Origin of the sequence: Hyphomonas sp. (assembly GCF_965284475.1) — a bacterium.
In the GTDB taxonomy this organism is placed as follows: Bacteria; Pseudomonadota; Alphaproteobacteria; order Caulobacterales; family Hyphomonadaceae; genus Hyphomonas.
In genome coordinates, this window is the sequence record NZ_OZ260087.1 from 3,246,720 (window position 1) to 3,302,630 (window position 55,911).

General features: G+C 57.5%; 56 protein-coding genes, 1 tRNA gene and 1 pseudogene (2 of these 58 running past the window's edge). 41 read left to right on the forward strand and 17 right to left on the reverse strand.

Features of this window, described 5'->3' with window-relative positions; genetic code table 11:
- Positions 1-46: the 3' end of a 6,7-dimethyl-8-ribityllumazine synthase gene (ribH, locus tag ACQ66M_RS15725; protein ID WP_350172080.1), read on the forward strand. Its footprint begins 383 nt before the window's first position; 46 of the gene's 429 nt are visible here — the last part of the coding sequence; its start codon lies off the left edge, out of view; its stop codon occupies positions 44-46.
- Positions 43-486: pseudogene (gene nusB, locus ACQ66M_RS15730) on the forward strand (transcription antitermination factor NusB); the annotation flags it as partial. The gene ribH and the pseudogene nusB, both read left to right, overlap by 4 nt.
- A gap of 32 nt (positions 487-518) precedes the next feature.
- Here nusB and ACQ66M_RS15735 read toward each other — a convergent pair.
- Both ACQ66M_RS15735 and erpA read right to left on the reverse strand, forming a co-directional pair.
- Positions 519-1,688 carry an epoxide hydrolase family protein gene (locus tag ACQ66M_RS15735; RefSeq protein ID WP_350172084.1) on the reverse strand — a complete coding sequence of 390 codons (1,170 nt, stop codon included), beginning with the start codon at positions 1,686-1,688 and terminating at the stop codon, positions 519-521.
- Positions 1,689-1,756: 68 nt separating this feature from the next.
- On the reverse strand, positions 1,757-2,098 hold the full coding sequence (erpA, locus tag ACQ66M_RS15740; protein ID WP_350172086.1) for an iron-sulfur cluster insertion protein ErpA: 342 nt from the start codon (positions 2,096-2,098) through the stop codon (positions 1,757-1,759).
- Positions 2,099-2,125: 27 nt separating this feature from the next.
- Between erpA and ACQ66M_RS15745 the strand changes: the two genes are divergently transcribed.
- The 5 genes from ACQ66M_RS15745 to scpB all read left to right on the forward strand — a co-directional run bounded on the left by ACQ66M_RS15745 (position 2,126) and on the right by scpB (position 7,209).
- Positions 2,126-3,298, forward strand: coding sequence for a deoxyguanosinetriphosphate triphosphohydrolase (locus ACQ66M_RS15745; protein WP_350172088.1), 1,173 nt, complete (start codon positions 2,126-2,128; stop codon positions 3,296-3,298).
- Positions 3,299-3,427: 129 nt separating this feature from the next.
- Positions 3,428-4,291 (forward strand): SPOR domain-containing protein, encoded by an 864-nt coding sequence (locus tag ACQ66M_RS15750; RefSeq protein ID WP_430404976.1) that lies wholly within the window; start codon positions 3,428-3,430, stop codon positions 4,289-4,291.
- A complete protein-coding gene (locus tag ACQ66M_RS15755; protein WP_430405187.1) occupies positions 4,288-5,328 on the forward strand; it encodes a glycoside hydrolase family 3 N-terminal domain-containing protein in 1,041 nt (346 codons plus the stop codon). The genes ACQ66M_RS15750 and ACQ66M_RS15755 overlap by 4 nt, the downstream gene beginning before the upstream one ends.
- Positions 5,325-6,158, forward strand: coding sequence for a segregation and condensation protein A (locus ACQ66M_RS15760; protein ID WP_350172094.1), 834 nt, complete (start codon positions 5,325-5,327; stop codon positions 6,156-6,158). Before ACQ66M_RS15755 ends, ACQ66M_RS15760 begins: the two co-directional genes overlap by 4 nt.
- Positions 6,145-7,209 (forward strand): SMC-Scp complex subunit ScpB, encoded by a 1,065-nt coding sequence (gene scpB / locus ACQ66M_RS15765; protein WP_430404978.1) that lies wholly within the window; start codon positions 6,145-6,147, stop codon positions 7,207-7,209. Before ACQ66M_RS15760 ends, scpB begins: the two co-directional genes overlap by 14 nt.
- A 3-nt stretch (positions 7,210-7,212) precedes the next feature.
- Here scpB and ACQ66M_RS15770 read toward each other — a convergent pair whose 3' ends face one another.
- The 4 genes from ACQ66M_RS15770 to ACQ66M_RS15785 form a co-directional block, all read right to left on the reverse strand.
- Positions 7,213-7,818 carry a DUF1287 domain-containing protein gene (locus ACQ66M_RS15770; RefSeq protein WP_350172098.1) on the reverse strand — a complete coding sequence of 202 codons (606 nt, stop codon included), beginning with the start codon at positions 7,816-7,818 and terminating at the stop codon, positions 7,213-7,215.
- A 93-nt stretch (positions 7,819-7,911) separates the two neighbouring features.
- Positions 7,912-8,583 (reverse strand): nitroreductase, encoded by a 672-nt coding sequence (locus ACQ66M_RS15775; protein WP_430404980.1) that lies wholly within the window; start codon positions 8,581-8,583, stop codon positions 7,912-7,914.
- Between the two features lie 66 nt (positions 8,584-8,649).
- Complete coding sequence (locus tag ACQ66M_RS15780) at positions 8,650-9,981, reverse strand: cytochrome P450 (RefSeq protein WP_350172102.1); 1,332 nt, start codon at positions 9,979-9,981, stop codon at positions 8,650-8,652.
- Between the two features lie 117 nt (positions 9,982-10,098).
- Complete coding sequence (locus tag ACQ66M_RS15785; RefSeq protein WP_430404982.1) at positions 10,099-10,587, reverse strand: DUF2244 domain-containing protein; 489 nt, start codon at positions 10,585-10,587, stop codon at positions 10,099-10,101.
- 57 nt (positions 10,588-10,644) lie between these two features.
- On the opposite strand from ACQ66M_RS15785, the gene nth reads away from it, so the two are divergent.
- Both nth and ACQ66M_RS15795 read left to right on the forward strand, forming a co-directional pair.
- Complete coding sequence (gene nth, locus ACQ66M_RS15790) at positions 10,645-11,391, forward strand: endonuclease III (protein WP_350172106.1); 747 nt, start codon at positions 10,645-10,647, stop codon at positions 11,389-11,391.
- A 116-nt stretch (positions 11,392-11,507) separates the two neighbouring features.
- Entirely contained in the window at positions 11,508-12,281 is a 774-nt protein-coding gene (locus ACQ66M_RS15795) for a DUF481 domain-containing protein (protein ID WP_350172108.1), read from the forward strand.
- 45 nt (positions 12,282-12,326) lie between these two features.
- Here the strand turns inward: ACQ66M_RS15795 and ACQ66M_RS15800 are convergent, their stop codons facing one another.
- Positions 12,327-13,265 carry an ATP-grasp domain-containing protein gene (locus ACQ66M_RS15800; protein WP_350172110.1) on the reverse strand — a complete coding sequence of 313 codons (939 nt, stop codon included), beginning with the start codon at positions 13,263-13,265 and terminating at the stop codon, positions 12,327-12,329.
- A gap of 48 nt (positions 13,266-13,313) precedes the next feature.
- Here ACQ66M_RS15800 and ACQ66M_RS15805 point away from each other — a divergent pair, with 48 nt between their 5' ends.
- The gene (locus ACQ66M_RS15805) at positions 13,314-14,312 is read left to right on the forward strand and encodes an adenosine kinase (protein WP_350172112.1); all 999 of its coding nucleotides are present in this window, start codon (positions 13,314-13,316) and stop codon (positions 14,310-14,312) included.
- Between the two features lie 107 nt (positions 14,313-14,419).
- A complete protein-coding gene (locus ACQ66M_RS15810) occupies positions 14,420-14,758 on the forward strand; it encodes a winged helix-turn-helix transcriptional regulator (protein ID WP_350172114.1) in 339 nt (112 codons plus the stop codon).
- A gap of 10 nt (positions 14,759-14,768) precedes the next feature.
- Here the strand turns inward: ACQ66M_RS15810 and hslU are convergent, their stop codons facing one another.
- On the reverse strand, positions 14,769-16,073 hold the full coding sequence (hslU, locus tag ACQ66M_RS15815; RefSeq protein ID WP_350172116.1) for an ATP-dependent protease ATPase subunit HslU: 1,305 nt from the start codon (positions 16,071-16,073) through the stop codon (positions 14,769-14,771).
- A 41-nt stretch (positions 16,074-16,114) separates the two neighbouring features.
- A complete protein-coding gene (hslV, locus tag ACQ66M_RS15820; protein WP_350172118.1) occupies positions 16,115-16,672 on the reverse strand; it encodes an ATP-dependent protease subunit HslV in 558 nt (185 codons plus the stop codon).
- Between the two features lie 131 nt (positions 16,673-16,803).
- Here hslV and pstC point away from each other — a divergent pair, with 131 nt between their 5' ends.
- The 5 genes from pstC to phoB are packed head-to-tail and all read left to right on the forward strand — an operon-like array spanning position 16,804 to position 22,035.
- Positions 16,804-18,219 (forward strand): phosphate ABC transporter permease subunit PstC, encoded by a 1,416-nt coding sequence (gene pstC / locus ACQ66M_RS15825; RefSeq protein ID WP_350172120.1) that lies wholly within the window; start codon positions 16,804-16,806, stop codon positions 18,217-18,219.
- Positions 18,212-19,792, forward strand: a complete 1,581-nt coding sequence (gene pstA, locus ACQ66M_RS15830; protein WP_430404984.1) for a phosphate ABC transporter permease PstA — start codon at positions 18,212-18,214, stop codon at positions 19,790-19,792. Before pstC ends, pstA begins: the two co-directional genes overlap by 8 nt.
- 11 nt (positions 19,793-19,803) lie before the next feature.
- A complete protein-coding gene (gene pstB / locus ACQ66M_RS15835) occupies positions 19,804-20,622 on the forward strand; it encodes a phosphate ABC transporter ATP-binding protein PstB (protein ID WP_430405189.1) in 819 nt (272 codons plus the stop codon).
- 10 nt (positions 20,623-20,632) lie between these two features.
- Positions 20,633-21,325: a phosphate signaling complex protein PhoU gene (gene phoU / locus ACQ66M_RS15840; protein WP_350172126.1), complete on the forward strand. Its 693-nt coding sequence runs from the start codon at positions 20,633-20,635 to the stop codon at positions 21,323-21,325.
- 23 nt (positions 21,326-21,348) lie between these two features.
- Entirely contained in the window at positions 21,349-22,035 is a 687-nt protein-coding gene (phoB, locus tag ACQ66M_RS15845; protein ID WP_045697447.1) for a phosphate regulon transcriptional regulator PhoB, read from the forward strand.
- Here the strand turns inward: phoB and ACQ66M_RS15850 are convergent.
- Complete coding sequence (locus ACQ66M_RS15850) at positions 22,032-22,736, reverse strand: dienelactone hydrolase family protein (RefSeq protein ID WP_350172129.1); 705 nt, start codon at positions 22,734-22,736, stop codon at positions 22,032-22,034. The two genes, phoB and ACQ66M_RS15850, sit on opposite strands and share 4 nt — an antisense overlap.
- A gap of 140 nt (positions 22,737-22,876) precedes the next feature.
- Between ACQ66M_RS15850 and ACQ66M_RS15855 the strand changes: the two genes are divergently transcribed.
- A complete protein-coding gene (locus tag ACQ66M_RS15855) occupies positions 22,877-23,719 on the forward strand; it encodes a phasin family protein (RefSeq protein WP_350172131.1) in 843 nt (280 codons plus the stop codon).
- Positions 23,720-23,766: 47 nt separating this feature from the next.
- Here ACQ66M_RS15855 and ACQ66M_RS15860 read toward each other — a convergent pair whose 3' ends face one another.
- Positions 23,767-24,399 carry a TetR/AcrR family transcriptional regulator gene (locus ACQ66M_RS15860; protein WP_350172133.1) on the reverse strand — a complete coding sequence of 211 codons (633 nt, stop codon included), beginning with the start codon at positions 24,397-24,399 and terminating at the stop codon, positions 23,767-23,769.
- Positions 24,400-24,553: 154 nt separating this feature from the next.
- On the opposite strand from ACQ66M_RS15860, the gene ACQ66M_RS15865 reads away from it, so the two are divergent.
- Both ACQ66M_RS15865 and ACQ66M_RS15870 read left to right on the forward strand, forming a co-directional pair.
- The gene (locus ACQ66M_RS15865; protein WP_350172135.1) at positions 24,554-26,242 is read left to right on the forward strand and encodes an alpha/beta fold hydrolase; all 1,689 of its coding nucleotides are present in this window, start codon (positions 24,554-24,556) and stop codon (positions 26,240-26,242) included.
- Positions 26,243-26,279: 37 nt separating this feature from the next.
- On the forward strand, positions 26,280-27,122 hold the full coding sequence (locus tag ACQ66M_RS15870) for an alpha/beta fold hydrolase (RefSeq protein WP_350172137.1): 843 nt from the start codon (positions 26,280-26,282) through the stop codon (positions 27,120-27,122).
- On the opposite strand, the gene ACQ66M_RS15875 is transcribed toward ACQ66M_RS15870, so the two are convergent.
- Entirely contained in the window at positions 27,119-28,696 is a 1,578-nt protein-coding gene (locus tag ACQ66M_RS15875; protein WP_350172139.1) for an AMP-binding protein, read from the reverse strand. The genes ACQ66M_RS15870 and ACQ66M_RS15875 overlap by 4 nt on opposite strands.
- A gap of 149 nt (positions 28,697-28,845) precedes the next feature.
- On the opposite strand from ACQ66M_RS15875, the gene lipA reads away from it, so the two are divergent.
- Both lipA and ACQ66M_RS15885 read left to right on the forward strand, forming a co-directional pair.
- Positions 28,846-29,817: a lipoyl synthase gene (gene lipA / locus ACQ66M_RS15880; protein ID WP_350172141.1), complete on the forward strand. Its 972-nt coding sequence runs from the start codon at positions 28,846-28,848 to the stop codon at positions 29,815-29,817.
- Between the two features lies 1 nt (position 29,818).
- Positions 29,819-30,295 carry a type II toxin-antitoxin system RatA family toxin gene (locus ACQ66M_RS15885; RefSeq protein WP_350172143.1) on the forward strand — a complete coding sequence of 159 codons (477 nt, stop codon included), beginning with the start codon at positions 29,819-29,821 and terminating at the stop codon, positions 30,293-30,295.
- Here the strand turns inward: ACQ66M_RS15885 and ACQ66M_RS15890 are convergent.
- Both ACQ66M_RS15890 and ACQ66M_RS15895 read right to left on the reverse strand, forming a co-directional pair.
- Entirely contained in the window at positions 30,273-30,764 is a 492-nt protein-coding gene (locus ACQ66M_RS15890) for a CinA family protein (protein WP_350172145.1), read from the reverse strand. The genes ACQ66M_RS15885 and ACQ66M_RS15890 overlap by 23 nt on opposite strands.
- A gap of 9 nt (positions 30,765-30,773) precedes the next feature.
- Positions 30,774-31,916 carry a bifunctional 2-C-methyl-D-erythritol 4-phosphate cytidylyltransferase/2-C-methyl-D-erythritol 2,4-cyclodiphosphate synthase gene (locus tag ACQ66M_RS15895; protein ID WP_430404986.1) on the reverse strand — a complete coding sequence of 381 codons (1,143 nt, stop codon included), beginning with the start codon at positions 31,914-31,916 and terminating at the stop codon, positions 30,774-30,776.
- Between the two features lie 63 nt (positions 31,917-31,979).
- Here ACQ66M_RS15895 and ACQ66M_RS15900 point away from each other — a divergent pair, with 63 nt between their 5' ends.
- From ACQ66M_RS15900 to hflX, 9 genes are all read left to right on the forward strand, one after another.
- Positions 31,980-33,026: a tRNA dihydrouridine synthase gene (locus ACQ66M_RS15900; RefSeq protein WP_350172149.1), complete on the forward strand. Its 1,047-nt coding sequence runs from the start codon at positions 31,980-31,982 to the stop codon at positions 33,024-33,026.
- Positions 33,027-33,058: 32 nt separating this feature from the next.
- Positions 33,059-34,102: a two-component system sensor histidine kinase NtrB gene (locus tag ACQ66M_RS15905; RefSeq protein ID WP_350216417.1), complete on the forward strand. Its 1,044-nt coding sequence runs from the start codon at positions 33,059-33,061 to the stop codon at positions 34,100-34,102.
- Positions 34,092-35,468, forward strand: a complete 1,377-nt coding sequence (locus ACQ66M_RS15910; protein WP_350172153.1) for a sigma 54-interacting transcriptional regulator — start codon at positions 34,092-34,094, stop codon at positions 35,466-35,468. Before ACQ66M_RS15905 ends, ACQ66M_RS15910 begins: the two co-directional genes overlap by 11 nt.
- Before the next feature lie 120 nt (positions 35,469-35,588).
- Positions 35,589-37,865: an ATP-binding protein gene (locus ACQ66M_RS15915; RefSeq protein WP_430404988.1), complete on the forward strand. Its 2,277-nt coding sequence runs from the start codon at positions 35,589-35,591 to the stop codon at positions 37,863-37,865.
- A complete protein-coding gene (locus ACQ66M_RS15920; protein WP_350172157.1) occupies positions 37,856-39,244 on the forward strand; it encodes a sigma-54-dependent transcriptional regulator in 1,389 nt (462 codons plus the stop codon). The genes ACQ66M_RS15915 and ACQ66M_RS15920 overlap by 10 nt, the downstream gene beginning before the upstream one ends.
- A gap of 24 nt (positions 39,245-39,268) precedes the next feature.
- On the forward strand, positions 39,269-40,642 hold the full coding sequence (gene trkA / locus ACQ66M_RS15925) for a Trk system potassium transporter TrkA (RefSeq protein ID WP_430404990.1): 1,374 nt from the start codon (positions 39,269-39,271) through the stop codon (positions 40,640-40,642).
- 4 nt (positions 40,643-40,646) lie between these two features.
- Entirely contained in the window at positions 40,647-42,053 is a 1,407-nt protein-coding gene (locus tag ACQ66M_RS15930) for a potassium transporter TrkG (protein ID WP_350172161.1), read from the forward strand.
- 82 nt (positions 42,054-42,135) lie between these two features.
- Entirely contained in the window at positions 42,136-42,384 is a 249-nt protein-coding gene (gene hfq, locus ACQ66M_RS15935) for an RNA chaperone Hfq (protein WP_350172163.1), read from the forward strand.
- A 6-nt stretch (positions 42,385-42,390) separates the two neighbouring features.
- A complete protein-coding gene (gene hflX, locus ACQ66M_RS15940; protein ID WP_350172165.1) occupies positions 42,391-43,710 on the forward strand; it encodes a GTPase HflX in 1,320 nt (439 codons plus the stop codon).
- Here the strand turns inward: hflX and mazG are convergent.
- On the reverse strand, positions 43,707-44,534 hold the full coding sequence (gene mazG / locus ACQ66M_RS15945; protein WP_430404992.1) for a nucleoside triphosphate pyrophosphohydrolase: 828 nt from the start codon (positions 44,532-44,534) through the stop codon (positions 43,707-43,709). The genes hflX and mazG overlap by 4 nt on opposite strands.
- 223 nt (positions 44,535-44,757) lie before the next feature.
- Here mazG and ACQ66M_RS15950 point away from each other — a divergent pair, with 223 nt between their 5' ends.
- The 11 genes from ACQ66M_RS15950 (at position 44,758) to maiA (ending at position 54,856) form a co-directional block, all read left to right on the forward strand.
- Positions 44,758-45,579 carry a 2-dehydro-3-deoxygalactonokinase gene (locus ACQ66M_RS15950; RefSeq protein ID WP_350172169.1) on the forward strand — a complete coding sequence of 274 codons (822 nt, stop codon included), beginning with the start codon at positions 44,758-44,760 and terminating at the stop codon, positions 45,577-45,579.
- A gap of 40 nt (positions 45,580-45,619) precedes the next feature.
- Entirely contained in the window at positions 45,620-46,501 is an 882-nt protein-coding gene (locus tag ACQ66M_RS15955) for an SMP-30/gluconolactonase/LRE family protein (RefSeq protein ID WP_350172171.1), read from the forward strand.
- A gap of 164 nt (positions 46,502-46,665) precedes the next feature.
- Entirely contained in the window at positions 46,666-46,875 is a 210-nt protein-coding gene (gene secE / locus ACQ66M_RS15960) for a preprotein translocase subunit SecE (protein ID WP_350172173.1), read from the forward strand.
- Positions 46,876-46,917: 42 nt separating this feature from the next.
- On the forward strand, positions 46,918-47,460 hold the full coding sequence (gene nusG, locus ACQ66M_RS15965; RefSeq protein WP_350172175.1) for a transcription termination/antitermination protein NusG: 543 nt from the start codon (positions 46,918-46,920) through the stop codon (positions 47,458-47,460).
- 73 nt (positions 47,461-47,533) lie between these two features.
- Positions 47,534-47,610 (forward strand) — tRNA-His (locus ACQ66M_RS15970).
- Positions 47,611-47,840: 230 nt separating this feature from the next.
- The gene (locus ACQ66M_RS15975) at positions 47,841-49,013 is read left to right on the forward strand and encodes an OmpA family protein (protein WP_350172177.1); all 1,173 of its coding nucleotides are present in this window, start codon (positions 47,841-47,843) and stop codon (positions 49,011-49,013) included.
- Between the two features lie 113 nt (positions 49,014-49,126).
- Positions 49,127-50,386: a hydrolase gene (locus ACQ66M_RS15980; protein WP_350172179.1), complete on the forward strand. Its 1,260-nt coding sequence runs from the start codon at positions 49,127-49,129 to the stop codon at positions 50,384-50,386.
- Position 50,387: 1 nt separating this feature from the next.
- Positions 50,388-51,428 (forward strand): arginine N-succinyltransferase, encoded by a 1,041-nt coding sequence (locus ACQ66M_RS15985; RefSeq protein ID WP_430404994.1) that lies wholly within the window; start codon positions 50,388-50,390, stop codon positions 51,426-51,428.
- Complete coding sequence (astD, locus tag ACQ66M_RS15990; protein WP_350172181.1) at positions 51,428-52,882, forward strand: succinylglutamate-semialdehyde dehydrogenase; 1,455 nt, start codon at positions 51,428-51,430, stop codon at positions 52,880-52,882. Before ACQ66M_RS15985 ends, astD begins: the two co-directional genes overlap by 1 nt.
- On the forward strand, positions 52,879-54,198 hold the full coding sequence (locus ACQ66M_RS15995; RefSeq protein ID WP_430404996.1) for an N-succinylarginine dihydrolase: 1,320 nt from the start codon (positions 52,879-52,881) through the stop codon (positions 54,196-54,198). The genes astD and ACQ66M_RS15995 overlap by 4 nt, the downstream gene beginning before the upstream one ends.
- A gap of 19 nt (positions 54,199-54,217) precedes the next feature.
- Entirely contained in the window at positions 54,218-54,856 is a 639-nt protein-coding gene (gene maiA / locus ACQ66M_RS16000; protein ID WP_350172579.1) for a maleylacetoacetate isomerase, read from the forward strand.
- Positions 54,857-54,858: 2 nt separating this feature from the next.
- On the opposite strand, the gene ACQ66M_RS16005 is transcribed toward maiA, so the two are convergent.
- Together ACQ66M_RS16005 and ACQ66M_RS16010 are read right to left on the reverse strand one after the other, a co-directional pair.
- On the reverse strand, positions 54,859-55,680 hold the full coding sequence (locus ACQ66M_RS16005) for a hypothetical protein (protein ID WP_350172183.1): 822 nt from the start codon (positions 55,678-55,680) through the stop codon (positions 54,859-54,861).
- Positions 55,681-55,707: 27 nt separating this feature from the next.
- Positions 55,708-55,911, reverse strand: partial view of a DUF6285 domain-containing protein gene (locus ACQ66M_RS16010; RefSeq protein ID WP_350172185.1) — the 3' portion only. Its footprint extends 180 nt past the window's final position; the window shows 204 of its 384 coding nt (coding positions 181-384); its start codon lies beyond the right edge, outside the window — the gene reads right to left on this strand; it ends in the stop codon at positions 55,708-55,710.

Here is a 55,911-nt window from a genome sequence, read left to right on the forward strand (position 1 = left end):
GGCCTGCCTCGCAATGATCCGGTTCCGCAAGGAGCTCATTCGTTGAGTGAACAGAAACTCCCCTTTGAAGTCATCCGTGCGCGACGCGCCGGTGCGCGTCTGGCGGCCGTTCAGGCACTTTACGAAATGGAGCAGACCGAGAAATCGGCAAAGGCCACCATTCGTGCCTTCATGGAAGATCGTCTGGGAATCGGTCCTGACGAGCGCCCCATCGAGGAAGCCGACCCGGATCTGTTCAAGTCCATTCTCAACGCTGTCGTCGAACATCAGGGGGTGATCGACACAGCCATCTTGTCACGTCTGTCGGATGGCTGGAAACTGACGCGCCTCGACGCCACAACACGCGCCATCTTGCGCGCCGGGGCCGCTGAGTTCATCGTGCATCAGGAGCTGTCCGAGGCGGTTATCCTCGATGAGTATGTCTCGCTGGCTTATGATTTCTTTGACGAGACCGAAGCCAAGTTCGTCAATGCTGTGCTCCAGAATGTCGGCCGGGACCTGAGAACGGGTAACGCAGCCTAGCCTGACTTGCGGCCCCAGGCGCGAACGTCTTCCACAAACATCTCGGGCTTCTCCATTGCAGCGAAATGCCCTCCGCTTTCCATCTCTGTCCAGTGTGTGATGTTGTAGACGCGTTCGCACCAACTGCGGGGCGGCGCAGGGTATACGGCCTCGCCCGGAAAGTTGGCGAACCCGGTGGGCGTTTCGCAACGCTGGCCTTCCGGCAAGGTTGCGCCGCCTTCCTGGAACAAGGCGTTATAGTACCAGACGCTGGTCGCAATGGCATCATTCACTAGATAGATCATGATATTGGTCATCAGCTGATCCTTGGAATACACGCTGAACAAGTCGCCATCTTTCAGGTCTGACCATCCGTGAAATTTCTCCAGAATCCAGGCCGCTGTTCCCATCGGCGAGTCCATCAGGGCCATGGCCAGTGTCTGCGGCTTGGTGGCCTGTTCCATGAAATAGGCGCCTTGCGCCTGCATGGCGGCCTGCGCTTTTCCGATCCAGTCGGTCTCTTCCTGCGTTTGCGGCGTTGCAGGCGTCGGGCGCAAGCCGATCATGTTCAGGTGGATCGCCTTGCACCCGCCCTTGTCGTCCTGGGTGCCGTGATCATATCCGATCCACGAGGTTACCAGTGCGCCCCAATCACCTCCCTGAGCGAGATAGGTCTGGTAGCCGAGTACGTCCTGCATCAGCGTGTTCCACAATGCCGCCGTCGCGCGTTGCCCCATAGGTGATTTGGGTTTTTCCGAAAAGCCGTAGCCGGGTAGCGACGGGATCACGAGATCGAAGGCATCCTCGGTATTGCCACCGTGCTTGGACGGGAAGGCAAGCGGTCCAATCGCGTCCCAGAATTCATAGAAGGATCCGGGCCAGCCGTGCGTGAGCAACAGCGGGCGTCTGCCGCCTGCCTCGCCCACAACATGGATGAAATGGATATCCATTCCGTCGACGTCGGCCTTGTAGCTGGGATAGCGGTTGAGATCGGCTTCGGCTTCGCGCCAATCGTATCCGGCGAGCCAGTAACGCTGCATTTCCTTCATGACTTGGGTGGACATGCCATAGGAAAAGCCCTGTTCATTGGCGGGGGCCGGAAACCAGGTGTAATCCTTCACGCGATCCTGAATGGCCGCGATCTTCGCGTCAGGAACGTCAATCCTGAATGGTTTCGCCTTTGGCATGTGCGCTTCCTCCTGCCAGTGACCATAGTCGCAATGGAAGCATCACGCGAGCCGGACGCTGGGGCAGGTCAGACTGAAAAGCTGGTCCCACACCCGCACGCGGCCGTGGCGTTCGGATTGTTGATCTTGAACGCCGCCCCGATCAGTTCGGTAGAAAAATCGATTTCCGAGCCCTGGAGGAATTCAAGGCTCATCGCGTCGATCAGCACGCGTGCACCGTCCCGTTCAACCACATGATCATCCGGATTGGCCGCATCGGCAAAGTCGAACTTGTAGGAAAAGCCCGAGCAGCCGCCGCCTTCGACAGAAACGCGCAGGAAGTCTGCGCCGTCCTGTTTTGCCAGAATCGCATTAATCCGCTTGGCAGCGGAGGCGGACAGGGTCACATCAGGGGCTGTTACGGTACTCATGAGGACAAGATAGGGACGAATTGGCCGATGGAAAAGAGAGCCGTGTTTGCGACGCGCCACGAAGAGAGCCGCGGCCGCTATTTTGACGAGGCGCCATCGGCCACACGAACGCCGTTTCAGCGCGATCGTGACCGTATCGTCCACTCAACAGCTTTTCGCCGGTTGAAGCAGAAAACACAGGTATTTGTGGCCCATGAGGGCGACCACTACCGCACCCGGCTCACGCATTCCCTGGAAGTCGCCCAGATTGCGCGCAGCGTGTCCCGCACGCTCGGCCTCGATGAGGACCTTGCCGAGGCGCTCGCATTGGCTCATGACCTTGGCCATCCGCCATTCGGTCACGCGGGCGAAGATCAGCTGGATGAGTGCATGAAGGGCTTTGAAGGCTTTGACCACAACGCCCAGACGCTGCGTCTCGTGACAAAACTGGAAGTGCGTTACCCCAATTTCGAGGGACTGAACCTGACCTGGGAAATGCTGGAGGGCCTGGTCAAGCACAATGGCCCGGTCACGGGCCCCGACACGCCAATCACCAGCCTCCCGGCTGCGTTCCGCAATTTCCCTCATCTGGCCGATCTGGAACCGGACCAGTTTGCCGGACCGGAGGCACAGGTCGCGGCCCTGTCGGATGATATCGCCTATAATAACCATGACATTGACGACGGCATCGCGTCTGGTCTCTTTACCATTGATGACCTCATGGACATCCCGGTCGTGGGGGAGCAGTTCCGGGGCGTGCGTATCGAATACCCGCATTTGAGCGACCGCATGGTTACATACGAGGCCGTGCGGCGCCTGATCGGCGTCTGGATCAATGACCTGACCGATGAGACCCGCCGCCGAATCAAGCTCCACAAACCCGCCAGCGCCGCCGAGGTGCGCGCGATGACCGTGCCACTTGTCGCCTTCTCGGATGAGCTGGAGGCCCGCCAGCGCGCGCTCAGGGCTTTTCTCCACGAGCGCATGTACAAGCATTACAAGGTCAACCGCATGCGCAGCCAGGCCAAACGCCTGCTGGCAGACCTGTTCAACATCTTCCTCGCAGAGCCCGAGACCCTGCCACCACCATGGCGCCAGGATGCGACACAGGTCACCGATGCCCGCAGGGCCCGTATCGTGTGTGACTATATCGCGGGCATGACGGACACATTCGCTATGGAGGAACATCGCCGCCTTTATGAGGTCAGCAGTATGCGCTGACCTCGTTCAGAGCGCACGAGTTAACCTCTGGACGGCCCTTGCCTTCGGGGAAAAGCCTTGATGTTCAAGCGTCATTAACGAAACCACCCCTAATGTTAACCTCAGAAAACCAATCTGAAGGAACAGTCCATGGGCAGATCGCGCAATGAGAGGGGAAATTATGCCCCTTTTGACGATGATTACCGGGGATTCGAGATCCGCGACGACGAAACGGCCCGCGGTCCGCTGATTCTTGCGCTCGCCATTGGCGTGCTGCTAGTCTTCGGTGCCGTCGTCTGGAATACATACCGACAGGGTGTGCGCTCCAATGGCGCCGGAATCCCAAGCGTTATTGCAGATACGCAACCTTACAAGCGGACGCCGGAAGACCGCGGCGGTGTGGCGGTTCCAGATACCGACAAGCGATTCTACGACCAGATGGACGCCTCCGACCGGCCTGAAGTCGCCGGGTCTGTCGTGGCTGACCTCGATGGCGCCTTGAGCGACGAATTCCTGCAGGGCGGACCGCCCATCGAGCTGCGCCCGGGCGTCGAATCAGGCACGGACGACGGCGTCGATCCCGAGAATGGCATGCCGAACGTGGTTGCCGATCAGGTGCGAGCTTTGGCCAATCTGGATGAACGCCCCGCTGACGATCCCGCAGACGCCGTCGACGTCGCGTCGGTGAACCCGGTCCCGATGCCAATGGCACCCAGGATGATGGCGCCCAGCCATAGCGGCTCCGAGTTCGATTTCAGCGCTGGAGGAGCCTTTCTGGTTCAGATCGCTGCCTTTCGGTCGGAGGAAGCGGCCGAAGCAGCCTGGCGCAAGGCATCTGCCTCCCGCCCCGACATCTATCACGGCGCCGAGAAACACATACAACGGGCCGACTTGGGTGCCAAAGGTGTGTTTTACCGCTTGCGCGTCGGGGCCTTTGCCGAAAGATCGCAGGCAACGGAGTTCTGCACCGCGCTCAAGTCCGCTGGCGAAAACTGCATTGTGGTGACTGGATAGTGACAAAGGCGTGCATCCTCAGCGTCTCAGGACCAATACTGACACCGGGAGAGCGGGTGCTCTTTTCCGCGCATGACCCCTGGGGCGTCATCCTGATGGGACGTTCCTGCGTGTCGAAATCCCAGATTCGCCGGCTCGTTGCCGACATTTGGGATGCAACCGGTCGCGCCACGCTGATCTTCATCGACCAGGAAGGGGGGCGTGTGGCCCGCCTGAAGGCGCCCGAATGGCCGCTGTTCCCTCGCGGCGAGGACTATGCGCTCGTCTACCAGTCTGATCGCGAACGCGGTCTGGAGGCCGCCTGGCTTGGCCATCGCCTGATCGCTGCCGAACTGGCCTCCCTGTCTATTCATGCCGATTGCGCCCCCGTGGTCGACCTGCCGGTGCCCGGTGCACATGACGTGATCGGCGACAGGGCCTTTGGCACAGAGCCCGAGCAGGTCGCAGACATTGCGCGTGCCGCTCTGAAGGGCCTTGCGGATGGCGGTGTGGCCGGTGTGGTGAAGCATATTCCCGGGCATGGCCGGTCCATGTCCGACAGCCATCTGGAACTGCCGCGCGTCACCGCGGGCGCCAACGAGCTCGCCAGGGATTTTGACGCCTTCGCGCGCCTTGCGGACGCGCCGATGGCGATGACCGCCCATATCGCATACGACTCCATCGACCCTGGTGTCGCCGCGACCCTGTCACCGGCGGTAATACAGGGCATCATTCGCGAGCGAATCGGGTTTGATGGCCTGCTGATGACGGATGATCTGGGGATGAGGGCGCTGGGCGGTAGCCTGACGACGCGTGCAGACGGTGCAATTGCAGCCGGATGTGACGTGCTGCTGCATTGTTCGGGCTTCCTGAAGGCGCCTGATGAAATTCTTGCGGAAATGGCTGAAGTCGCCGAAGCCTCTCCTTTTCTCGCTGACAAGGCCCTGCAACGTGCGCAGCGGGCCGAGGCCATGTCGACGGCGCAGATGCCGTTCGACGGCCAGGCCGGCTGGGCGCGTTTCCACGAACTCTTCCCCGAATTCAGGGCGATGGCATGAGTCTGGAAGCTATCTCCATCGATGCGCTGTCGGCAGACGCGCAGGACGCCGAAGCGGGCGATATTTTCCGCGTCGATGTCGATGGCTATGAAGGCCCGCTTCACCTGTTGCTGGAACTCGCCCGGCGCCAGAAGGTGGACCTGCTCCACCTCTCCATTCTCGACCTCGCGGTCCAGTATCTCGTCTTCATCGAAGACGCCAAGACCCAGCGCATGGATCTGGCCGCCGACTATCTCCTAATGGCCTCGTGGCTCGCCTTCATGAAGTCGCGCCTCCTGCTGCCAAAGCCTGACAAGCTGGACGATGACGAGCCGTCGGGCGAAGAAATGGCCGAGCGTCTCGCGTTCCGCCTCAAACGTCTTGATGCGATGCGCATGGCAGTTCAGGAACTGGAGGCCGGTCCGGTCCTGAACAATGTCATTTTCCTGCGCGGCCGGCCTGAACAGCCACGGGTTGTCAAGCACACAGAATTCAAGGCGTCGCTCTACGAGCTGACACAGGCCTTCGGCGCAATACGCGAGCGCAAGGAACAGGAAGCGCCTCACAAGATCGAGCAGCAATTCGTCCTGCCACTTGAACTAGCCCGGACCACGCTGCGCGCCTTGCGTGAGCAATTGAGCCAGTGGTCCAGTCTGGATGACATCCGGATCAGCATGACCGAGGTTGACCCCTTGTTACCGCCACGCTCGGTCACCGCCAGCGTGTTTGCGGCCGCGCTCGAACTTGCCCGGGACGGGGAAGTCGACGTGCGCCAGGACGCCCACTTTGCGCCACTTTACCTACGTAATGCAGGAACCAACCCCGGGGAGGGCAGGGATGCAACCGCTTGAGAAGTTTGAAATGACGGATGATTCACCGGAAGAGACGCGGGATCCCTTGGCCCAGCTGTCCTTCGCCTACAAACGGTCCGAAGCCGAACTGGCTGGCGGCGTCGAGGAGGCCCTGTCTGAGGGTATCCGGCGCGCCGAGGCCATCCTGTTTGCTGCCGGCGAGCCGCTATCAGCAGACCAGATTGCCGAAATACTGCCGCACGGCGTGGAGTCCGCCGAAGTCCTGATGGCGCTACGCGCAATGTACGCGAACAGGGGCGTGAACCTGGTCGAAGTCGCCGGCAAGTGGCGGTTCCAGACGGCGCAGGACCTGTCCTACCTGTTCGTGGAAGAGCGCCAGGTTCAGAAGAAACTCGGTCAGGCCGCGCTGGAGACCCTTGCGATCATCGCCTACGGTCAGCCTGTTACGCGGGCAGAGATCGAAGCCGTTCGCGGTGTTGCCGTTGCCAAGACTACGATTGATACGCTGATGGAAGCTGGCTGGGTCAAGATCAAGGGGCGCCGCAAGACGCCGGGCCAGCCGATGACCTATGGCACGACGGATTCCTTTCTTGAGCATTTTGGCCTCGAAAGCCTCGACACGCTTCCCGGCAAGGCCGATCTTGAAGCAGAAGGCCTGTTGTCTGATGTCATCCCGGCCGGTTTCCAGATGCCCGACGAGGAAGCGCTCAACGACGAGGACGTGCTTATCCAGGATTCTGCGGACGTCGAAGCCGTCGATGCATTCGTTACCGACTATATGGATGAGGAAGACGATGGTGAGACGGGTTCTGACGCCATCGCCGGTATGAATATTGACGATGAGGTTGATGAGGAGCCAGAAGCGTCGGCCCAACAAAGTGAATCAGACGCTGGCGACTCTGCAGAAGCTGAAGCCATTGACGATGATTCAAGCGGGGTCAGCGTTTTTGCCTATCTCAAGCCCCGTCCGCGTGCTGCTGAAGACGATGACGAGTTCGACCGCGCCAGCGTAAAGGCCGCCGTGATCCAGCTCGCATCCAGTCCGCGCGAGCCCGAGCGTCCGATGACCGACTGGGACGACGAGGAATAGGGCTCATGCTGCCGGCGGTTCGAACCTGAAACGCTGCTCGTCGTCGAACATGCCAAGGATATCATCCTCGGCCGTGCCTGCACCAATGTTATGGATCACATGGCGGTGCCCCATGGGCGTCATCTTGTCAGATACGATGCCGACATGTGGCAGCCTGCCATTGAGACGCATCGTATAGATGTCGCCAGCTTGCCAGTCTGCCAGTTCGTCCGGAACAGGTAGCCGTGTGCCATGCCGCCGGAAATAGGTCTCAAGGTTCGGTACGCGTCTGTGGTCTATGTTCCTGTCCGGCCGGGTCAGCCCCCAGATTTTCGGATAGGCACTGAACGCTGCCGTCATGTCCTTGTGTACGGCTGACTGCAGGTCGAAGTCGAAGGCGTCCCTATAGGCCCGCACCAGAACGTCCGTGCACACGCCTCGCTCGCGCGGTAGGTCGCCATTCGGATAGTCGAGGCTGACATAGGCGGGGTCGTAGGACAGCGTGATTCCTATCTGCTCACGCGCCGCCATGATCAGGCGGGTCTCCCACGGGATCAGCCGCTCGCCAAGCACGCTCGGAACGAGTGGAAGGGCTACCAGGCCGGAGAATGCGGCACGTCGCGTGATCATGCAGGCAGCAGATCATTCCGATGCGGCAGCAATAGGTCGAAAATGGTGCGCAACCGGCGCAACCACACCCCTCCGCCCCCTCACAACTTCCGCTCAGAACCCCTTCAGAACGGCAATTTCGTCCACGTCGGCGCGTTCAGCGCGCAGCGAATTGACGGGGTGCTCGGCGTCCGGAATGCCCACGGCCATGCCGCACCAAACCATTTCGGTAGCGCCAAGACCGAAATGTTCCTTGAGCATCGGACGCATTATTCCCCAGCATTCCTGCATGCATGTCCCCCATCCGCGCTCCTCAGCGAGCAAGGCCAGAGTCTGCAGATACATGCCGGTATGGCCCCATTGGCCGTGGCCCATTCGCTCGTCAATCACAATGAACACAGCGACCGGCGCCCCGAAAAAGCGATAATTATTTGCAAACCAGGCAAGCTTTGCGGCCCGGTCCGATCGCGGGATTTTCAATGCCTCGTACATCATCTCTCCCACACGGCGCCGGCGGCCCTCGTGCGGCTCCCACAAGTCCTTTGGATAGATGGGGCGGTCTGTCGGTTGCCCAGCCGGGCTATCCTTCAGGACACCAGCAGCCTTGGCGATAATCTCGTCACGCGCCTTCCCCGTTACCACGATCACTCGCCATGGCTGCGTATTACCGCCAGACGGCGCGCGCTGGGCCGCCGTAAGCCAGTCGCGGATTTCTGATTGCGCAAGGGGATCGTGTTTGAACGCACGCGTTGAAATACGCTGAGCGACTGCGGTGGAAACATCCATGAAAAAACCTCCCATCAGGACATGACGGGAGGTTTAGCAGTCTTTGCGTGGGGTTAGCCAACAGCCTTATTTTGGATGGCAGATGACCGGCATCCAAGTGTAGCCTTTAACGAAAGCACCCGATGTGAGCGACGGCTCGTCCAACACTTCAATATGGCTGAAGCGTTCCATGATTTCCTGCCACAGGATCTGCAGTTGCAACTCAGCAAGGCGGTTGCCGACGCAACGGTGGATGCCAAAACCGAATGAGATGTGGCGGCGTGCATTTTCACGGTCGATGATGTAATCGTTGGGACGATCCCAGAAGCGTTCGTCGCGGTTGCCCGAGACATACCACATGGCGACCTGGTCGCCTTTCTTGATTGTCTTGCCGTGCATCTCGACGTCTTCCAGTGCCGTGCGGCGCATGAAAGCGAGCGGCGTTTGCCACCGGATCGTCTCCGAAACCATGTTCGGAATCAGCGAATGGTCAGCCTTCAGCTTTTCGTACTCAGCCGGGAATTTGTTCAGCGCGTAAACAGACCCCGTCATCGAGTTGCGGGTCGTGTCATTGCCGCCGACGATCAGCAGGATGACGTTACCCAGCAATTCCATCGGCGTCATGTTGCGAGTCTTTTCGCCATGAGCCAGCAGGCTGATAAGATCGTTTTTCTCGTCCATCGCGCCCCGTTCCTGGAAAAGGCCCATGAACGTTGTGAGACAGGTCATCATTTCCTGTTTCCACTGTTCTTCCCCACCGGGGCAGATGTCCGGGTTGTTCATATTCGTCGCCACGTCCGACCAGCGGGTGAGGTCGCGACGGCGCTCGAACGGATAGTCGAACAGGGTGGCCAGCATCATGGTCGTCAATTCCACGGAAACCGTATCGACCCAGTCAAACGGCTCGCCAACCGGAATGCTGTCCAGCAGTCCCTGCGTCCGCGAGCGGATCAGGGATTCATATTCCTTGAGCATGTTTGGCGCGACAGCCGGCTGGACCGTCTTGCGCTGCTCGGAGTGACGCGGCTCGTCCATGGCAATGAACATCGGCATTTCGAAATCTTCAAGCGGCTCGCCAAGTGTGATCCCGCCGTGTTCCCAACTGGATGAGAAGCGCGTGTGATCAATGTCGACCGCCATGATGTCCTCATAGCGGGTGACTGACCAGTAGGGCCCTACAAAACTGTCTGGCGTGAAGTGGACAGGGTCTTCATTGCGCAGGCGCTCGAGACGGTCCCAGTACTTGCCCTGACGCCAGATTTCGGGATCGACCAGGTCCAGGGTGTTGATATCCAGTTCTGAAGCCGGGGGAACGGCCTCTCCGACACGCAAGTATCCGGGATGCAGTGGCTCACGGTCCGAAACTTTCGGGCGCTGGAGCGCAGGGTGATCAAAGGTTTGTGCGGTATCGGCAGCCATTCTTCTTCCTCCGAAGGGTCCCGGGCGGGGACTCCAGTTCTATTCTCGACCTAGATTTATCATACCCGGCACAAAAAAACCATGACGCAGGCGTCATTTATTTTTGTTAACCTTGAATCAGGCTGAATGCCTTTCTGCGCGGGCATTCAGAATCGCGCTGCGAAGAGCCGTCGCGAGTGTTTTGCGTTCGTGTGGCGTCAAAAACCGGCCGATGACATAGGCGGTGCGGCCGTGCGCGATTCGCAGCCAGCTTGTTGTGGTCAATGGTTCATCGAGTTCTACTCGTATGAAGGCCGAAGGTAGCTCCACAATTCGTTTGGTGCCGTCGGATTTGCGGTGCTGTAAAAACAGCGACTTGCCTGTGACTGTGACCCGGGTCTCTTCCTGTTGCTGACGGAAGGACCAGCGAAACGCCAGGTAGATGGCCAATGCGTCCAGCCCAAAGAACCCGAGTATCGGAAAGGCCCCCATTGAAACGAAAGCCACGCCGCAGAAAAGGCTGAGAGTACCGACCACTGCCATGACAATTGCGAATCCGCGCGGACTGAGCGACCGATTGGGCGTAAGCAATGCGTCGAAATAGATGGTTTCCTGAAACTCTGACATGGACGTTTATTTAGCACGCGCTTGCGTCCCGGAAAGTGCGTCTTAAACACCTCAGTCATGCCCGACAGAAGAACCGTTCAAAAGAAGAAGACGACGAGAGCGCGAGCCCCGCGGACCTTTGGGCGTGAGCGTGCGACCGAACTCTATGACGCGCTTGCTCAGGACCGGCCGGATCCGAAGACCGAACTGGATTTTACCAGCCCGTACACGCTAGTCGTGGCAGTCGCGCTGTCTGCGCAGGCTACGGATGTCGGGGTGAACAAGGCCACCGCCAAATTGTTTGCATTGGCAGATACGCCTGAGAAAATGCTCGTGCTCGGAGAGGAGGGTGTCGCTGAACATATCCGCACGATTGGCCTCTGGCGGAACAAGGCCAAGAATGTCATCGCACTCAGTCAGATGCTGATCGACAGGTTCGACGGGGTCGTTCCGAACACGCTCGAAGAGTTGCAGGAATTACCCGGTGTCGGGCGCAAGACGGCGAATGTCGTTTTGAACGAGGCGTTTGGTGTGCCGACCATTGCTGTCGACACTCATGTGTTCCGCGTTTCAAACCGGACTGGCCTGGCGCCGGGGAAGACCCCCGATCAGGTGGAAATGGGACTGGAACGGGTCACGCCACCCAAATTCAAGCATGGTGCGCATCACTGGCTGATCCTGCATGGCCGATATGTTTGCAAGGCGCAGACCCCTGAGTGCTGGCACTGCGCCATTGCGCACTTGTGCAAATTCAAACCAAAAACTCCCGATCCGGCCACGGTTTCCCGCTTGGGACCCAGGGCCAAAGCCAAGCCCCGCAGATAGTGTGATGTGTGACATTTCTGCCAGCCGGTCTGCCTGCCTTCAGCCGGCCATGTTTCCATAACGACTTGGTCACAAAATGCCGTGAAACGTGCCGTGGAATATTCAGGAGTCACGTTATGTCCAAATTCAATTCACTCTCGCTTGGTGCCGTTTTGGCTGGTGTCGGCGTTCTCGCATGCCAACCCGCATTTTCAGAAGAACCGGACGGGTGGGCTGGCGAAGCGGCGTTCAGCGCCGGTTACACGACGGGCAATACTGAAACGACTGATCTGGGCCTGGGTGTAGACGTCGCCCGGACGCAAGGCCCCTGGACGATCGGGCTGGTTGCCGATGGCGAATATGGCGAACAGGACGGGGTCGAGAGCCGCAACCGGTACTTCCTGTCAGGCGATGTCGATCGCCTGCTCAATGAGAAGCTGTTTGCATTCGGTCGGACATCATATGAAGTTGACCAGTTTACCGGTTTCGACAGCCGCACCTTTGTCGGCGGCGGTCTCGGCTATCACATCTTTGACGGGGACAAGACCAAGTGGAGCGTGCAGGGCGGCCCGGGTGTTAAGATTGATGAAGTCAAACGGACCATTACGACTGATGCGCAAGGCGCTGTGCTGATCATTCCGGCAGAGACAGTGACGTCCTTTGGCGCCGTGGCCCGGTCTGAATACGCCTACACCTTCAACGAGAGCGTCAGCGTCTCGAACGAGACGGACGTGCTTTATGGTGAAGCGTCGACGCAGATCGAAAATGCCGCGTCGCTAACGGCCGCGATTTCAAAGTCCATCTCAGCACGCATGTCATTCAAAGTGCGTTACGACACCAATCCTGCAGATGGTTTCGAAGACACGGACACTGCGCTCAAGATCGCGCTCGTTTATGGATTCGGCGGATAGGGTGAGATGATGGGTCGGGTCGGACGAGCTCACGATCATTTTCGATCATGTGAGTTGGGTGTGTAATCCTAATGATTCCGGTCTCATGCGCCGCACAATCGCAGAGGCCATTTTGGTGCCAAGATTGGGGCCCTCGATCGGGTAAAGATAGGGTTCAATCAGTTCCAGCTCCATGAGAAGCAGGTTCCCTTCAGGCGCTCGGAGCATATCTACTCGGCCGTAAAGCGGTACCGCTTCCATGGTCGCAATCACTGCCTGCGCAGAAGCAAGGTCAGCGGTTGAGGGGGTGAGGGTCTGCTCGCTCCCGCCATAGGCTGACTGTATGCGATAGTCACCCAACGCTGCGCGTTTAACGAGGGCATGACTGAACTCACCGTCGATGAAAATGAAACTGATCTCGCCTTCGTCCTGAATCATCTTCATAAACGGCTGAGCCATCATGGCGTGCGGCATGTCAGGGACCGGGCCGCCGCGCGTCAGACGATGCTGGTCCTTAGCTCCGGCGCCCACCTGGCGCTTGAACACAAGATCATCACTTCCAAGTAAGTCGAAGGCGCTCTCGACATCCTTTCGCGTGACACTATCGAGCCAAAGAGTCGGGATGAGCTCTGCGCCTTTCGCCTCAAGATGTCTGAGATAGGTTTTCCTTATATTCCAGCGAACCAGTTCTGGCGGATTGAAAAGCCTGGTCTGCTGGCCAATTCTTTCGAGGGTTGCAAGGAATTCGTCCATCCGGTCCCAATAGTCCCACGTGGTTCCGATGACCGCAGCGTCAAAAGATGCCCAGTCAGCCTCCTCATCATCCCAGGAAATGTCGATGAGTGTCATGCCTTGCGCCGCAAACGCCGGAACAAGCGCATTCATCATGTAATCGTGCTCGAAGGCATCACTTCGCCGTATATCGGAACCGGGCAGGGTGACGCGGGAGGCAAGATAGGCGATCTTCATGCCTGCCCATTTAGCATGCGATGTAGTTGCGTCCATCTGTCTTGTCTGGCAATCGGCGGTTTGGAAAACCAAGGCTAAGTAATCATGACTTCCACCCGTTTTGACGTTGTCGGTTTGGGCAATGCGATCGTCGACATCCTCTCGCGTGCAGATGATGCTTTTCTTGAGAAGTGGGGCATCCAGAAGGATGCGATGAATTTGATCGATGAGCCCCGCGCTCACGCGCTGACTGCTGAGGCGAAGAACCCGGTCGTCACATCTGGTGGCAGCGGCGCGAACACGATAGCTGGCATTGCGAGCTTTGGCGGCAACGCGGCTTATATCGGCAAAACCGCGAATGACGATCTGGGGCGACAGTTCCGTGCGGAATTGACGAGCACGGGGGTGCCCTTTGCGACGCATCCGCTGGACAGCGGACCTGCTACTGCTCGCTGCATCATCTTCGTCAATGACGACGGCGCACGGAGCATGAACACGTTTCTTGGTGCATCGGTCCTGTTCTCAAAGGATGATGTTGACGAGGATGTGGTCCGGGCGGGGAAGATCCTCTATCTTGAAGGCTATCTTTTCGACAAGGACGACGCCAAGACCGCGTTTGTTCACGCATCAGAGATTGCGAAAGCCGCCGGTCGCCTCGTCTCGCTGACGCTGTCGGACAGCTTCTGCGTCGACCGGCACCGTGAAAGCTTCCTGCATCTTGTGCAGAACCATGTTGATATTCTCTTTGCCAATGAAGAGGAACTCCTTTCGCTCTATCAGACGCGAGACTTCGACGAAGCCATCTCGCGCCTTCAGGCAGATACGGCGATCGCCGCCGTTACGCGAAGTGAGAAAGGCTCCGTTGTGATTGGTGATGGTGAGCCGATTGTGATCCCGGCGGAACCGGTTGCCAAAGTTGTCGATACAACGGGTGCCGGCGATCAATATGCAGCGGGCTTCCTGTTCGGATACGCCAAGGGCCTGCCGCTGGCGACGTGCGCGCGTCTCGGGCATATTGCGGCAGCGGAAGTGATCAGCCACTTTGGGCCAAGACCTGAGGTTTCGCTCGCACGTCTCGCGATGGCCGCCGGAATTGATGCCTGACCACTTATGGGCGTTACGCCTGACAGAGCCAGACCGAGGTACAGCGCTTCCGAATCGTGATTGAGTGCTGTTTCGGAACTCCAACTGGTTTGCGAGGTGGTTGGCCCATGAAATGGTCGGAACTTTCAGACAATTGGTGCCCTGTGGCGCGGACACTGTCGGTCCTCGGCGATCGGTGGACCCTGTTGATACTTCGCGACTGTTTCCTTGGATTGTCGCGTTTTGAGCAGTTTGCCGATTCGAGCGGCATGACACGGCACGTTCTGACCGACAGGCTGAGGCGCCTGGTTGACGCCAGTATACTCGAAAAGCAGGCCTATTCCGACGCCCCGAAGCGATACGACTACGTTCTCACGGAAAAGGGAATGGAGCTGGCGCCCGCCCTGATGACGCTTCGGGACTGGGGTAAGAAACACTTGCCGGTCCGCCGCGCGACATCGCCGTGAGCGTTCGAACCTAGAGTATGAATTTCGACAGATCTGCGTCACCGGCCAAGCCTGCGACCCGCTCGTTCACATAGTCGGCTGTGATCGTAATCGTTTCTCCGGATTTGTCGGGTGCTTCGAAACTAATCTCGTCCAGAAGGCGCTCCAGAACGGTCTGCAGCCGCCGCGCACCGATGTTTTCAACTGAGTTGTTCACGGCCTCTGCGAGATCGGCCAAACGGTCGATTGCCGCGTCCTCGAATTCGAGTGTGACATTTTCGGCGCCCATCAAGGCTTGATATTGCTTCACCAGACTGGCTTCCGGTTCGACAAGGATGCGGCGCAGGTCATCGCGTGACAAGGCTTCCAGCTCCACCCGAATTGGCAGACGGCCCTGTAGCTCTGGCAACAAGTCAGAGGGTTTGGAGACATGGAAGGCACCAGACGCAATAAACAGGATATGGTCTGTTTTCACGGTGCCGCGCTTGGTGGACACAGTGGTGCCCTCGATCAATGGCAGAAGGTCTCGCTGGACGCCTTCGCGGCTGACATCTGCGCCGCCGCGATCCTTGCGTGCGGCGACCTTGTCAATCTCGTCGAGGAACACGATGCCGTCTTGCTCGACAGAGTCCACCGCTTCGCGCACAATTGCGTCTTCATCCAGCAGCCGGTCCGCCTCTTCCTCCAGAAGTGGACGATAGGCTGCCTGCACGGTCGTACGGACGCGCTTGGTGCGCCCGCCCATCGCCTTGCCGAGCATGTCTGACAGATTGATCATACCCATCGACCCGCCTTGACCGGGAATGTCCATCATTTGCATTGGATTGGTGGTGTCCGAGAAATCGATATCGACTGGCTTGTCATCCAGCTCACCAGACCTGAGCTTGCGTCGAAAGGCTTCTCGCGTGGAGGCTTGAGCATCGGCGCCAACCAGGGCGTCGAGCAAGCGCTCTTCTGCTGCGTCCTGGGCTTGCTGGGCCACACCAGCCCGCTTCTGTTCCCGGACCATGCCGATAGCGGCTTCCACGAGATCTCTGATAATCTGCTCCACATCTCGGCCGACATAGCCGACCTCAGTGAATTTCGTGGCCTCGACTTTTAGGAACGGGGCATTGGCCAGTTTCGCGAGTCGCCTTGATACTTCAGTCTTGCCGACACCGGTCGGCCCGATCATCAGGATGTTTTTTGGCGTGATTTCGTTACGCAAGGCCTCAGGCGCCTGCTTGCGGCGCCAGCGGTTACGCAGGGCAATGGCCACGGCGCGCTTGGCACCATTCTGGCCAACAATGTGACGATCAAGTTCAGCAACGATTTCACGAGGTGTCAGGTTTTGCATTCGGGACTTTCAGGTCGGTCAGGATCAAAGAGCGGCGCGTTTCAGGTATCGAGCGTCTCGAGCGTGAAATTGGCATTTGTGTAAACGCAGATTTCGGCTGCGATCTGCATGGCCTTGCGCCCGATGACTTCGGCATCTGTTTCATAGTCATAGAGGCCACGGGCCGCCGCGAGCGCAAAATTACCCCCCGATCCGACGGCGACGACATTGTGCTCCGGCTCCAGGACGTCGCCTGAACCGGTGATGACCAGCGTGACATCCTTGTCGGCCACGATGAGCAGAGCCTCGAGCTTTTGCAGATATTTCTCGGTGCGCCAGTCCTTGGCCAGCTCCACGGCCGCGCGCTGCAACTGGCCAGGATGACGCTCCAGTTTCGCTTCCAGGCGCTCGAACAGCGTGAAGGCATCCGCCGTGGCGCCGGCAAATCCCGCGAGGATATCTCCGCCCGCAATGCGTCGCACCTTGCGTGCGTTACCCTTCATGATGGTTTGGCCCATGGAGACCTGACCATCGCTCAACATAGCCAGTTTTCCGGATTTTCGAACGGCCAGGATCGTCGTTCCGTGCCAGATGGCGTCAGATTGCGCATACTGTTTCATGTCACGAGATGTGGCTGATAAGGCCGAGCGGCGCAAGACATGTGCGGTCATCTGTCCTGAGTGCACCCACTGTCACAGAATTGTCGTGGAGCAGCATTAAAGGGGCATCATAAACGGGGAATTCGGACTGGATGTTTCAGCAGCTCGGCCATTTGCCCATGGGTTGGTTGATGCTCGCATTGCTCGCAATGCTCGCGTCAGGCGCCTTTTTTGTGGGGCGCGTTCAGGCCGAGCAGTTTTCGGGCGCTGCGGCCTCTCGAATGCACTCGCGCCCCAACTATCATGGCTACTTCGTTGCGATGTGGACATTCGTGCCCGCCCTGGTCGTGACACTGGGATACGGCCTTCTGGGCGAGGGCATTGTGCGCTCGCAGCTCGTGAACGAACTACCGGCCAATTTCCGGGAGATGCCAGGTGTTGAACTTGGCGTTTACCTGGACGCCGTGTCGCGTGCAGCGGTCCAGAATGCCTATACCGGCGCCGACCGTGTCTTCTCAGCGATCACGAACCGCTATCTGGAGATCCAGGGCGTGGTGAAACTGAGTGCGATAGCCTTGGCATTGCTGTGTGCGACTGTTGGTTTCGTGCTGGCCAGGCGCCGAATCGTGCCCGGCTTTCGCGCGCGAAATCGCGTTGAGTCCGGCATTGAACTCATGCTGTTTCTCTGCGCGGCCATCGCAATTGCGACAACTGTCGGAATCATTGCGTCGCTTCTCTATGAAAGCCTGAGGTTCTTTGCCGAGATTCCGTTCTGGGATTTCCTGTTTGGAACGCGGTGGAACGCGCAAACCAGTGCCGAATTTGGTGCTTTGCCGCTATTCTTTGGCACGTTCATGATAGCGCTGATCGCAATGTTGATCGCAGCACCGGTTGGCTTGTTCGCGGCAATATATCTTTCAGAATATGCGGGCCCAAAAGTGCGTAGCTGGGTCAAGCCGGTCCTCGAAATTCTCGCCGGCATTCCCACGGTCGTGTATGGCTTTTTCGCGCTGCTTGTCGTGGCGCCGTCCATCCGCTCTCTGGCCGTCTGGATCAATACAACACTCATGTCATCCGGGTTGACAAGCGAGCCATTGCTCGCCGCGCAGCCGACGAGCGCGCTCGCTGCCGGTCTTGTCATGGGGATCATGGTAATCCCGTTCGTGTCATCCCTTTCTGATGACGTGATCAATGCGGTGCCGCAGACCTTGCGCGATGCCGCATACGCAATGGGCGCAACCAAGTCGGAAACCGTCAAGCATGTTGTATTGCCCGCCGCATTGCCGGGGATCATAGCGTCGCTCCTGCTGGCCGTCTCGCGTGCAATTGGTGAGACCATGATTGTCGTCATGGCGGCCGGCCAGCGGGCCAGAATTTCTGCCGACCCAACCGCAGACCTGACGACGATTACAGTCCAGATCGTGGCACTTCTCACCGGAGAAACAGAATTCGACAGTCCCAAAACCCTGTCTGCCTTCGCGCTTGGTCTTGTCCTGTTTGCCGTCACGCTCGTGTTCAACCTGATCGCGCTTCGCGTCGTCCAGAAGTATCGGGAAAAATATGACTGACGTCGTGCAAGGTCCATTCAGGAACGAAGAAGCGTTGCGCCGCTTGAAAAAGCGGCGTGCCGCTGATGTCCGGTTCAGGGCCTATGGGCTGTCTGCGATCGCGTTCGCGTTGCTGGCCTTGTCGCTCTTGGTTGCATCAATTGGATATCAGGCCATTTCGGCAGCGACGTATCACGTCGTGAAATTCGACGTCATGCTCGATCCTGCGATTATTGCACCTGAAGGTGAGGACTCGCCTTCCGACATCTCCCGCAATGTTGATGGCTTCTATTCGCTGCTCCGGTCCGATTTGCTTGAGACCTTTCCGGACGCAGCAGATGATCGTCTTTCCCGGCTGCGTCTGGGTGATCTTGTCACGCGTCTCGCCGTCCTGCCGACGGCCCGATCTGTGGCTGAAAACCCCACGCGGGTTGGCCGCGAAATGAGGATCACTGTGCCTTTGAATGACGATCTGGACCTTTACCTGAAAGGTGCGATTTCGAGAGATGCCCGTGTCCGGATCGGCGAAATCGAGTCCGTTTCCGAGGTCACCGAAAACGAAGTTCGCTTGTCCGGTGCGTTAGCATTCCGGGGTCTTGAATCGCTGATGTCGACTTTAAGGGCAGACGAAGGAAGCACGGTAGATACACGCTCTATTCTCCTTACATCAGGTTCCGCCACAGGGCGTGTGACAAGCCTGGAATCGGGCGCTGCAAATATCACCATGCTCGCCGGCGCAATGGATGCGTTTCGGGGCGCGCGTCCTGTGGCGCGCATCATTGCGCTGCCTGAGACAGAGCGAAATGTGTCGGACCAGCAGATCGCGTGGACACTCGCGCTGAAGGATATGGGCCGCATTTCCCGCGTGCCTCATTTAAGCCTTTTGACCAATACTGACAGCACCTACCCCGAGATTGCCGGAGCGCTCGCGGCGATTGTCGGCTCATTGTTGACGATGCTCGTGACAGCGTTCATTGCCATTCCTGTCGGCATACTTGCTTCAATTTACCTTGAAGAGTTTGCCCCCCGTAATCGCCTGACAGAGATCATAGAGGTCAATATCAATAATCTGGCAGCTGTGCCGTCAATTGTCTTCGGTCTATTGGGTGCGGCTGTGTTTCTCGGCTTTTTCGGCCTGCCACGGTCTGCGCCATTGGTGGGCGGCCTTGTCCTCGCTCTCATGACGCTACCAACGATCATTATTGCGTCCCGTGCGGCATTGAAATCGGTGCCTCCCTCGATTCGTGCTGCTGCTTTGGGTGTTGGTGCATCGAAGATGCAGTCAGTCTTCCACCACGTTTTGCCCCTGGCCGGCCCAGGTATCCTGACTGGTGCCATACTCGGCATGGCGCGCGCACTGGGCGAAACGGCGCCGCTCCTGCTGATTGGCATGGTTGCGTTTGTCGCCGACGTTCCCGACAGTCCAACCGACGAAGCAACGGCTCTTCCTGTGCTGATCTTCAGCTGGTCCACCAATGCTGAGCGGGCATGGGAGCCGATGACGGCAGCCGTCATCGTGATCCTGCTGATATTCCTGGTTATAATGAATGGAATTGTCGTCTTGCTGCGGCGCCGGTTCGAACGGAGATGGTAATGGAAACGACAATCACTGAGAACCGCGAGAGCTCGCCGGCGGATCTGGATTTGGATCAGGGGCAGGGGCTCACCTTCCCCCGAATTGAGTGTCGTAACATCAATGTGTCCTATGGCGACAAGCAGGCGATTTTCGATATTTCGCTTTCGATTCCGGATCGCGCAGTGACTGCGTTGATTGGACCGTCCGGTTGCGGGAAATCGACTTTCCTGCGGTGCCTCAATCGCATGAATGACACGATCGAATCCTGCAAGGTGACAGGCGAAATCATCATGGATGGCGAGAACATCAACAACCCGGACATTGATCCGGTCTTGCTGCGGTCGCGTGTCGGCATGGTTTTCCAGAAGCCAAACCCGTTCCCGAAATCCATTTACGACAATATCGCTTATGGCCCACGCATTCATGGCCTGGCGAATTCGCGAGAGGATCTCGACGCAATGGTCGAGAAAAGCCTCCGGCGGGCCGGTCTCTGGAATGAAGTCAAAGACCGCCTGTCCTCACCCGGCAACAGCCTCTCCGGCGGTCAGCAACAACGCTTGTGCATTGCCCGCGCAATCGCCGTCAGGCCGGAAGTCATTCTGATGGACGAGCCTTGCTCGGCGCTCGACCCTGTCGCGACGGCCCGTATCGAGGAGCTGATCGATGAACTTAGAAAGCGCTACTGTATCGTCATCGTAACCCACTCTATGCAACAGGCGGCGCGCGTGTCGCAGCGCACAGCCTTCTTCCACCTGGGAGAGCTGGTCGAGATGGGTGACACCGACCAGATATTCACCAATCCGCAGGAGCGCCGCACTGAGGATTACATCACCGGTAGATTCGGCTAAGGTCTGGTTCATGTCTGATCATATTGTCTCCGCATTCACTGAAGAGCTCGACAAGCTTGCGGCTGATATCCTCCGCATGGGTGGCATCGTTGAGACCATGATCCTCGATGCCTGTTCGGCGTTGAACAAGAACGACGTTGATGTTGCGCGCGACGTGGTTGCGCGTGACGCGCAGGTCGACAAGCTCGAAGCCGAGGTGGAGAGACAGATTGTCAGCCTGATCGCCCGGCGCCAGCCAATGGCTCACGATCTGCGCGCCGTATTTTCCGCATTGAAAGTCGTGGGAGAGCTTGAGCGCATTGGCGATCTTTCCAAGAATATCGCCAAACGCACCCAGCGCCTTGACGAGAATGTGGGCGTGTCCATGCGCAAGGGCATTTTCCGCATGGCCGGTCCGGTGTCTCGCCAGCTCAACATGGTTCTCGACGCCTATGCGACCGGAAATGCTTCGGCGGCCAAGGCGGTTTGGGAAGGCGATGACGATATCGATCAGCATTACAACTCGCTGTTTCGTGAAATGCTGACCTACATGATCGAGGATCCGCGGACGATCGGGGCAGGGGCCCATATGCTTTTCATGGCCAAGAATCTCGAACGCATAGGCGATCACTGCACCAATATCGCAGAGTTTGTATATTTTCAGGCGACCGGAGAATACCTCTTGTCGACTGAGAGGCCCAAAACCCCCCAACTTGACGGCTGACGGCCGCATAAGAGGAATACAGTATGAAGCCCTTCGTGCTCATCGCAGAAGACGAGAGCGCCGTCTCCGAATTGCTGCTCTACAATCTTCAGAAGGAAGACTATGAAGTTGCCGTCGCAGCAGATGGCGAAGAGGCGCTGATGATGATCGATGAGCGCGCGCCCGATCTGCTCCTGCTCGACTGGATGTTGCCTAAGGTCAGCGGAATCGAAGTCTGCCGCCGCATTCGAAATGGTGGCGCCAACCCCAATATGCCAATTATCATGCTCACTGCCCGGGGTGAGGAAAGTGATCGGATTCGTGGCCTTGATACGGGTGCGGATGACTACGTCACCAAGCCATTTTCAACAACAGAACTCATGGCACGGGTACGCGCCGTCCTGCGCAGGATTCGTCCAGGCCTGAAGGAAGACAAGATTTCCGTCGGCGATATTGTCATTGACCGCGTTGCCCATCGGGTCATGCGCAATGATGGCGAAATTCACCTCGGCCCGACAGAGTTCCGTCTTCTTGATTATTTCATGCAGCATCCCGGCCGGGTCTTCTCGCGCGAGCAACTGCTTGATACCGTCTGGGGATCTGATGTTTATGTTGAGGCACGCACGGTTGATGTGCATGTCGGTCGGTTGCGCAAGGCGCTCCGGCAGGATGGCGGAGAAGATCCGATCCGGACCGTCCGTTCTGCCGGCTACGCCTTGCGCGGAAATTAGAACAGTTCGGCGAGGAACCTGGTCAGCGATGCGAAACTGCGTCTGTCTGCATCCGCGCTGTAAACCGTTCCCATGTTGGCGTCATTGGCCCCCTGCGTCGTGAAGGCATGCATGGCCTGTCCGTGTGCGTGCAGTTGCCAGTCGGCGCCGGCCCCATCCATTTCCTTGGCGATCGACAGGACGTCGTCCGGCGTGGCCATCGGGTCTTGCCAGCCATGTTCGATCAACACTTTCGCCTTGATCTTGGGAGAAGGGAGGTTTTCGGCTGGCCGAAAAAGACCGTGAAACGAGCATACGCCCAGCACATCATGACCTGCGCGAGCCATATCGAGCACGCTCAGTCCTCCGAAACAGTAACCAATCGCTGCCGCCTTCGCCGCGTTGACACCGTCCTGGGCCTTGGCGACGGCAAGTCCGCCGGCCAGCCGCTTCTGCAGCTCAGCGCGATCGCCCACCAGCGGGTTCATCAATGCCTGGCACTGCTCGACGCTCTCGCCACGCTTGCCCTTGCCATAGACATCCATGGCAAATGCCGCATATCCCAACTCGTTCGCAATCGCCTGCGCCTTTTGCTTCTCGTTATCGCCGAGCCCGCCCCAGGCATGTGCGATGATCACGAGTGGAAGATCTGACTTTCCGGCGGGTCGTACGAAAAAGCCCTCATACGTCGTGCCGTCTACTTCATAATCAACTGCGCTCATTGCGGTATTCCTCTCCTGGTTTCTGCAGCCAGATACACGACAAACGCGGCGGTGTTTCAACCCCGGCAGCGATTAGTATGCGCTTTCTAGACTTGTTCCCTATTTCTGGTCCCATCGAACAACCACGAAGGAGCCACACAATGGCAAAGTCGAAATCGAAAGAAAAAACCAAAGCCCGCGCCAAGGCGGAAAAAGTCGGCAAGGCGATAGAGGCCAATTCTGCCGACATGGCCCACAAGATCTGGCTGGCGGGTGTTGGCGCCTACGGTAAGGCCTATGACAGCGCACTTGCGGGTGCGAATGTTCTCAACACCCAATCTGCCGAAGTGTTTGAAGACCTCGTCAAGCGCGGTGAAGAAATTGAAAGCGACGTGCGTTCGCGCCTTTCAGGCGACGAGCGTGTCCTGAAGGCTGGGCAGCAAATGGCGAAAGCTGCAGCGACTGCCCGTGAATTCCAGGTTCAGGCGCGCGATCAGTTCGAGGCTCGCATGGACCGCATGCGTGATTTGCTCGGCGTCAAAGGCCTCGGCACCAAGGGCGAGAAAATTCACAAGAAGCTCGACAAGCTTGAGGATGAAGTGTCCGAACTGGCTGCAAAGGCGAAAGGCGCAACTGGTGATGTGAACCTTAAGGCGCGCCTTGCACGTCTGACAGCTGAGATCGAAGCGGTTGCTGGTGAGACAGGTGCGGACGTCGCCAAAACGGCCAAAAAGGCTGCGAAGAAGACATCTGCCGCGGTCAAACAGGCCGTCGCTCCAAAATCCGAGGCCAAAGCCAAGACGGTCGCTGCTGACGATCTCTCCATGATTGCGGGCGTCGGTCCGGCTATGGCGAAGAAACTCGCTGCAGAAGGAATCACTACTTATGCGCAGATTGCCGCTTTGACGAAAGCAGATGCCGCCGCGCTTGATGACAAGATCGGTGCGCGTGGCCGGATCACCCGGGATAACTGGGTGAAGCAGGCAAAAGTCCTGAAGAAATAGGGCTGCCGAAACAGATGGGCCGTCTCAGAACGAGGCGGCCCGTTTCTTTACCCTGAAACGGATTCGTAGTGATCGATCATTCGCGTGAGCGTATCAAAGCCAGCCGTGCCCATATAGGGGACCATCAGACACATGACCTGGAACACGGTTTTGTGGATGAGCGCCGGGCCGTCATGCGCTGCTGATCCGATCGCGTCATTTGCGAGCCAGAACGTGATCGACATCATGATCTGGTCTGTAAGTGCCGTTTCCAGACGGGGATCTAGCTGCAACACGTCGCTTTGGGATAGATCGTGAAGAACCCGCGTTATTGTGCGCCGCTTCTCGGCGACAAGGGCCCGGAATTTGACGGAAAGATCGGGGTACCGATCAAGCAGAACACCAAGGTCCCGGTAGAAGAAGCGAAAATCATAGATCTCTTCGAGGATGATGTAGAGATAGACCCAATTATCCTCGATGGATGTCACGCCACCTTTCGAGCCGCGCAATATGATACGCATTTCATCTTCAAAGGCACTGTAGAGGGCCCGGATTATCGCATCCTTGCCCTTGAAGTGATAATATAGATTACCAGGACTGATATCGAGCGCGTTTGAAATATCGACAGCCGTCTGTGGCGCCTCTCCTTCCTCGTTGAAGAGAAGCAAGCTGACTTGAAGGATACGATCGCGTGTTTTCATGGGTTAACTTGTAGTTTGACATGCAATTATCACTATGGAACGAATTTTGTTTCAAAGTTTACAAGTCTCTCTTTCCGAAATCGAAAGAGAAAATAGCTAAGTCGGCAGCGTGGTCCTTGTGTCCGCGAAAGACCGGCACACTGGGAGGACGACAATGCCAACACCACAGGAAGAGATCGCGAGGAATGCGGCTGAGAGCACGACGGCTCTTAATCCGCTCATGGGTGGGATCAACCGACAGGAGCTGCTGGGCGCCGTAGCCATGATGTTGCGGTCGACCATGACCAATCCGGTGACGACTGCCAGGACAGCCGGAAAGATCACGGCGGAGAATGCCAAAATCCTCATGGGCAAGTCTGATCGCAAGTCCGACCGCAAGGATCGCCGCTTTCAGGACCCGGCATGGGAGCATAACCCATTCTACAAACGAGGTATGCAGGCATACCTCGCTACCCAGGCGCACCTGAATGACTGGGTAGGCGAGCTCAAGATGAGCGAGCTGGAGCATGCCCGCGCCAAGTTTGTGATGGGCATGATCACCGATGCAATGGCGCCTACAAATACGCTTGTTGGAAACCCTGCAGCCACGAAGCGAGTCGTCGACTCGGGTGGCCTATCGCTGCTCAAGGGGCTTCAGAACCTCTACACTGACCTGACAAAGAATGGCGGCATGCCGTCGCAAGTGGACAAGCGCCCCTTCAAGGTAGGAGAGAACCTTGCGACGTCTGCAGGGTCTGTTGTCTGGAAAAACGACATGCTGGAACTTATCCAGTATGCACCAACAAGCGAGAAGGTGCACAAAACACCGATCCTGATCATTCCTCCACAGATCAACAAGTATTACGCCAACGATCTGACACCACATACATCCATCGTTCAGTTCCTGTTATCGCAAGAGCTTCAGCCGTTCATCGTGTCTTGGCGCAATCCGACCAGGAAGCATGCTGACTGGGGTCTGTCTGACTATGTCGACAGTCTCGTTCAGGCCAGCGAGGTCATTCGGAAGATCACGAAATCTCAGAAGATCAATGTTGGCGGTGCCTGTTCAGGCGGAATCACGACCGCAACGTTTGCGAGCCTTCTGGCCGCCGCTGACGATAAGCGGATCAACGCGCTTACCTTCATGGTCTGCGTGCTCAACCCGCAGCGTGACGACAGCGATCTCGGACAGATTGTTTCTGATGGCAGCCTCGAGATCGCCCGCAAGTATTCGCGGCGCAAGGGCATTCTCAAGGGCGACGACCTGGCGCGCATGTTCGCCTGGATGCGGCCCAACGATCTCATCTGGAACTATGTCGTCAACAACTACCTGATGGGAGAAGATCCGCCTCCATATGACGTTCTTTTCTGGAACAATGATACGACCAACCTGCCAGCTCAGCTTCATTCCGACTTTCTTGATTTCGGTCTGAACCAGCCTTTCGACAATCCGGGTGAGGTCGACATTGCCGGACACAAGGCAGACCTGACCAAGGTAACGTGCGACTCGTTCGTTGTTGCCGGCCTGACTGACCACATCACGCCCTGGAAGGCGTGCTACAGAACCCCGGCCCTGCTTGGGTCTGAAAATATCGAATTCGTCCTGTCGTCCAGCGGACACCTGCAATCCCTCATAAACCCCCCCGGAAATCCAAAGGCGAAATATTTCCGCAACTCGGAAATCAAGCCAACGGCTGATGAATGGGCTGCAACGGCCGAAGAGCATGCTGGCTCCTGGTGGCCGCTATGGGGTGAATGGCTCAAGGAGCGCTCAGGCGCCCTCAAGGTGGCGCCCAAGTCTTGTGGTAGTGAGGCCTTCCCCCCACTTTATGCGGCTCCGGGCAAGTACGTCTTCGACGAATAAGGCCCTCGAACTGTCGAAACGACAAAGGAACCAGATCATGGCCGCATCAGAACCGCGTCCCCGGATTACCATGCAGGACGTTGACGGCGTCCTGTTGCGCACGGCCTTCTGGGCGGCCCGGAGTAACGAAGGCAAGCGCCCCCTGCTTTTTTTCAACGGAATCGGTGCCAATCTGGAACTGACCCACGCGCTCGGAGACATGTTTCCTGATCGCGACATTATCACGTTCGATGTGCCCGGCGTGGGCAAGAGCCCCGTCACGCAATGGCCCTACCGCCCGTGGATGCTTGCCCGCTGGGCGCGCAAGCTCCTTGACCAGTTTGGCATTGACGAAGTCGACGTCATGGGCGTGTCCTGGGGCGGTGCGCTCGCACAACAGTTCGCCTTCCAGTACCGCAACCGTGTCGGCAAGCTCATCCTTTGCGCAACGACCGCCGGCATGACCATGGTGCCGGGCAAACCGGCTTCGCTGTCCAAGATGGTCGATGCTCGCCGCTACACAGACCCGAACTATATGCGTGATAACTTCGCGACGCTGTATGGCGATGAGGCCGACGCCCAGGCTGGCGAACATATTACACGCCTGATGCCACCTGACCCCAAGGGCTATATCTTTCAGCTACTGGCCTTCATCGGATGGTCCAGCCTGCCATTCATTCGCTTCCTGCGCATGCCGGCGCTGGTCATGATGGGGGACAATGACTCAATTGTCCCGCTTGCAAATGGCCATATCCTGAAAGTCGCGCTACCGAATTCACGGCTACACGTCGTGGAAGGGGGCGGGCATTTGTTTCTAGTGACGCGCGCAGCTGAGACAGCCAGCATAATCAAGGAATTCCTCGCAGAAGACGACGCGGCGCCGGCACAGGCTGCCGCCTAGCGTTCCATCAGGTCTTCTGCCTGAGCCTTAACGGCCGCATAGTCGATTTTTCCTGTTCCCAGAACGGCGATCTCGGGCACATGGAACACGCGGCGAGGCACAGACAGTTCGGGGACGCCGTGGTTCTTGGCCCAGGCCAGAATGTCCTCACGATTGCAGGCTTCAGAGTCGCTGAGCAGAATGACCTGCTCCCCCTTGCGCGGGTCAGGCATGGTTACGGCGGCATGCAGATTGTCCGGCCACACGGCGCTGGCGCAGTTCTCGACAACCGCCAGTGACACCATCTCACCGCCGATCTTGGCAAAGCGTTTGACGCGACCCTGTATGCGGATAAACCCTTCATCGTCGATCGCGACAATATCGCCCGTATCGTGCCAACCGCCTTCTGGCCGCTCGAGGACGCCGGGGCGCGCGGGGCGCAGGTAGCCCAGCATGATATTCGGTCCCTTGATGTGCAGGCGTCCGCCATCAGTGATGCCGTCGACCGGCACCAATCGGGATTCCATGTCCGCCATCAGCTTGCCCACCGTGCCGGGCTTGTTGTGTTCCCACTGATTGGCGGCCACAACAGGCGACGCTTCGGTAGCGCCGTAGCCTTCCAAAATTTCGATTTCAAATTTACGCCGCACCAGTGCTCGGGTCTCGTCTTTTACGCGTTCTGCTCCGCACACGGCCAGCCTGATCGAGCTCAGGTCGCCATCAGCGCCGGTGCGGGCATACTGGGAAATGAATGTGTCGGTTGCAAGCAGTATCGTTGAGCCATTGCTCCGTATACGCTTTACTATCTCACGAGGCTGCAACGGGGTGGGGTGGAACATGACCTGTATGCCCGCCACGATAGGCAGGATGGCTCCGACGGTCAGCCCGAAGCAGTGGAACGTGGGCAGGGGGTTGAAGACCTTGTCCGTCTCGGCGCTCAGGCCTATGTGAGCCCGCACTTGTTCGACATTCGCCATGACGTTTTCGTGGCTGAGAACAACACCCTTTGGTTCGCCTTCAGTGCCTGAAGTGAAAAGAATAACCCCAGGGGATTTGTAGCGCGGCTTGGGTCGGATGAGGCCCGGCATGACTGGTCCCAGAACAGCCGCCAGCTTGTTTGCAAGTGTCAGCGCTTCACGGACATCTTCGAGGTAGACAATTTCTGCAGCAGTGCTGAGGTCGGTGATCAGGGATTCCAGCCCCGCCAGTTCGACGAACTTGTGCGCCGTCACAATGCGCTTCACGCCAGCCGCTTGCATAGCACTTTTCAGGTTCGCCGACCCAGCCGTGAAGTTCAGCATGGCGGGCGTGCGGTCATAGGCGCTCAGCGCGTAGAACGCGATAATGGCACCGGCACCTGTCGGCAGCATAACGCCGATGGCTTCACCGCGTTTCGTGTTCTTTCTCAAGGCTGCGCCCAGGCCGAAGGCGGCCCGGATGATTTCCTTGTAGGTTAGCTCGCGATCGTCTCCATCGATAACAATGACCTTGTCAGCGCCAAACTCGTGCTTTGCGCGCAGGAGCGCTGAAAACAGGTCGATATGCGTGCGTGCTGACCGATACGCAATCGGTGATGGAATGGTCACACTGGTCATCAGGGGCCCTTTGACTTGGTGAGGTCGGCCTCACTTTTGTAACATTTTGTCACGTAAGGACACACGTGCAATAGAGAATGCAAGTTTGCATATGCACTCTGCGCTGCAATTGTCTTGATGAATCAGGCGCTCGCGTCCATCTTGCCAACATGGCCACACTCATCGATCTCACGCCGTCCGGGCGCAAACACCGTCACCCGGAGAAGCAGTCGCGTCCTGACACACCGATTCTGCGCAAGCCAGACTGGATCCGCGTCAAGGCGCCCACCTCGGCAGGATATGCGCAAACGCGTGAACTTGTGAAATCGAAAGGCCTCATAACAGTCTGCGAGGAAGCCAGCTGCCCCAATATCGGCGAATGCTGGGAGAAAAAGCACGCAACCATGATGATTCTGGGTGACGTTTGCACACGCGCCTGCTCGTTCTGCAATGTATCTACCGGCAAACCACTCGCAGGCGTTGACACTGACGAACCGCGCCGCGTGGCAGAAGCTGTCGCAGAAATGGGCCTGGAGCACGTCGTCATAACATCCGTTGACCGCGACGATCTTGAAGATGGCGGTGCGATGCATTTTGTTCACGTCATTGAAGCGATCCGGTCGGCAGCGCCGCGCACGACAATCGAGATTCTGACACCGGATTTCCTGCGCAAGAATGGCTGGGAAAACCGGGTCATTGACGCTCGTCCCGATGTCTTCAATCACAATCTTGAGACGGTGCCGCGGCTGTATCTGAGCATCCGCCCCGGCGCGCGCTATTTCCACTCACTCCGCCTGCTCCAGAAGGTGAAGGATCGCGATCCCTCGCAATTTACCAAATCGGGCCTGATGGTTGGCTTGGGCGAGACAAAGGAAGAAGTCATGCAGGTCATGGATGACATGCGCTCAGCCGGTGTCGATTTCCTTACAATTGGGCAATATCTCCAGCCAACCCGCAAGCATGCTGCGATAGACCGCTTTGTCACGCCCGATGAGTTCAGGGCGATGGAAGAGATCGCGCGGGCGAAGGGCTTCCTCATGGTGTCAGCCACGCCGCTGACGCGTTCCAGCTACCATGCCGGCGAGGACTTTGCCCAGATGCGCGCCGCTCGCGAGGCCAAGCTCGCAGGTTTGCCGGCCTGATATGCCCCGGTTTTCTAAATCGGTTCGCGTGCCGTATTCAAAGCTGCAGGCCTTTAATCTGGTTTCGGATATTGCGAGTTATCCGGACTTCATCAAATGGATCACGGCCATGCGTGTGTCCGAAGTGAGAACGGATGAAGCCGGTATTCGACATTCCAGGGGCGATGCCGTTGTCGGTTTCAAGGGGTTTGTCGAACGGTTCGCGACAAGCGTGGTGGCTGACCCGCTGGCGGGTACGGTCGTCGCCAGTCTGATCAAGGGGCCATTCCGCAGGCTGCACGCGCAATGGAGCATCATACCGCTGGAACGCGGGGGAACGGATATTGCGCTGGAGATCGACTACGAGTTTCGCAACGTGTTAATTGCCATGCTGGCGGCCGCCAATCACGATATCGCTGTTGATCGCATCATGAGCGCTTTCCTGGTCGAGGCGCAAAATAGATACGGACAGGCGCCTATCGCATCTGCACCTGAATAAGGTTCAGCGCGGATTCAACCGAGGCCATTCGTACTTGAGAGCGGCCGATATCACCTAGTTGCAGCATTTCATGCACGACAGCCCGGTTTTCCCGGGCGCAGGCAACATGTACCGTGCCGACTGGTTTCATACGCGTCCCGCCGCCGGGGCCCGCTACGCCTGTTATGGCGACTGCGATATTGGCCCGGCTCGCCTCAAGGGCACCTTCCGCCATCATTCTCGCTACCGGTTCAGACACAGCGCCATAATCGGCGATGACGTCCCCGGCTATACCCAGCATCTCCTCCTTGGCGCGGTTGGTATAGGTGACGAATCCGCGCTCGAACACGCTCGACGATCCGGGAATGTCGGTGAACAGGGCGGCCAGCAGCCCGCCCGTGCAGCTTTCAGCAGTGCAAATCTTGAGACGCGCCTGTTCGGCGTCGTCGAGTATCAGCATGGCGAGATTTCTAAGGCGATCTGGAAACATGGTGAAAGTCTAGCGCGCAGGGGTCAAAGGCACCAGCACCGCAATCGCTTCGGCCGCAATTCCCTCGCGTCTTCCGGTGAAGCCCAGACCTTCTGTCGTTGTCGCTTTCACGCTGACCGCCTGCAATGGCAGTCCCAGCAGTTCGGCTGTTCGTTGGCGCATGGCTTCGCGATGCGGTTTCACCTTGGGCGTTTCGCAGATGACGGTGATATCGCAGCTGGTCACCGCATAGCCTTCCGTCTCTGCCAGTCTGACAGACTCCTTGAGAAAAATGGCGCTGTCTGCATTCTTCCATTTGGCGTCGGATGGCGGGAAGTGGTCGCCGATGTCGCCGAGGGCAACCGCACCGAGAATGGCGTCCGTTAACGCGTGCCAGGCGGCATCGGCATCGGAGTGGCCCTTAAGTTTGCGATCGTGCGGGATCGCGACGCCGCACAATGTAACATGGTCGCCGGGCTCGAAAGTATGAACGTCGAAACCTTTTCCAACGCGTGGTACAGATGTGAAGGGGCTGAGCAGTCTGGCGACCATGTCGAAGTCCTCGGGAAAGGTAATCTTGTGAAGGCGTTCGTCTCCCGGAATCAGCTTCACCTGCGCGCCTGTCGCTTCCATCGCCGCGATATCGTCGACCAGGGCGGCTGGCGCCGCGTCGAGTGCGGCCCGGATGGATCCCAGGCGAAACGCTTGCGGCGTCTGTACCCGCGACAGGCCCTCCCGCGGAACCGTGACCAGCTTTCCGTCTCGGACTGCCTTAAGAGCATCCGAAACCGGCAGGGCAGGGGCAACGGCGTCTGCGGTGCTGAGCGCCCCGAGCAGGGAAGAGATCATGTCCTGGGACAGTCCCGGCCGCGCTGCGTCGTGGATGAGGACGGGAGTGTCGGTTGGCAAATCCAGTGCGGCAAGGCCGTTGCGGACCGATTGGGTCCGTGTTGCCCCACCGGGCACCCTGACCACCCCGACATCACGACCAGCTGGCACACTCCCGACAGGCGTTACCACCACGATCGCCCCCACGCCCGGGTGCGCTCTAAATGCCTCAATCGACCAATCAAGTACCTGCCGCCCAAGGAGGCGTTCGTATTGCTTGGGAGCATCGCGTCCGGACCGCGATCCTTTGCCCCCCGCAACGATTATTGCAGCTGCCAGTGTCATCTCCGGCTTTCTAGGCGAGACTGGCAATTCTGACCATAGAACTTTGATCAGATGTTTTTTTGCATGGGTGCGCGTCTTTTGTGCACTTGCGAAGAAAGAAAAAACCGGAACAATAGCATTATGACTGTTTTTCAGGCACCCAAGGTCTGGCTGGCCCCCATGTCGGGAGCGACCGACGCGCCAATGCGACGGCAAGCCGTGCGCTTCGGCGCGCCGGCTGTTGTGTCTGAAATGGTGGCGAGCGAAACGCTGGTTTCGGAGCGTGCCGACATGGTTCGCCGGACGTGCCGTCATGATGGTGCCGGTTATTGGATTGTCCAATTGGCGGCGCGCCGTCCTGCTGACATGTATGCCGGCTCAGCGCTGATGAGGGATGCAGGCGTCGACGTTATCGACATCAACATGGGTTGCCCGTCCAAACAGGTTACCGGGGGGCAATCGGGATCGGCACTTATGCAGGATATTCCATTGGCTACCCGCATTATTGAATCGGCTCTCGCTGGGGCGAACGGCACGCCAGTCACGCTCAAAATGAGGCTCGGCTGGGATGACGACAATCTGAATGCACCTGAGCTTGCGTGTATTGCTGAAGCGTTGGGTGTCCAAATGATCACCGTTCACGGTCGCACCCGTTGCCAGTTCTACAAGGGTTCAGCCGACTGGACGGCGGTCCGGAGCACGGTCGAGGCTGTTTCCCTTCCCGTGATCGTCAATGGCGACATTTGTTCTCTGGAGACTGCGGAACAGGCACTTGCACATTCCGGTGCCCATGGTGTGATGATCGGCAGGGCTGCAATGGGGAAACCATGGCTGGCTGGCCAAATCGCCGAAGGCCTTTCCGGCAAGGCGGCCACCGCGCCGAGCCTGGATATCCAGGTCGACAGCCTGTGCGAGCAGATACGCGATTCCGTTGCCTTGTATGGAACGTCCCTGGGTGTGAGGATGGTTCGCAAGCACGTATCGGCCGCCATCGAGTGTCTGAAAATTCCGCTGTCCGAACACCGTCGAAGATCTCTTCGTGCGCAGATGTGCCAGATCATCGATCCAGAGCACCTCATCTCGTCATTGCGTGTCCTTTACCTGAAACCCCAACTGCTTGAGGCAGCATAGAGATGGCCCCCCTTGCAACCCTGAAGCCGCCAATGCTTGGTGAAATATCCCCTGTGGCGCTTGTCCTGATCGACTCCCGTCGCCGCGTTCTCGAGGCGAACCCGGCCGCAGAGTCATTATTGAAAATGTCACGGCGCGCTCTGGCAGGGCGTCCGCTGAGCGAAGTTATCTATCATGACTCGCCTCTGTTCGAACTTGTTGATCGTGCGCAAAGGCAGTCCGGGGACATCACCGCACCTGGAACACCCATTGCGGGGCCCGGGATGCATTCAAGAGTCATCTGCGACATTCGCATCCGGAGCGCCGACCGCGGCGGTTTCATCATTGCACTATCCGAGACGCCAGCGCGGGAGAGCAGCGATTCTGTCGCGGGCGCTGCAGGGTTCGGCCGAATACTGGGGCACGAGGTCAAGAACCCGCTTGCTGGCATTATCGGCGCTGCGCAATTGCTGGATCGTCAGGGCAAGCCTGACCAGAGTGAGTTGCTTGATATCATCAAGGACGAAGCCCGGCGGATTGAGCGGTTGGTAAATCGTCTGTCGGCGTTTGAACTGTTCTCGGCGCCGCGTTTGCAACCTCTGAACATTCATGCGTTGCTCGACAAGATTTTCGCTGCCGAGCGGGCCGCCATCGGGCCGTCCGTAACATTTAATCGCGAGTTTGACCCGTCTCTTCCGGATATCATGGGAGACGCTGATCACCTGCAACAGGCGTTTCACAACATTATTCGCAACGCCGCCGAAGCAGCCATTGATGGCGGCGGGCAAGGAAAAGTCACGATCCGCACCGCCTACGCCGCAGGCTTGTCAATGAAGCAGGCGCGTCTCGGCGCAGGACTGCGCCGAGCGATGCTCGTATCTATCGAAGACGACGGTGTCGGAATTCCGCGTGAGCGGCAGGCGACGATATTCGATGTTTTTCAAAGCTCTAAGTCGGGCGCACGTGGATTGGGGCTGTCCATTGTCAGTGAGGTCATCATGGCTCATGGCGGTCATATCAGGGTAGACAGCGAGCCGGGAATGACCCGGTTCACGGTTCTGTTGCCCCTTGGAGATGGAGCAGACCGTGGCAGATAAGACTGTACTTCTGGCAGAAGATGACGCGAGCATACGATTGGTCGTAAACCAGACACTTGTTGCCGCTGGTTATGATGTTCGCGCAACCAGTTCGACCGATGCTCTCGAACGTTGGGTGCGCAATGGCGAAGGCGATGTTGTCGTGACGGATGTGTACCTTGGTGACACGTCAATTTTCGACCTCCTCCCATCCTTGAAGCTTGCTCGCCCGGAACTGCCATTCATTGTGATGAGCGGGCAGAACACGATCCTGACGGCCGCATCTGCAGCCGAGCATGGTGCTTTCGACTACATTCCCAAGCCGTTCGACATCGACGTCTTGTCCAGCCTCGTCCAGCGGGCGCTGAAGTCCGCTCCGAAAACATCCAGCCGATCGATCAATCCGGAAGCCCAAAAGGCGATCAGTGATGCCGGTTTGCCTTTGATCGGAAGGTCCGATGCAATGCAGGAGGTCTACCGGATCATTGCCAAGGTCATGAACACCGAGTTGACTGTTCTGGTTGAAGGTGAAAGCGGCACAGGCAAGGAACTCGCGGCACGCGCCGTCCACCAGTTGGGCGCAGCCAAAGCTGGGCAGTTCGTTGCGCTGGATCTGGCGGCTTTGCCGGCGGGCGAGATCAACAGGGAACTCTTTGGAACGAATGGGGAAGGTGGAGCCGTTCAGCTTAAGGGCGGCACACTCTATCTTGATGAGATTGGCGACTTGCCGGCCGAAGCACAGACTCAGCTTGTGAAGCTGTTGAGGGATTCCAGTGGCGCGCGTCTAATTGCATCGACCCGGCGCAATCTTGGACGCCTCGTGGAAGAGGGCAAGTTTCGTGAGGATCTCTACTACCGGCTGAACGTCGTTCGCCTGACCATGCCACCACTCAGATTGCGCAAGGAAGACATTCCGGAGCTGGCGAGGGCATTCCTGATCCGGGCCCAACGACAGGGATTGTCGGCAAAAACGCTCGACAAGTCCGCGCTTGACCTTCTGATGGCCTATGATTGGCCTGGCAATGTACGCGAGCTGGAAAACCTGATCCTTCGTCTTGCTGTGCTCAGTCCGGATGAGGCGATTACCCTTCGCGATGTCGAACGAGAGCTTCGCGCAGGTGCCAGCGAGCAAAAAGGGGTCAGCGCCGGATTGGAGAAAGACGTTGAGACCCTGCTGCATCGTTATGTGATGGGCGACCTGATCGCAGGTGGCGAATCGGAGGATTCTGCTGTGTATTCCCGCGTCATCGATCAGGTGGAACGGCCCCTGATCAAGCTCGCTTTATCCGTTACGGCCGGAAACAAGGTGAAGGCAGCCCAGCTACTGGGCATGAACAGAAATACGCTTCGGGCGAAAATCAACGCGCTTGGAATTGCAGAAGACTGATTGACGACACGACAAACTGTGCTTTTAGTGCACCACTGTTGCTGAACCGACACGAGTATGTGACGCGAAAGCGACGGGGCCGGGGTGGCCACTGTAGAGCAACGTCGAGTGTCGAACACATTGAGCCAGCAGGCAACGAAAGCAAGCTGGGCCCTTTTTGAGGGTCTCTTCATCATTGCTGCGCTCGTTGCTGTGTTTGCGACTTTTATCGCAATTTCGGGCGTGGACCCGGATAATCCCACGGCGGGTGCCACGCCATGGCTGCTTGGTTTGAATTTTGTGGTGATCATCGTCCTGGCTGTGATCGTGGCGCGGGAATACATCGCGATACAGGTCAGTGGTCGGGGAGAGGGCAAGGGGCGGCTCGCCAAACGGTTCGTATTGTTGTTCGGATTTTCGGCGCTGATACCGGCAATGATCGTTGCCCTGTTCATCGGCGCATTCATATCGCGTGGGCTCGACAACTGGCTCGGCGAGCGTGTCGATACGATCATGGAAAAGAACGCCCAGATTTTCCAGGATTATGTCAACAATTTTGAAGGTACATTTGATGTCGATCTCAGACTCGCGGCACTGGATATCGAGAACTTCGCGCGCGATGTGAAGGCGTCGCTTGCCGAGAGCGGATCGAATGACGAAATCAATGCCGAGAGCCTGGCAACGGATGCTTCGAAAGCATTCACCGATGGATTGCGGTCTGAACTTGGCTTTCGCGAGTTTCTCACAATTGCAGTTCTGGGTCCCGACGGTGTCGAACTCATCGCAGAGCAAAGCGTTCAGCAGCCTATTCTCGTCCCACCCCCGCAGTCGGCATTCAACGAAGCCAATACCGGGAACGTCGCAACGACGCTTTATGAAAATCGGGGAATCGCAACAGCATTGATCCGCATTGAGGAGCCATTGGATGGTTACGTCTATGCGGTCAAGAATTTCGACAAAAACGCGGCTGTTCAATTGCGCGAGGCCGAAGCGGCGCTTGCGCAGTATAATAATGCGAAACGGCGCAGCGGCCGTCTGCAATACATTTTTGCCATCGGCTACACACAGATTGCGGCCTTGATTCTGCTATTGGCCGCCAGGCTCGGACTCGAGGCGGCAGGCCGTATTACGGGACCCATCGGTCGATTGGCTGTCGCTGCGCACACTGTGCGGGAGGGCGATCTCACGGTGAGAGTGCCGGTATCCGGACCTCAAGATGAAGTGTATGCGTTGACCAACTCATTTAACGCAATGACCGAGCAGCTGGCCGAGCAGCGCAACGCCCTGATCCGGGCACGGGAAGTTGAGGAAGACCGCCGAAAATTCGTGGAAACGCTTCTGGCGGAGGTCAGTGCAGGCGTAATTCGCATGGACGGCGATATGATCATTACACTGGCGAACCGCTCGGCAGGTGAAGTGCTGGGTGTTTCCGAAATAACGCCAGGCCAGACTTTGGACGATATCGCTCCACTATTCGACCGATACGCGAGAGATACGCTGGAACGGATTGCGCCGGTCGATGCATCCCTCGACCTCAACATCAATGGTGAAGTTCGCCATATTCGCTTGAAGACCGCGCCGGACCCTGCGGGGGGCTGCGTCCTGACATTTGACGATACGACTCGACTGGTCAACGCTCAGAGGCAACTCGCGTGGCGAGACGTCGCGCGTCGAATTGCGCATGAGATCCGTAACCCACTAACCCCGATTATGCTGTCTACAGAGCGTATTCGACGGCGTTATGCGGGTTCGATCGATGATGCGGATGGTGTTTTTGATCGCTGCATCGAAACGATTCTTCGTCAGGTTGGAGACATTGGTCGAATGGTTGAGGAATTTTCGTCGTTCGCGCGCATGCCGAAGCCAAATGTTTCGCCCTTTGACATGCGGTCCCTGTTGCAGGGTACCGGGTTTTCCCAAAGCATGGTGTCGCCCGATGTCGAGATCGACTTTGAATCAAATGCAGACAAGGCAATCTATCGGGGTGACGAGAGGCTCCTTGGGCAAGCCTTTGGAAACCTGCTGAAAAACGCAGCTGAGGCAATCGAAGGATTGCCGGAAGACGCCGATGTGAATGGAAATATCCGTGTCGTCCTGAATGAAGACGAAAGAGGCCTCGAGGTAACGATTGAAGATAACGGTCCAGGTTTTCCGGAGGATGTCCGGGACCGCCTCCTTGAACCCTATGTGACGACACGCGAAAAAGGGACTGGTCTTGGCCTTGCGATCGTCAATCGTATCATCGCTGATCATGGGGGCTCAATTTCGCTCCAGAATCGCCTGGACGGCTTGCGCGGTGCGCGCGTCCGCGTCTGGCTTCCTGCAACGGGGTCGGCAGCGAATGAAAATAGAGATCCCGAAGAAGCGCAGAATTCTTCCTTGTTTGAACGTGTAGAGGAGTCGGCACCATGGCGTTAGATATTCTGGTTGTTGATGACGAGCCTGATATTCGTGAGCTTGTTGCCGGAGTGCTCGGTGATGAGGGCTATTCCGTCCGTACCGCAGAAACTGCTGAACGCGCGTTGGATGAAGTTCGCACACGGACCCCGCGACTTGTCATCCTAGACGTCTGGCTTCAGGGGAGCCAGATGGATGGCCTTTCGCTACTCAAATATTTGAAATCGATTGATCCATTCTTGCCGGTCATTGTCATCAGCGGGCACGGCAATATCGAAACGGCTGTCGCGGCGATCCGGAGAGGCGCTTACGATTTCATCGAAAAGCCTTTCAAAACTGACAGGCTGCTCCACCTCATAGAACGGGCGATCGAGTCCGCCGCTCTGAAATACGAGAATGCTGCCCTGAGAAACAGGGCCGGCGAAGACGAACACTGGATTGGCACCAGCCAGGCAGCCTCCAACCTGAGGTCGTCAATTGAAAAAGTGGCGCCGACAAATTCGCGGGTCATGATCAATGGTCCGGCGGGTGTCGGCAAAGAGCTCGCAGCGAGGCTCATTCATCGCAATTCGCTGCGTGATACCGGGCCATTTGTCGTCGTGAATGCGGCCAGCATCGCTCCGGATCAAATGGAAAGCGCGCTTTTTGGTGAGGAAGACCAGCAAGGCAGAACGGTCCGTGTGGGACTGTTCGAGAAGGCGCACAACGGCACGCTGCTGCTTGATGAAGTGGCTGACATGCCGCTTGGTACGCAGAACAAGATTTTGCGGGTCCTCACCGAGCAACGCTTCCAGCGTGTTGGCGGGCGTTCGGACGTAAGTGTGGACGTTCGGGTGATGTCGGCGACAACCAAGGATCTTCGCGTTGAAATCGAGGAAGGCAACTTTCGCGAAGACCTGTTTTACCGTTTGAGTGTCGTTCCCCTCAGGGTGCCATCGCTGACCGAGCGCCGCGACGACATTGCCGATCTGGTAAAATATTTCACTGATCGCATTGCAGATTCTTCTGGCCTGACCCCAAGGGCATTTTCCGAAGAAGCCATGGCAGTTCTTCAATCGATGGATTGGCCCGGCAATGTGCGGCAACTGCGCAATGTCGTCGAACGGATCCTTATTCTGTCTCCGTCAGACGCCAGTCGACCCGTTAGTGTTGATGAACTGCCAAAAGACACAGCGACCGGGGCGATGCAGAATGCGAAAGGCGGCTCTGCTGAGCTTGTTGGTTTGTCGTTACGCGATGCACGCGAGCAGTTTGAGCGTGAGTATTTGGCGCTTCAAATCACGCGGTTTAACGGAAACATCTCCCGAACCGCCGAATTCATAGGAATGGAACGCTCTGCGCTGCACAGAAAATTAAAGGCTTTGGGTGTAGCGTCCGGCCTTTCTCGTCAGGATGGTTGAAAGATCGTCGAAAGGCAGTAAGCGATGCGCGTTCTAATTTGCGGCGCGGGCCGTGTCGGTCATGGTATTGCCCGGCGTCTGGCGCGGGAAAAGCATGATATCACGATCATCGACGAAAACCCTGCGCTGGTTGACCAGGTCTCAACGGATTTGGATGTACGCGGTGTGACAGGCCACGCCGCACACCCGGATGTACTTAAGCGCGCCGGGGCGGATGACTGCGAGATGATTATCGCAGTCACGCATTTCGATGAGATCAACATGGTGATCTGTCAGATCGCCCATACGCTTTTTTCGGTTTCCTACAAGATCGCGCGGGTAAGAGACCAATCGTACATTGACCCTGCCTGGAAGAATATCTTTTCGCGAGAAGGCTTGCCGATCGACATGGTGATCTCGCCCGAAGTCGAAGTTGGCGAAGCGATTTTGCAGCGGTTCAGGACACCCGGTGCGGTGATGAGCGCAACTTTCGGAAAAGGAAGGGTCAAACTGCTGGGGCTCGAGATAGATGCGCAAAGTCCTCTTTTGGATACCCCTGTCGACCAGATCAGGGGTCTATTTCCGGACCTGTCGGCTCGCATCGTCGGCATTGGACGCGGGGACGCCGTGCGCGCGCCGAGGTCCACTGATGTTCTGAAGCCTGAGGACAGGGCCTATATCGCGGTACTTGATAGCCACGCGGATCGCCTGACATCAATTTTCAACCGGGACAATGAGCGGATGGATCATGTTGTCATCGTTGGTGGCGGCAATGTTGGGCTCTACGTCGCAAAGGCGCTTGAGCGTGAAAGCAACATGCGTATCCGGCTTGTGGAATCGAGTGTTGAACGCGCAGACGCCGCCGTCGCTGAGTTGAAGCGAACCATCGTTATCCAGGGAGACGGTTTGAGCCCGGATATTCTGGCAGAAGCCGGCGCACCCAAAGCGGATTTCGTGATTGCAATCACCAACGACGACAAGGCCAATCTGCTCATCTGTAACCTTGCCAAACGCGCAGGGGCCAAACGGGCTTTGGCGCTTGTCAACGCATCTGAATTAGCCGGACTTGCGCGTGACATGCGCGTTGACGCAGTGCTTGATCCGAGGGCCCTTACGGTTTCGCAAATCTTGCTGCGCATGCGCCGTGGGCGCATTTTGGGACTGCAGTCAATTGAAGATGGCCTGGCTGAAGTCGCTGAAGGGGTAACGCTTGAGTCCTCATCACTCATCGGAAAGCCACTTGGCTATGATGACCTTCCTGACGGGGTTACTGCCGCTGCAGTGATCCGCAACGACGAAGTCATCATTGCAGGACCGGACGTGCTTGCCCAAGCCGAAGACCGCCTCATTGTATTTTATGAGGAGAACATGGTTCGGAAGGTCGAGAAGTACTTCCGGGTCAGTCCGGACTTCTTCTAACAGTATGAATTACGCATCCATCGTTCGGGTCCTGGCGCTGCTGATGCTGGTCGTGGCTGGCAGCACATTGCTGCCGATTGTGGTTGCGATTTTCGCTCGGGAGATGGATCAGGTTATTGCGCTCCTGGTCACCATGATTGGCATCACGGTCCTGGCAAGCAGTGTCCTGTTGCTGACACCGCGGCCCAGTCGCAAGGCGCGGCCGTCGGATGCGCTGGGCGTCGTGATAATCTGGTGGTTTCTTGCCCCTGTGGCCACCGCTTTGCCCTTTGTACTTGGTGTCGCGAACGGCTCCTTGTTGCATGCCATCCATGAGGCCGCAGCGTGTCTGACCACGTCCGGACAGTCGGTCATTCGGACGGGAACCGACGTGTGGCCAGCAAGCCTGGTGGTCTGGCGGGGTGTATTGCATATAATCGGAGGACTGACGACGATCATAACGGCAGCCAGTGTCCTGGCCGCAATCAATCTGGGTGGACCGGGGATTCATCGAACAGTTCTGTTCACCGTGCCTGAATCCAGCTTTTTCGATGCCGTGCCGCGCGTTGCGCGTTCGGTCTCTATCATGATGCTTGTGTTTTTGGTCGTGCTCCTTGGACTCCTGATAATGAGCGGCGTGCCGTTTCCTCGGGCCCTGAGCGATGTTGTGAGTGCCGTTACGACGGGGGCGGTCGACCCAAACATGGTTAGTCGAGCAGCCCTGCCGCCATTTCCTTCAACCATTCTTGGAATAGGGCTGATCGTTGGCGCTCTTGGGCTGGCGGTCTGGTTGCCACTGAAGGATCGCAAGCCGCGTCGAGCACTGAAGGACCCGGAAACGATAACATTTCTCGTCCTGATAGCGATGTTCGCGGGTGTCGTCCTGTTTCTTGGGATTGGCATCGCTGATGCCGTTGCCTGGTCCGTGTCCGCCATGTCGACGTCCGGTTTGAGTTTCTCGACTACGCCAGCGCGTGACCTGATTCCCTTGCCAATTCTCGTTCTTCCAGCCCTTATCGGTGGTTCGGCCCTGTCCGCGGCAGGGGGAGTTAAGATTGCGCGTCTGATCGTTCTTGCCCGTCGCGCCGGCCAGGAATTCCGACAATTGGGCTACCGGCGATCAGTTCTTGGATTCCGGTTCCGAGACCGTGAGCTCGACGAGCGCAGCGTCATCGGCGTGTGGGTGTATCTCGTCGCCTACATCGTTGCCGTGTTCATCGTCATGATAGGTTTCAGCTTTCTGAATTTGCCATTTGAGGAAACGATCCGGCTTTCGATCGGCGGTCTTACCAATTCTGGGGCGCTTTTGATGGGCCATACGCGTAATCTCGACAGCGGCGCCACAATATTGCTCATTGTGTCGATGATTCTGGGCCGTCTGGAGATTTTGGCGATTATTCCGGCGCTTTCCCCCAGTTTTTGGCGCGGTTAAACAGTGTTCGCACTTGCACAATTCGCGCAATCCATTTAGCTCGCGACACATAACAAGAACAATAGAAGGACTGGTCGCTCCCATGTCTTCAGATAAAAAGCAAAACTTGCAGGATACGTTCCTGAACGCCGTCAGAAAATCACGGACGCCATTGACAGTCTTCCTGGTCAACGGGGTCAAATTGCAGGGCGTGGTAACGTGGTTCGATAATTTCTGCGTTCTGCTGCGCGGCGATGGTCGTCCACCTCAACTGGTCTACAAGCATGCGATCTCGACGATCGCTCCTAGTGCACCTGTCCAGCTGTTCGATGAAGAGTTGGAGGGGCAATAGGTCCCGTTGAACGACAAATTGATTGAACGCCTGCCAGAGCCCGAAATCGCCGGCGCGGTCATTCCATGGTTTACGCCCGCAAATCGTCCAACAGAGGAGCGGCTTCAAGAGACAGCCGGTCTTGTTGAGGCGCTCGGTTGCGAGCTTGCGTTCCTGCGTGCTGACCATGTGCGCAACGTCAACTCTTCAGTCTTGTTTTCCGGCGGTCTTCTGGACCGATTTGCGGCCGATCTGGAAGAGCATCACTGTACGGTAGCGATTGTTGACGGGGCACTGACACCGGTTCAGCAACGAAATCTTGAGACACGCCTCGGGGTCAAGGTTATCGACCGTACGGGTCTTATCCTTGAGATTTTTGGCTTGCGGGCACGTACCAAGGAGGGACGCTTGCAGGTCGAGCTTGCACGTCTCTTGTACGAACGCTCGCGACTGGTCAGGACGTGGACCCATTTGGAACGCCAGCGCGGCGGCGGCGGGTTTCTTTCCGGGCCAGGTGAGAGCCAGCTGGAAGCCGACCGCAGGATGCTGGACGACAAGATCGTCAGGCTGAGGCGGGATCTTGAAGATGTTCGGCGCACACGTGCCGTACAAAGAGCCGGTCGGAAACGGGCGGGTAAACCCATCGTCGCCCTTGTTGGATATACAAATTCGGGCAAGTCGACGCTTTTCAACCGGCTGTCTGGCGCAAAGGTATTTGCCAAGGACATGCCATTTGCCACGCTTGACCCGACGATTCGCCGGATTGACCTGCCGACAGTGGGTGAGGCCGCATTGATTGACACTGTCGGGTTCATTACCGACCTGCCGACCCATCTGATTGATAGTTTCAAAGCAACGCTGGAAGAGGCGCTACAAGCTGATCTGCTCGTTCACGTCAGGGATCGATCCAGCGCTGCCGATGCGGATCAAGCTCACGACGTTGCGCTTGTCCTGGAGCGGCTTGAGCGGGAAACAGGTATCACATTACCACCAATCGTAGAGGCATGGAACAAGTCGGATGCGGTGGCGCCTGAACGCGCCGAGGTGCTCGAAATTGCGGCGCAAGGCAATACCGGCGTGCCCGCGGTGCTCGTGTCAGCGCTGACAGGCAAGGGCATGGCTCGTCTGCTCGAGACGATTGAGCACGCCCTCCTGCGCGGAGCGCGGGACGTGGCGGTGACACTTGAGCCGCAAGATGGACGCGCGCGAGCCTGGCTCCACAGTCACGGAGACGTCAATACGGAATCCAATCTCAAGGATGGTCGTGTCGCACTGAGCGTCCGTTTGCCGTTGGAACGGGTCGGACAGTTCAGGTCTGAATTCCCGGACATTGAAATTGAAGACTAGCTCTCGGCTTTTTCGGCGCGTTTGACCTGTTGCCAGTAGGCTTCCTGTTCATCCAGTGACAACTCGGCGAATATCACTCCGTCAGCGACTGCAGCAGCCTCCATGGCACGGAAACGGCGCTCGAATTTTGCGTTGGCCCTGCGAAGCGCTTGCTCTGGATCAACATTCAATCGCCGGCTCAGGTTTGCTGCCACAAAGAGAAGATCACCGAGTTCATCTTCGATATCGTCTTGAATTCCTGACTTGATAGCTTCGCGCACCTCACTGGCTTCTTCATCGAGCTTGTCGAATATCGGTTCAGCTTCCGACCAGTCGAATCCTACTCTGGCTGCACGCTTTTGCAGCTTTTCGGCGCGCAACAAAGCGGGAAGTGCCAATGCAACGCCATCAAGTGCGCTTGCTGGGTCGTCTAGCGTCTTATGCGCCCGCTCCTCTGCCTTCAGGCGTTCCCATGCAAGAGTTTGCTCATTTGCAGATCGTCCATCCGGCCTCTCAAACACATGCGGATGGCGCCGCACCATTTTTTCCGCAATTGAATTCGTCACATCACCGATATCAAATGCGCCGTCTTCAGATGCCATCTGACTGTGAAACACAACCTGAAAAAGGAGGTCACCCAATTCCTCCTTGAGGTCTGCCATATTGCCGCGTTCTATCGCGTCCGCAACTTCGTAGGCCTCCTCGATCGTGTAAGGCGCGATCGTCGTATAATTCTGCTCAAGGTCCCAGCGGCACCCCGAACCAGGGGTTCGCAAACGCGCCATCACGTCAATCAGTCTGAGATAGGCCTCTGCGGGACCGATCGTGCCGGGAGTGTCTGTCATTCCAGTCTCCTAGCGCAGTGAGCTTCGTTCTGGAAGGCATCTCACATCTGCGTCTGCGAGTTGATAGGATTGACTTTTACTGCCGGTCGCGTGACCTCGGCTAAATGCAGATCACAATATTCTCCAGCGACCATGTTCGCGGTTCGGACTCCTCCAGTTTGAGCAATACGCCACGGGCATTCCGGTGAGCGCGCCTGTCACGCTTGTCGGGTTGGAGTGGACCATGGACCGCGTAAGGGCCTGGGCTTTCGATGAGGAAGGCGAGATTCTTTCGCGTGTCGTGGACGACGCCGCTCCGGGGCAGCCCGGCAAGGGCGCGGACACCGCAAAGGCATTCGTTGCCACTTGGCTGGGCGGGCCCATTGGTGCGCCGATGATTCTATGTGGCGATACAGGTTCGGGAACCGGCAGACTTCTGCAGGTACCGACTTTGCTTGATGCTCTGAGCGACGCGTTGGTCAGGTCTGACGAGGTTTATCTTGTGCCCGGACTAAAACAATTGTCGCCGGCCGACCTGCTCTGCGGACAGGAGACATTGCTTGTGGGCCTTGGCCAGATGTCTGGTGCGGTCTGCATTCCCGGCTTTCACACCAAGCATGTCTCGCTCGAGCAGGGCCGGGTTCTCGGCTTTTCCACCGAAATGACCGGAGAAATCATCTCACTCCTCGAATCAGAAGGGTCCCTGAAGCTGGGCGAAGCGGTCCATCAGACCTTTGAGCCCCGGGTATTCAGGGATTGGGTTGAGCGTTCACTTGATACGGAAGATGCGGCCTCTCCCTTCGCTGTCAGCGCGGCGCGCTCAATCGGCGTCCTCAGAGCCGAGCACCAGGCGGCGGCTTTGTCAGGCCTTATGATTGGTGCAGATATAGCTGCGCACTATGATCCGGGCGACGATGTGATCCTTGTCGCGGACGGGCCAATGGCCGAGGCTTATGGCATGGCCCTTGATGCACTGGGCGCGAGCGTGGAAGAGTATTCCGCAGAAGAAGCGATGCAGGACGGTCTGTTCGAAATCGCTGAAGCAGCAGGATTGCTCGAACAATGAATTGCCAGGCACGTCCCTTTGAAGTGATGCGGGAGGCCACATGCTGATCACGCCCGAATGTGTTGCGCCGACAGGCTGCGTCCTGGGGGAGGGGGCCGTGTGGAGTGCGTCCGAGGGTTTTCTCTGGTGGGTCGACATCAAACGGGCAAAGCTTCACCGGTACAACCCGAAAACAGGGAATACGAGACGCTATGACTTGCCCATCCGGGCAAGTGCGCTTGCGCTTTACGACGGATGCCTCCTGATGGCAGGCGATCGTGAAGTTGGGTTGTATGACCCGGCGACGGAAGCGTATGAACGCTGGTGCGAACTGCCTCAAGAGCCTGATACGAACCGCACGAATGACGGCGGCGTCGCGCCAGATGGCTCGTTCTGGTTCGGTACGATGGATGACCGCGAGAAGGATCCGACGGGTGGCTATTTCCGCCTGACGCCTGATCGTAAGATTTCACAAATGCGACTGCCTTCGGTCCTGGTCACCAATACAATGCAGTTTTCCCCCGATGGCAGAACCTTCTACACCTGCGACTCGGCGGAGCAGGAAATTCTCGCCTTCGACCATGATCTCGTGACGGGTACACTGACCGGACGACGCGTCTTTGCGTCGACATATGAGTTCGATGGATATCCGGATGGGTCTGCGGTTGATTCGGAGGGCTGCTTGTGGACCTGCCTGTGGGACGCCTCCCGCGTGGTGCGATATCAGCCTGATGGATCGATCGACCAGGTTGTTACGCTTGCCGCGCCGCGGCCCACGTCGTGCACATTTGGCGGCGATGACCTGAGGACCCTGTTCATCACGACAGCTCGCGCAGGAATGAGTTTTCCAGCGCTGGATGCGAGGCCGCTCTCAGGCAGCCTGTTTGCAATTTCTGTCGATGTTCCGGGCCTGCCGGCCCGCCAATTCGGAATTTCCAGGTAAACTCTGCCCGATTTTAGCGTAAAATTGTGCGGTATTGGCGCTGAAACTGCCTTGCAAGCCTTGGTTTTCCGCCTCACATGCCTTCACAAATGAGCGTATGCACTTTAACCGTGGACGTAGCGGATCAAAACCGCTAACTCCCCGCCTTTCAAGAAAGTGTCGAAATGGCCGACAAGGACAAGAAAAAACGCGTTGGACCCGTAACTTTCGTGCGCCAGGTGCGCGCTGAGGGAAACAAGGTCACATGGACGACCCGCGCTGAGACTATTCAGGCATCAATTTTCGTGGTGATCATGTCCGTCCTTATTGCCTTGTTCCTGTTTGCCGCCGACTCGGTCATCAGCATGGCCGTCAAAGCAATTACCGGTCTGTAGATGCAGGTCGAGCAACACGTATTCAAGGAGCGCGCAGGCCCTATGGCTGAAGCCAAATGGTATATCGTCCACGCTTATTCGAACTTCGAAAAGAAGGTCGCCGCCTCGATTCTCGAACAGGCGGAGCGTAAGGGTCTTTCAGATCTCATCGAAGACATCCAGGTTCCGACCGAGGAAGTTGTCGAAGTCGCGCGCGGAAAGAAAAAGACAGTCGAGCGCCGCTTTTTCCCGGGCTACGTGCTGATGAAGGCATTGATGACCGATGACGTTTATCACTTGGTCAAGGATACACCCAAAGTGTCGGGATTCCTTGGGTCCGACGGCGGCAAGAAGCCGTTACCCGTTCGCCAGCGCGAAGTGGATCGTATTCTCGGCACATCGACTGATTCGGCAGAAGAGCGTCCCCGGCCCAAGATTTCCTTTGAAATTGGCGAGCAGGTTCAGGTCAATGACGGCCCGTTCCAGGGCTTTGAAGGCGCGGTCGAAGAAATTGACGAGGCCAATGGCCGTCTCAAGGTCACCGTGTCGATTTTTGGCCGGGGTACGCCGGTTGATCTCGAATTCGATCAGGTTGCCAAAATCTGATTCGTGGGGATGGCAGTTTCACGCGCTCTGGCGCTTGAATCGATGGGAAATGGACTGTATCTCCCAGACATAGGCCGCCTTAGCTCAGTTGGTTAGAGCGCTGGTTTGTGGAACCAGAGGTCCTCCGTTCAAACCGGAGAGGCGGTACCATCCCCTAATAAACGGGGAATTTTATTTTCTGCCACAATTTTGACGCGCACCGGTATTCTGTTGCAATTGGGTCGCGTGGCTGAAAAAATGCCATGTGTTTCGATACTTCGATGTGGGAAATCACTCGCAGTATCCATTAAAAAAGTCTAACAGGAACTATGCGCAAAGATGCGCGTATGAACCTGCGGTCGAGGACAATCCCGTCCTTCGGCACAAGAAGGGGATCGAGTATGAAGAAAACTCTTATGTGCGCGACAGCCGCGGCCGCGTTTGCGTCTGCTGGCATGGTCGCTCAGGCTGAGGAAGGCTGGTACGGCCGCGCCGATGTACAATACACGTTTGCAGGGCAGCTGGATCATGATCCAGTCGTTCAGGACGTTTTTGGTACGATGGGCGGCAAGTCCGACATTGATGACATGTGGGGCGGTGATATCGGTCTTGGCTATGGCCTTGACAATGGCATCCGCCTTGAAGGCGTTCTGGGTTACAATAGCGGCGATCTGGCTGTGCCAACGAGCTTCAATGGCGCTCCGCCGCTGACAATATCAAACCCAAGTGGTTACATGCAATCCGTCGACCTGATGCTGAACGGCATCTACGATTTCAATCGTGAAGGCGTTTTCCAGCCTTACATTGGCGTCGGTATTGGTGCGATCCGCGCCAGCGCCAAGGCGAGCAACCTGAACTACGTTTCGGGCACAGACCTCAGCGCGGCTAACGGTTTTGCAGACAGTGACACCAGCTTGGCTTATCAAGGTCTCCTTGGCTTCGGCTACAAGCTGAGTGAAAAGCTGACGATGGATGTTGGCTACAAGTATTTCGTGTCGGAAGACATGGATCTTGGCGGCGTTCACGGTGGAACCGAATATGAAGGTGACCTGACGCGTCATTCGGCGACTGTTGGTCTCCGGTATGCGTTTGGTGCGACACCGCCGCCACCTCCACCGCCACCTCCGCCACCTCCGCCACCACCACCACCTCCGCCACCACCACCTCCGCCACCTCCGCCTCCGCCAACAACGGAAACGGTTGCACCGGAAGTTGTGTGCTCGGGTCTGAACCAGAATTTCGTGGTTTACTTCGAGTGGGACAAAGCTGATCTGACCAGTCAGGCTGCTGCGGTGATCGATCAGGCGGTTGCTAACATCACTGCTGGCGCCGGTTGTGCACCAAGCGCGGTGTCAATTGCCGGACACACTGATACGTCGGGTGCAAGCGCTTATAACGAGCGTCTGTCGCAGCGTCGTGCAAGCATCGTGACGTCGGCCCTCGTGTCACGCGGTGTTGACGCAGCCATCATCACGGAAACAGCCAAAGGCGAAAATGATCTTGCCAAGGCGACACGTGACGGCGTTCGCGAACCTCTGAACCGTCGTTCGGAAGTTGTGATCAACGTTCAATAATTGAACGTGCGATAACTGAAATTGACGGCCCGGCTTCAAGCCGGGCCGTTTTTGTTTGGGACTTCCAATTCGGCAGGCTTGCCCCGGATCGTTACCTATGAAACCAAGTATCCATGACTGAACTATCCAAGTTGACGATTGAAGACGAAGCGGCGCTTGAGCGCCTGAGCGCGGCCTCTGCGGGCATGGTGGCCCGCACCTGCGCCTGGTCCGACATCAATACAGGCAGCTGGAACATTGATGGGCTGAACAGCTTTTCAGGGGTCTTGGCTGACGCGTTCGCAGAGCTGGATGGCAATGTCCGCCTCGATGACGCTCCGGGGTTTGAGACCATCGGTTCTTCGGGCAAGATCGAGATGATTCACACCGCGCCCATACTACGCGTCTCGTCACGTCCTTCAGCGCCCGTGCAGGTCGTATTGACCGGCCATTACGACACTGTGTTTCCAAAGGGGACTTTTGAGGGCGTCAAGGACCTGGGCGATGGGCGTCTGAACGGTCCCGGCCTTGCCGACATGAAGGGCGGTCTGTGCGTCATGCTGGAGGCGCTCAAGACCTTCGAAGCTGGACCTTTCCGCGACCGCTTGGGCTACCAGATCGTCGTTACCCCGGATGAAGAGATCGGCAATCACGCCAGTTCCGCTGCGCTGACTGAAGCGGCGCGATCAGGCGCTCACGTTGGCATGACCTATGAGCCCGCCATGGATACAGGTGCGATGTCGGGTGGACGCAAGGGATCCGCAGTTTTTGATATTGTCCTTCACGGAAAGGCGGCCCATGCCGGACGGGCCAAGGAAGAAGGGCGAAGCGCGATTGAGGCAGCGGCCGAACTTGTTGTCGGACTGGAGGGCCTCAACGGACAACGCGACGGTGTGACCGTGAACGTCGGAGCCATAGAGGGCGGTAGTGCAGTCAATATCGTGCCCGACCTTGCCGTCGTCAGATTCGGCGCCCGCGCGCCTGACGCGGAAGCAGCCGCCTGGACTATGTCCGCAGTTGCGCGGCTTTTTGAGCGCGCAAAGTCGCGCCCGGGAATTTCGGGACACCTGCACGGCGGCTTCTATCGCCCGCCCAAGCCGCGCAACGCCGCGCAACAAGCGATCTTTGATGCCGTACATGCCACGGGCCGCGCGATCGGGCTTGATCTGGAATTTGTTGATACTGGCGGCGTGTGTGAGGGTAATAATATATTCGCCGCCGGTGTGCCCAATGTCGATACGCTCGGTGTAAGGGGAGGGCGGATTCACTCAAGCGAGGAATTCGTGGTTGTCGACAGCTTCGCAGAACGCGCAACGCTTTCTGCGCTTCTTCTCAATCGTCTGGCGGACGGCCGACTGGATGGCCCGCGTATAAAGGCCTTGATGGAGAACTGACATGTCCAGGGCCTATGTCATGCGTCCATCCCGAATCGATGATTTCGACGCACTTATGGATCTTGCGCGCCAGTCCGGCCCTGGTTTCACCAGCCTGCCGGTAGACGAGCACATCCTGCACGAACGCCTCGAAAAGTCGGAACGGGCCTTCAAGGGCATGCAGAAGCGCCTGGAATACGGCAAGTATCTTCTGATGATGGAGGATGTGAGTACAGGAGAAGTGGTCGGGTGTTCGGCCGTCAAAGCGGGAACGGGTATCGACCAGCCGTTTTTCAACTATCGAGTCATTACCCTGGCCCAGGCCAGCCAGGCGGCTGGCAACAAGCGTTTTGATATGGATGCGCTTATTCTGACCAATGAATATGTCGGGTATACAGAGGTCGGCACCCTGTTCCTCAAGCCCGGTCATCGCGGTGGCGGTGCGGGACGACTCGCGGCTCAGTCGCGCTATCTGCTAATGGCTGCAGCGCCGGAGAGGTTTAGTGAGAATGTTCTTGCGGAGTTGCGGGGGGTCGTGGACGACACAGGCCGGTCGCCCTTCTGGGAATGTCTTGGACGTCACTTCTTCCGCATGGACTTTACCGAGGCCGATCGCCTTTCAGCGACGACTGACAATCAGTTTATTCTCGATCTGATGCCGAAATATCCAATCTATGTCGATTTGCTCCCGCCCGAAGCGCGCGAAGTGATCGGCCGGTGCCATTCGGAAGGTGTCGGAGCCTACAAGTTGCTTCAGTGGGAAGGTTTCCAGTTCGATCGTACCGTCGACATATTTGACGGTGGGCCGCTCGTCGCTGCGCAGCGGCGGCATATACGTACCATTCAGGAAAGCCGACTGGTTACAGTGTCCCCAGGTGATGTTGAGAGCGATCAGGCGTCTCGACAGGGAATTGTTTCCAGCAATTCGCTGCCTGACTTTCGCGTGTCGCTCGCAACAATGAAACTCGATGCAGATGATGTCGCAACCATGTCGCCAGCGATCATAGAATCCCTTCAATTGAAACCAGGCGCAAAAGCGCGGATCTGGCTACGGAGCAGGTAATGACGTCTGGCCTATATAGTGATGGAAGATGGACGGAAGGTCACGGTCCGCGTTTGACCAATAAATGCCCTGCATCAGGTGAAATTGTTTGGGATGGCAACGCTGCTGATGCAAATCAGGTCGAAGGCGCTGTCGCTTCAGCGCGCAAAGCTTTTGATAGCTGGTCCCGGCTGCCACAGAGCGACCGGACGGCAATCCTTGAACGGTATGCCGAAGAGATTGGCAAGCGCACAGAAGCGATTGCAAAGACGATCAGTCGCGACATGGGCAAAGTGCTCTGGGAGACACGGGCTGAAGCTGCAACAATGAAAGCCAAGGTCGCGGTCTCCATCGCGGCGCAGAATGAGCGGGCGGGTTCGAAGTTTGAGCAATCGGCTTTCGGTTCATCACACCTCACACATCGTGCTCACGGCGTCATGGCTGTGTTTGGGCCTTTCAACTTTCCAGGTCACTTGCCCAACGGCCATATCGTCCCGGCACTTCTCGCTGGCAACACATGTGTATTCAAACCATCTGAACTTGCACCCGGTGTCGCGGCGCTTATGGCTGAAGCTTTTCAAGCCGCCGGTCTTCCAGACGGCTGTCTCAACATCGTCCATGGAGCCCGTGATACTGGAGGAGCGCTCCTCAATGCTGAAATCAACGGCCTCCTGTTCACGGGATCAGCCAATACTGGGGTGTTCTTTCACAAGCATTTTGCAGGACGCCCCGATGTGATCCTTGCGCTTGAAATGGGCGGCAACAATCCCTTGATCATATGGGATCCTGCTGATGTCGAGGCGGCGGCCGACATCGCTGCGCAGTCCAGTTTTCTGACAACAGGGCAGCGTTGCTCGTGCGCCCGGCGGATCATACTACCCGAAGGACGTTTTGGTGACGCCGTCGTCGAGGCTATCATTGCTCGTGCCAAGGGCCTGAAGATCGGCTCGTGGGACGAAGAGGGTTCCTTTATGGGACCGCTGGTGTCTGAGCACGCAGCTCAGGCGGCAACAGATTTCCAGATGATGTTGTCGAAGGCTGGAGGGAAGTCCTTGCGACGCCTGAAACGCATGGACCGAGGCGGAGGCTTTGTGACGGCGGGCGTGATTGATGTAACGCAAGCGCATCATGTGCCCGACGAAGAATTGTTTGGGCCGCTCATGCAGATTGTCAGGGTCAAGACATTCGACGACGCGCTCGATCGGGCGAATGCAACACGCTATGGCCTGTCGGGTGGCCTGGTGAGTGACGATGACGCCTTGTGGGTCAAGGCGCACCGGGAAATGCGGGCTGGCATCCTCAATCGCAACCGGCCCACCGCAGGCGCCAGCGGGTCCATGCCGTTTGGTGGCCCGGGACTGTCAGGTAATTTCCGGCCAGGCGCATACTATGCAGCGGACTATTGTGCATGGCCGCAGGCGAGCCAGGTTGCCGACAAGGCAGAACGCATGGGCGCTCAGGGATTTCCGAAATGACTGCTTTTGAAGTCAACTTTGATGGATTGATCGGACCGTCGCACAATTATGGCGGATTGTCGGATGGCAACCTGGCCAGCGCAACCCATGCCGGCGCAGTTTCGAATCCTCGGGAAGCAGCCCTTCAGGGTCTCGAAAAGATGCGAAAGATGGTTGGGGCCGGCCTCATTCAAGGCGTTCTACCTCCTTTGCCGCGTCCGAACTTTGATTTCCTGGTTTCGGCGGGCTTTACGGGCAGCGATGTGCAGATCATCGAGTCTGCTGCGCGATTGGCGCCTCATCTTCTGAAGACTGCATATTCGGCCAGCAACATGTGGACAGCGAATGCTGCGACAGTGTCGCCATCTGCCGATACAGGTGATGGCCGGCTGCACCTGACCACAGCCAACCTGTCCACTATGCTTCATCGCAGCATTGAACACCCGGACACGACGGCGACCCTCATTTCCTTGTTCGACAACGAGGATTGCTTCGCTGTGCACTCGGCTCTGCCGATGCACCCTGATTTCGCCGACGAAGGCGCGGCAAATCACGTCCGCTTATGCGCCGCGCACGGCGAGGCCGGCGTAGAGCTCTTTGTATTCGGACGCCTGGCAGGCGAGAGCACAACCGGGTTTCCTGCCCGGCAGAGCCGTTTGGCAAGTGAATCAATTGTACGAAGTCATGGCCTCGATGCTCAGCGGTCAGTCTTGGCGCGCCAGTCAGTCGCTGCGATTAATGCGGGCGCCTTTCATAACGACGTTGTCTGCGTTGGCGCACTGGATACGCTTTTCTTCCACGAGTTGGCGTTTGAGGATACGGACGGCGTTCTGAGCGCAATTCGAAAAGCTGCACACGGACTGTTCGAGCTGAAGGCTGTGATGGTACAGAGTGCAGACGTCCCGATAGAAGACGCCATTCGGTCTTACCTCTTCAATTCCCAACTTCTCAAAATGCCCGGCGAAGACCGCCTCGTATTGGTGGCGCCGACCGAGACCCAAGAAATGGAATCGACCCGATCTTTTTGTGAGAACATGGTGTCGGGCAACGGTCCGATTGGGAGGGTCGAGTATGTTGACGTCCGTCAGTCCATGCGAAACGGAGGAGGGCCAGCTTGCCTGCGTCTGCGCGTCGTCATGTCAGAAACAGAGATAGACGCATGCCATCAAGGCGTCCTGTTGGATGACAAGGCGATAGACGAGCTTCAGGACGTCGTTCGGGCAACCTATCGCGATCGCCTTGCGCCATCGGATCTTGCCGATCCCAAATTTGCCGACGAGTGCCGAGTTGCCCGCGAGCAGATTCTCGCGGTCCTTGACCTTGAATCCCTTGCATGACCGGCCGGAGATACGAATGCTGAAGCTTTATGACTATTGGCGTTCGTCAGCCGCTTACCGTGTTCGCATCGCACTGAACCTGAAGGGTGCGGAATATGAAAGCATTCCGGTCAACATCGCGCCGGGAAAAGACGAACAATTGCAAGACGCGTATCGCGCAATCAATCCACAGATGCGTGTGCCGTCTATCGAGGTGGGTGATCGCGTTGTCGGCCAATCCATGGCGATCATTGAATGGATTGATGAGTGTTTTGAAGGGCCCGCACTCCTGCCGTCTGATCCATTGGCACGGCTACAGGTGCGTTCCTTCGCAGATACGATTGCCTGTGATATCCACCCGCTTAACAATCTGTCGGTACTGGCCGCCTTGCGAAATGATTTTGATGCGGACGATGCCGCTGTGACTCACTGGTATCACGACTGGATACGCCGTGGTTTCTTGGCGTTGGAGGCTATGGCGATAAACTTGCCAAGGAAACGTTTCCTGTTCGGCGATGCGCCGACCATCGCCGAGATATGTCTCGTGCCACAAATTTCCAATGCGCAGCGATTTAATATGGACCTGTCAACCTTCCCCAGGCTGCTCGAAGTCGATGCAGCCTGCTCTCACCTCGACGCTTTTGTGCGCGCTGCGCCTGACGCCCAGCAAAAAGACTGATCCTAGTCATCTTCAGCAGCGCGGCTTTCATCCGTATCTCCGGGCCGTCGAATCTCGATGATCTCGACTTCTTCGAGTGAGCCGAGCGGTTCGGCGGTCTTGGCAACATTAGCCTCCAGCCATGACGTCAGGCCCGTAAGCCCGTCGCCACCGATCGGTGCATCCTGGGCAACGATCATCATACCATCCTGACGGCCAATCAGGACGACTGGCTGGCAATCAGACAGTTTTGCATACTGGTCCGGGCAGTAGTCTTTCAATTCAGCCGAAGCGTCGATTGCGCCGAAGGGATCGCCCGAACCAATTTCTCGGGCAAGTCTAAGAAATCCACCGAACCGTGCACGCAGTGTGTCATCGGCTCTCAGGCTTGCAAATGCCTCAGCTGGCAAGGGGTGATCTGTCGCGATGACGAAAGCTCGTCCGCGGTTATAATTGTCAATATACTGCTGGAATGCGGCGGCCAGGTCGGCTTGCTCTGAATCTTTTCGGAAAAGTGGCGCATAAACCGGACCCACTGCCGCCAAGGATTCAGCCATGCGTTCTGCCTGCGCAGCAGCACGCATTTTGTGTGAGGCAAGCTCGGATTCTGAGCGCGGGGCCAGACCGGTATCTGGCGCTATGAGAATGACATCGACAGCCCAGCCGCCTTGCCAAACTGGGGCAGGGCTCTCGGCGGGCAATGTCGCCCAGCTATCATTGGTGCGATAGTCGAATGCGGGCAGAGCTAACAGGTCGCCCGATAGAAAAAGTGTCCTATAGGCCCAAGGCCCCAATCCAACCGCCAAGACGAACAGGATGCCTAAGCCGAGCAACACGCGTTTCATTGAGGCCCCTCGCTTGTCGCATGCTTTTCAGCCGAGCCTGGAGCGCGCGGCCTCAAGCCCGGAATAGTTAGGTTGATCGATAGACAACTGGTCAATTGTGGTCGTTTTGAGATGTTGGAACAATCCGGGTGTTGCGGCATCCATACGCCCATCACGAATGCGTTCACAAAGGTCGCGGTTCATTTCCCCGACAGTTGCATCTGCTGTTGCGCTTAGAATTTTGCGCAGGCG

Bases quoted from the DNA above. Each gene is read 5' to 3' on its own strand.
- ACQ66M_RS15735 (WP_350172084.1), bottom strand. From the start codon at position 1,688: ATGCCAAAGGCGAAACCATTCAGGATTGACGTTCCTGACGCGAAGATC.
- erpA (WP_350172086.1), bottom strand. From the start codon at position 2,098: ATGAGTACCGTAACAGCCCCTGATGTGACCCTGTCCGCCTCCGCTGCC.
- ACQ66M_RS15745 (WP_350172088.1), top strand. From the start codon at position 2,126: ATGGAAAAGAGAGCCGTGTTTGCGACGCGCCACGAAGAGAGCCGCGGC.
- ACQ66M_RS15750 (WP_430404976.1), top strand. From the start codon at position 3,428: ATGGGCAGATCGCGCAATGAGAGGGGAAATTATGCCCCTTTTGACGAT.
- ACQ66M_RS15760 (WP_350172094.1), top strand. From the start codon at position 5,325: ATGAGTCTGGAAGCTATCTCCATCGATGCGCTGTCGGCAGACGCGCAG.
- scpB (WP_430404978.1), top strand. From the start codon at position 6,145: ATGCAACCGCTTGAGAAGTTTGAAATGACGGATGATTCACCGGAAGAG.
- ACQ66M_RS15770 (WP_350172098.1), bottom strand. From the start codon at position 7,818: ATGATCACGCGACGTGCCGCATTCTCCGGCCTGGTAGCCCTTCCACTC.
- ACQ66M_RS15775 (WP_430404980.1), bottom strand. From the start codon at position 8,583: ATGGATGTTTCCACCGCAGTCGCTCAGCGTATTTCAACGCGTGCGTTC.
- ACQ66M_RS15780 (WP_350172102.1), bottom strand. From the start codon at position 9,981: ATGGCTGCCGATACCGCACAAACCTTTGATCACCCTGCGCTCCAGCGC.
- ACQ66M_RS15785 (WP_430404982.1), bottom strand. From the start codon at position 10,587: ATGTCAGAGTTTCAGGAAACCATCTATTTCGACGCATTGCTTACGCCC.
- nth (WP_350172106.1), top strand. From the start codon at position 10,645: ATGCCCGACAGAAGAACCGTTCAAAAGAAGAAGACGACGAGAGCGCGA.
- ACQ66M_RS15795 (WP_350172108.1), top strand. From the start codon at position 11,508: ATGTCCAAATTCAATTCACTCTCGCTTGGTGCCGTTTTGGCTGGTGTC.
- ACQ66M_RS15800 (WP_350172110.1), bottom strand. From the start codon at position 13,265: ATGGACGCAACTACATCGCATGCTAAATGGGCAGGCATGAAGATCGCC.
- ACQ66M_RS15805 (WP_350172112.1), top strand. From the start codon at position 13,314: ATGACTTCCACCCGTTTTGACGTTGTCGGTTTGGGCAATGCGATCGTC.
- ACQ66M_RS15810 (WP_350172114.1), top strand. From the start codon at position 14,420: ATGAAATGGTCGGAACTTTCAGACAATTGGTGCCCTGTGGCGCGGACA.
- hslU (WP_350172116.1), bottom strand. From the start codon at position 16,073: ATGCAAAACCTGACACCTCGTGAAATCGTTGCTGAACTTGATCGTCAC.
- hslV (WP_350172118.1), bottom strand. From the start codon at position 16,672: ATGAAACAGTATGCGCAATCTGACGCCATCTGGCACGGAACGACGATC.
- pstC (WP_350172120.1), top strand. From the start codon at position 16,804: ATGTTTCAGCAGCTCGGCCATTTGCCCATGGGTTGGTTGATGCTCGCA.
- pstA (WP_430404984.1), top strand. From the start codon at position 18,212: ATGACTGACGTCGTGCAAGGTCCATTCAGGAACGAAGAAGCGTTGCGC.
- phoU (WP_350172126.1), top strand. From the start codon at position 20,633: ATGTCTGATCATATTGTCTCCGCATTCACTGAAGAGCTCGACAAGCTT.
- phoB (WP_045697447.1), top strand. From the start codon at position 21,349: ATGAAGCCCTTCGTGCTCATCGCAGAAGACGAGAGCGCCGTCTCCGAA.
- ACQ66M_RS15850 (WP_350172129.1), bottom strand. From the start codon at position 22,736: ATGAGCGCAGTTGATTATGAAGTAGACGGCACGACGTATGAGGGCTTT.
- ACQ66M_RS15855 (WP_350172131.1), top strand. From the start codon at position 22,877: ATGGCAAAGTCGAAATCGAAAGAAAAAACCAAAGCCCGCGCCAAGGCG.
- ACQ66M_RS15860 (WP_350172133.1), bottom strand. From the start codon at position 24,399: ATGAAAACACGCGATCGTATCCTTCAAGTCAGCTTGCTTCTCTTCAAC.
- ACQ66M_RS15865 (WP_350172135.1), top strand. From the start codon at position 24,554: ATGCCAACACCACAGGAAGAGATCGCGAGGAATGCGGCTGAGAGCACG.
- ACQ66M_RS15870 (WP_350172137.1), top strand. From the start codon at position 26,280: ATGGCCGCATCAGAACCGCGTCCCCGGATTACCATGCAGGACGTTGAC.
- ACQ66M_RS15875 (WP_350172139.1), bottom strand. From the start codon at position 28,696: ATGACCAGTGTGACCATTCCATCACCGATTGCGTATCGGTCAGCACGC.
- lipA (WP_350172141.1), top strand. From the start codon at position 28,846: ATGGCCACACTCATCGATCTCACGCCGTCCGGGCGCAAACACCGTCAC.
- ACQ66M_RS15885 (WP_350172143.1), top strand. From the start codon at position 29,819: ATGCCCCGGTTTTCTAAATCGGTTCGCGTGCCGTATTCAAAGCTGCAG.
- ACQ66M_RS15890 (WP_350172145.1), bottom strand. From the start codon at position 30,764: ATGTTTCCAGATCGCCTTAGAAATCTCGCCATGCTGATACTCGACGAC.
- ACQ66M_RS15895 (WP_430404986.1), bottom strand. From the start codon at position 31,916: ATGACACTGGCAGCTGCAATAATCGTTGCGGGGGGCAAAGGATCGCGG.
- ACQ66M_RS15900 (WP_350172149.1), top strand. From the start codon at position 31,980: ATGGGTGCGCGTCTTTTGTGCACTTGCGAAGAAAGAAAAAACCGGAAC.
- ACQ66M_RS15905 (WP_350216417.1), top strand. From the start codon at position 33,059: ATGCTTGGTGAAATATCCCCTGTGGCGCTTGTCCTGATCGACTCCCGT.
- ACQ66M_RS15920 (WP_350172157.1), top strand. From the start codon at position 37,856: ATGGCGTTAGATATTCTGGTTGTTGATGACGAGCCTGATATTCGTGAG.
- trkA (WP_430404990.1), top strand. From the start codon at position 39,269: ATGCGCGTTCTAATTTGCGGCGCGGGCCGTGTCGGTCATGGTATTGCC.
- ACQ66M_RS15930 (WP_350172161.1), top strand. From the start codon at position 40,647: ATGAATTACGCATCCATCGTTCGGGTCCTGGCGCTGCTGATGCTGGTC.
- hfq (WP_350172163.1), top strand. From the start codon at position 42,136: ATGTCTTCAGATAAAAAGCAAAACTTGCAGGATACGTTCCTGAACGCC.
- mazG (WP_430404992.1), bottom strand. From the start codon at position 44,534: ATGACAGACACTCCCGGCACGATCGGTCCCGCAGAGGCCTATCTCAGA.
- ACQ66M_RS15950 (WP_350172169.1), top strand. From the start codon at position 44,758: ATGGACCGCGTAAGGGCCTGGGCTTTCGATGAGGAAGGCGAGATTCTT.
- ACQ66M_RS15955 (WP_350172171.1), top strand. From the start codon at position 45,620: ATGCTGATCACGCCCGAATGTGTTGCGCCGACAGGCTGCGTCCTGGGG.
- secE (WP_350172173.1), top strand. From the start codon at position 46,666: ATGGCCGACAAGGACAAGAAAAAACGCGTTGGACCCGTAACTTTCGTG.
- nusG (WP_350172175.1), top strand. From the start codon at position 46,918: ATGGCTGAAGCCAAATGGTATATCGTCCACGCTTATTCGAACTTCGAA.
- ACQ66M_RS15975 (WP_350172177.1), top strand. From the start codon at position 47,841: ATGAAGAAAACTCTTATGTGCGCGACAGCCGCGGCCGCGTTTGCGTCT.
- ACQ66M_RS15980 (WP_350172179.1), top strand. From the start codon at position 49,127: ATGACTGAACTATCCAAGTTGACGATTGAAGACGAAGCGGCGCTTGAG.
- ACQ66M_RS15985 (WP_430404994.1), top strand. From the start codon at position 50,388: ATGTCCAGGGCCTATGTCATGCGTCCATCCCGAATCGATGATTTCGAC.
- astD (WP_350172181.1), top strand. From the start codon at position 51,428: ATGACGTCTGGCCTATATAGTGATGGAAGATGGACGGAAGGTCACGGT.
- ACQ66M_RS15995 (WP_430404996.1), top strand. From the start codon at position 52,879: ATGACTGCTTTTGAAGTCAACTTTGATGGATTGATCGGACCGTCGCAC.
- ACQ66M_RS16005 (WP_350172183.1), bottom strand. From the start codon at position 55,680: ATGAAACGCGTGTTGCTCGGCTTAGGCATCCTGTTCGTCTTGGCGGTT.